The sequence below is a fragment of the Undibacterium sp. Ren11W genome (assembly GCF_049340485.1).
GTDB lineage: Bacteria > Pseudomonadota > Gammaproteobacteria > Burkholderiales > Burkholderiaceae_D > Undibacterium.
Genome location: NZ_JBMPPB010000005.1, coordinates 57,341 through 115,011, shown reverse-complemented (window position 1 = coordinate 115,011; position 57,671 = coordinate 57,341). Strand labels below are relative to the sequence as shown.

Below are 57,671 nucleotides of genomic sequence, written 5' to 3'. Positions count from 1 at the left end.
AAGAAGGATATTTCTAATGAGCGCAGTTAATTCCGCAGTTACATCATCGATAGTTTCGGCCACACCTATCATTCAAGACGCCACCAGAGAACGCGGTCTGTTACGTTTCATCACCGCTGGCTCAGTCGATGATGGCAAGAGCACGCTGATCGGCCGCCTGCTGTTTGACAGCAAGGGCATTTTTGCCGACCAGTTAGATGCGATGTCACGCGCCAAACACAAGCGTACCGTAGGTGATACGATAGATCTATCTCTGCTGACAGACGGCCTGGAAGCAGAACGTGAACAAGGCATTACCATCGATGTAGCCTACCGTTATTTCGCCACACCTAAACGCAAGTTCATCATCGCCGATACGCCAGGCCACGAGCAATACACACGCAACATGGTGACTGGTGCATCGACCGCTGACGCCGTCATCATTTTGATCGACGTCTCCAAGGTCAAACTCGGGGACGACGGCAGCGTCGAGTTACTGACGCAAACTAAGCGCCATTCAACCATTGCGCATTTGCTGCAGATCGAACACGTGGTAGTAGCTGTCAACAAGATGGATCTGGTCAACTACGATCAGACCGTGTACGACCGCATCGTCGCCGAATACCAGAAATTTGCGCTGCAACTGGGCCTCAAAGACATCACCCCGATTCCCTTGTCTGCCTTGGCGGGCGATAACGTGGTGACCGCCAGTGACAAACTAGCCTGGTACAAGGGCCCTACCCTGATAGCCTTACTTGAATCATTAAGTGTCTATGATGAATGTCATGACGAGCCTTTCCGTTTCCCGGTACAACTGGTCGCGCGTCACAATGGCCATGAAGCCAATGATTTCCGTGGCTACATGGGGCGTATCGAAGCCGGTAAAGTCAGCCGTGGCGACAAATTAATTGTGCAACCTGGCGGTCAGAGCGCTACCGTCAAGGACATCCAAACTCTAGATGGTTCACTGGAAACGGCTGTAGTCGGCCAATCCGTCACCATCTTGCTCGATGAATACATCGACATCTCACGCGGCGATATGCTGGCGTCAATTGATCGCCCTGCTACCTTACTTAAAACCGTCACTGCTGATCTGTGCTGGTTGTCGGAAGACGCTTTGGATGTGCGTCGCCGTTACTGGCTCAAGCACACCACGCGTCAGGTCGCCGCCAAAGTCACTGCGGTTGATACGCTATTGGATATCAACACGCAAGAACGTCGCCCTGCCACGACCTTGAATCTGAACGACATCGCTCGCGTCACTATCAATGTGCAACAAGCTCTGGCGGCTGATGCCTACGATGACTTGCGCTCTACTGGTGCCTTCATCCTGATCGATGAAGTCACACATCAAACCGTCGCTGCCGGGATGATACGTCTTGCCTAACAAGGCTAATCCCCAGCTACCCGGCACGGGGTTTGGTACCGTTTATCTGATCGGTGCCGGGCCTGGCGCGGCCGACCTGATCACGGTGCGCGGTGCCCGTCTGCTAGCAATGGCAGACGTGGTCTTGCATGATGCCCTGGTGACCCCAGAGATGTTGGAGCTATGTCCGCAGGCGATCAAAATTCCGGTAGGCAAACGCAGCGGTCTACGTTCGGCGGCGCAATCCTTCATCAATCAGCAAATAATAGAATCGGCGCTGCGCTATCCACTGGTAGTGCGCTTAAAAGGTGGCGATCCTATGCTGTTTGGGCGCGCCGATGAAGAGATGAGCGCGATGGAAGAGGCTGGTATTTATTTTGAAATCGTACCCGGCATCACCACAGCTGTAGCGGCGGCGGCCAGCGTGCGCCAGCCACTGACTAAGCGCGGCGTCGCCCGCAGTGTGGCATTTTTTACTTCCAGCACCGCACCTGGTGAAGATGCCGACACCCGTCTGCCTGATTGCGATACGCTGGTGCAGTACATGGGAGGCAAGGAAGCGATACTCACCGCGCAACGTATGTTGGCGGCCGGCCACCCGCCAACTCTCCCGCTGATTGCGATAGAAAACTGCAGTCGTCCTAACGAACGCTGGCAACACCTGACACTGGCTGATTTATCGCAAGGTTTAGCTGCCTGCGAAGGTCCGGTCTTGGTCATGATGGGTGAAGCGATGCGCCAGCGCAAATCCCGATAATTGCAGCGAACAGCTTCTATCACATAGCAACGCTATCAGCCGTTCATTCCAGGTTCTTATGCTCAGAACGGCTGCATCGTCCGTTCTGATCCCCCTCTTAGACATCCACGTACCACAGATACTCTGCAGTTTCAGAGCGCATGCGTCTCGGCTACGTTCTGTGTGCAGCCGGTCTACCGTAGTTGCCCAATGGGTTTTATAATGCATGCAAATCGCCTATAGCTCTTGCAGATTACCGCGCGCGACTAGCCCCATAATTTGCGCTATGCCTAGCAGACCATAATGACCAAGACACCCAGCAAAATCGATACCAAGCAAGGCGCTTCCAGCGCAGAACAACGCCGTTTGCAAATGGCAGATATTGCCCGTCTGGCCGGAGTCTCCACCTCGACTGTATCGCGGGCACTGAATCACAGTTCCCTGGTCAACGATGAGACTCGTATCCGCATCGAAGAGCTGGCGAAATCCCTGAACTACTCCATCAATATAGGGGCGCAGAACTTGCGCTTGAAACAGAACCGTACCGTCGCGGTTGTGGTGCCCTACGATGCATCTACACGTCAGCACTTGTCTGACCCGTTTTTCTTAAGCATGCTAGGTAGTTTGGCCGATGCGTTGACAGAGCGCGGCTTTGATATGCTGCTGTCGCGCGTCGATGCGGAGCAATTGGATTCGGCCGCACAGATTTACGATACAGGCAGAGTGCTGGGAGTGATACTGATAGGACAATGGCGCCACCATGATCAACTCAATCAACTGGCCGCACGTCGGGTCCCTATCGTAGTCTGGGGCGCACAATTACCCCAGCAACTGTATGTCACCGTCGGCAGCGACAATATCACCGGTGGTTTTTTGGCGACCGAACATTTAATTAAATCCGGTCGAAAAAATATCGCTTTTTTTGGAGATCCTCAATTGCCTGAAGTAGCGCACCGCTATGAGGGTTATTGCAAGGCACTGACGCAATATGGGATGGCGCCAAACCAACAGTTGCTGGTGACGGCCTCGTTTATTGAAGATGGCGGACGCCTTGCCGTGGAACAGCTTTGCAAGCGTCAGGTGGTTTTTGACAGTTTATTTGCGTGCAGTGATTTGCTGGCGATGACGGCCATCAATACCCTCAGAGATAAACAGTACCGGATACCGGAAGATATTGCTGTAGTTGGTTACGATGATATTGAGCTCGCCAGATATTTTCACCCTTCGCTCACCACCATACGTCAGCCTATCGCTGCCGCGGGTCAGGCCTTAGTCGAGGCCGTATTGTCACTGGCCGAACATCAGCCCACCAGCCCACGTTTATTGCAGACGCAATTGATGTGTAGAGCCAGCAGCGTGTAAATAGGCAGATCGCCAATTAGCAGGCTCTGGCAGCGCGCTAGGCGCGGTTTTTCTTAAACAATCACGCTCTGTAGCAAAATTACTTTGCCAGGCCCAATGCGTCCTATTGGCATCACCCTTGGTTTTTCGAAGACAGCGCTACCGGCGCTCTGCATGGGCTTCGCTTTTCAACCTTTCTAGAGAGCGCCGCAGACATAAAATCGCGATGACATGTCACGATTCATAAAAATAACAAGTAATTGCAACCGTTTGCATTATATTGAAAATTCCCGCTATTTTACTCATGCATATTTACTTTCAGTATGCATCGTTACCGAAAGCATCAGCAGAGCAGTAAGGCTCAGCATTTTTCCTGAGTGGCTTTATGCTGCATTGCAATAAATTTTCTTCAATTAAACCGCTTTGTTGCAAAATTCCGACGCTTATAAATTGCTTTATCACCTATATAAATGATGTATTTATCGCTCATTTCTCTACATGATTATCCAAATAGCGTGACCATCTAATAAGTGGTTTAGCCCCGCTCGCCTTGACGCTGACAGCCATCTGATTTCCTAATCTGCACTTCCCGCTCTAAGCTTAGTTATTTACCAATTTAAGGTTAAATAATTTTTGCTGCTTTGCGTGACTGCAATCGATTGCAAAGAAAATTATTTCACGCGATAATGCGTCACCCCTGCCGCTAATGCCAAACTCAGCAAAATAGTGGCCTATGGAATAAACATAACGGAGACAAAGATGAGAACACCTAAAATCAAGATGACACAAATGGCAGCATTGGTATCGCTAGCTGCTTTACAAATGAATAGCGTTTGGGCGCAAGAAGCGACAACATCGGTAACGGCGCAGTCAGCTACCGAAAAAAGCGCGTTGAACTTTGATACCGTTGTCGTTACCGGCTCGCCGATAGGCCGGTCAAAAATGAAGTCCAGCGTCTCCGTCAGCACACTAGACATGGAACAAGTCATGCAATCGGCACCGACCAATTCCGCAGAGATTTTGCGTGCGATACCTGGCGTGCGTTCCGAATCATCTGGCGGCGAAGGCAATGCCAACTTGACCGTACGCGGCGTCCCGGTTTCTGCCGGCGGAGCGCGCTATGTACAGTTTCAGGAAGATGGTCTGCCCTTACTGCAATTTGGTGACATTGCCTTTGCCACACCAGACATGTTTCTGCGCGCCGATGGCAGTCTTAGCCATCTGGAAGTAATCCGCGGCGGTACTGCATCCACGATGGCGACCAATGCGCCAGGCGGCATCATCAATTTCATCAGCCGCAACGGCAAGGAAAAAGGCGGCAGTATCGGCATCACCAAAGGCCTCGATTTCGATCTGACCCGCTATGACTTTGACTATGGCACGCCGATTTCAGACAAAACCCGAGTCTTCGTGGGCGGCTATTATCGCGTCGGTGACGGTGCACGTCCGGCCGGCATGACGGCCGAGGATGGTGGTCAGATCAAGGCAAACATTACGCACGAACTGGGTAATGGATTTATCCGATTGAGTTTCAAGCATCTCGATGACAAGTCACCCATGAATATGCCGGTGCCGGTCAAAACGACGGGCGGCAATATTGCAGAACTCCCTGGCATAGACCCGCGGACGGCCAGTTTCTATTCGCCCTATTGGAGCAAGGATTTGGTTTTGGATAAAAACAATAATCATATTGCCACCAACGTTAATGACGGCTTACCGGTCACCAACAATGCCTTCGGTGCAGAGGCATCACTCGATTTGGGGCAGGGCTGGATACTCGATGAAAAATTCCGTAAATCGAGCAACTCAGGGCGCTTCATCTCGATCTTTCCGGCAGACAACGGCAATGCCGCAGCCAGTATGACTTACGCGACCGGCCCCAATGCCGGCAAGGCATATAAGGGTGCAGCGTTTACCGCGACAGTCTTCAATACCTCGCTAGACGATTTGGGCAGCACCGTTAATGATATCAAGCTATCGAAAGCATTTGCCATAAGCGGCAGTACCCTGACTACCACGGTTGGTCTGTACAGCTCCTTGCAAAACGTCGGCGTCACCTGGAACTTCAATCAATACCTGTTGCAAGCGACTGGCGACAAACCAGCCCTACTCAATTCTGCGAGTACCGTAGCAGGATCTCCGGGTTTGTTGGCGCAAGGCACTGATGTCTGGGGTGGTTGCTGCAACCGGAATATCGATGCGCAATACAAGACCTCTGCGACTTATGCCAATTTGGGATGGGAAAGCGGCGCGTGGAATCTAGACGGCAGCTTGCGTTACGATAAACAAGATGCCAGCGGCAGTTACAATCAGGCGGTCAATCAGGCGTATAGCGCAGCCAATAGCAAAGTGATTGATTACTCGGTCGATCACACTTCGTACTCGTTCGGCGTCAACTATCGTATTGACAAAAACCTGGCGCTATTTGCGCGTAGCAGCGAAGGCATCGCCTTCAATGCCGACCGTATCATGTTTGGCAATCCGCTAGACGGCACCGTCCCTATCAGCACCAATATCGTAAAACAACACGAAGCAGGCGCAAAGTGGAAATCCGGTGATTTCAGTACGTTTGTCACCCTGTTCCAGGCCAAGACCACTGAATCCAACTTTGAAGCAAGCACGCAAAAATTCACCGCAAACAGCTACGACGCCAAAGGACTGGAAGTGGAAGCGGCTTATCGTTTCGGCGATTTCCGTTTAAGCGGAGGCATGACTTATACCAAAGCGGAAATCGTCGCAGCCAATGACGCATCGATTGTCGGTAAGACTCCACGCCGCCAGGCCAACTTCATTTATCAAATCGCGCCAACTTACACACTGGGTGATGTGATCTTCGGTGTCAGCGTAATTGGCACCAGCAAAGCCTGGGGCGATGATGCCAACACCTTGACTTTACCCGGCTACAACGTGGTCAATGCCTTCCTCAATTATCAGGCAAGCGCACGTGTTCTTCTATCGCTGAGCGCCAACAATCTGCTCAATAGCATAGGCTACACCGAAGTGGAAGGAGATGGCCATGCGGCTCGCTCCATCAATGGACGCACCGTACGTGCCACGGTGAAATACTCGTTCTAATCCAAGGCGGAAATGATCACGCAATCTTTGATCATTTTCGCCTGAACGTTTAGCAAAAACCTGGGCAAATAGAGTCTCGTCCCAGCCGCTGAATTCTGCTTTTGAATTCTGATTTTGATTTCTGCGGCTGACTGTTGTCTCCGTTTATCAAAGCATCGATGCTTTTTTTTCTTACACCAATCATTCTTTTTTCATGACAATTCTAAGTAATAGCCTCGAGGCGATGTTGACTCAGCTACCAAGTGCGCAGCATGCCGCAGTGAGTGATCGCTTTTTGCAACAGGCTCCGGCATTGCTGGAGCGCTTGCAGCGCCTGTATGGCCGGACTGAAAATTTTGCCCCCTGGTTCACCAGCTTGATGGCCTCGGTGGCAACTGTCGCCGCCCGCCGACCAGATGAGTTACAGCAATTAGATCAGCAAAGACTTCAGGATACGGCATGGTTCTCTTCGCAGGACATGCTGGGGTATTGCGCCTATGTGGATAAATTTGCAGGCGACCTGAACGGCGTGATCGATAAGATTGCCCACCTCGATGAAATGGGTGTGCGTTACCTGCATCTCTTGCCTTTTTTACGCGCCCGCAGCGGCGAAAATGACGGCGGATTTGCCGTTTCCAGCTTTGATGAAATAGAACCGCGGTTTGGCAGCATGGCCGACCTGCGCACACTAGCGGCGCACTTGCGTCAGTCAAAAATCAGTTTATGCTCAGATTTTATTCTCAATCACGTTGCCGACGATCACCCTTGGGCGTTGGCCGCAAAATCGGGCGATACCCGTTACCGTGACTACTTTTACAGCTATCCGGATCGGCGCATGCCGGATCAGTATGAGCAAAGCTTAGGGCAGATTTTCCCGCAGGCGGCACCTGGAAACTTTAGCTATGTCGAAGCCTTGCAGCGCTGGGTCTGGACTAGCTTTTACCCCTATCAATGGGATCTCAATTACACCAATCCGGCGGTTTTTTCAGAAATGGCGCTGGCACTGCTACATCTGGCCAATCAAGGCATAGAAGTGTTTCGCCTGGACTCCACCGCATTTTTGTGGAAACGCGAAGGCAGCAACTGCATGAACCAGGCGGAAGCGCACTGGATATTGCAAGCCTTGCGCGGCATCGTCGAGATTGTCGCACCAGGCGTCTTATTAAAAGCCGAAGCCATCGTCCCAACCGCACAATTACCAGCGTACCTCGGTACTGAGCCTGAGACCAATCCCGAGACAGCGTCGAGCAACGACCATCTGGCTTTGAAGGAATGCCACATCGCCTACCATAGCACTCTGATGGCCGCGGCCTGGGCGGCATTAGCCGAACAAAATACCTCGTTGTTAAAAAGTGTCATGCAAGGCACACCGGCTTTGCCGACGCAAACCTCTTGGCTCACGTATGTGCGCTGTCACGATGATATAGGCTGGAACGTATTGCGGCCGGAAGCCGGCGTACATGCCCAGCAACGTCTAGCCAAGGTATCACAATTTTTCTCCGGTGAACACGCTAGCTATGCCAGAGGTGCCAGTTTCCAGGCCGCCGACCCTGAGGTGGTGCATGGCAGTGTTGGCATGAGTTCGGCGCTGTGCGGTGTATCCAGTGCGGTCAGCGATGCCCAATCGAAAGTGGCGCAAGACCGGATGCTCTTGCTGTACGGACTGGCATTTACTTTTGGCGGCCTGCCAGTGATTTACATGGGCGATGAACTAGCACAGGGAAATGATGAGAGCTACCGCAAAGATGTCGCAAAAATCAATGACAGTCGCTGGTTACAACGCCCAGATTTCGACCTTAAGGCGTATGAGTCAAGACATCAGGCCAACAGTCAATCAGGACAACTATTCGCAGCACTATGCAAAATGTTGGCATGCCGCCGCGCCAGCCCACAATTGGCGGCAACGCAAGCACGCCGTTTGCTCAGTAGCCCGCACTCCCAATTATTAATCTTTGCACGCGGCGACCTCAGTGAATCTCAGGCACTGTACTTCATTGGCAATTTTTCAGAGCATGCTGTTACACTCGATTTACGCATTTTAAGTCTCGATACTTCATCTGAACAACCATGGTTCGATATACTCAGCAATGAAATTTATCAGCCGAAATCAATGCATTTCGCTGTGATACCTGCCTACTCTCAGCTCTGGCTGCGACCAGCTACACAAGGAAACCCATCATGAAACCTCCTGCTGTTGGCAGCATCGTCGTCTTCGGCGAAGCCCTGCTTGACGAATTCGCCGAACAGAAATTGATAGGCGGAGCACCTTTTAATGTGGCCCGTAATCTGGCACATTTTAACTGCGCAACTTTGATGATCAGCCGCATAGGCAAGGACCCTGACGGCGAATTGATACGCGCCGATATGCATCGCTGCGGCATGACGCAAATCGGTATGCAGGAGGACGCGACGCATGCTACCGGACGCGTACTGGTCACTCAGGATAAGCAAGAAAATACCAGCAGCCATCGCTTTACGATATTGCCGGATCAAGCCTATGACTACATTAATTCCGCTCAAGCACAGCAAGCGGTAAACGCATTTTGTCTGGATCATCCGGCCCGTTTTCTGTATTTCGGCAGTCTGGTACAACGTAGCGTATGCTCAAGACTCAGTCTGCAGGCGCTGTTAGACGATAGCAAGGCGCTGCGCTATCTCGATCTCAATTTACGTGACGGACAAGTTAGCGCCAGCACGATAACGCACTCTTTACATCTGGCCGACATCGTCAAAGTCAATGAAGACGAGTTACTGCATTTGCTGCAGCTCTATCCCAGTACAACAGGGTCGGTGGCCCTGGATCTGGCGGCCGACCGACTCAGCTGGAAACCCGCCATCGACGCACTGATGAGCAAGTTTGAACTTCAGGCCGTCATCATCACCTTAGGTGCCAATGGTTACGCCTATTTTGATACCCAAGGCCGATATTTTAGTGCCAGCAGTTTTTCTTCTACGACGCCAGTCATTGATACGGTAGGCGGCGGCGACGCATTCTCTGCCGTATTTTTGAGCGCTTGCTATTACGGCTGGCCGTTGGCGACTGGCTTGCGCCGTGCTCACGAATTTGCCAGCGCCGTATGTGGCATCCGAGGTGCGGTGTCGTCCGATCCGGATTTTTTTAAACAGTGGATGCAACGCTGGGCGGCAGAATCATTTTCAGGAGAAAGATCGTGAATATACAAAGCACTGAGAATCACTCCGTGAGTAATTCCGTGAGCAATAGCGTCAGTATGATCCTTAGCAATAGCGTGAACAAGATCGTGAGCAAATCGCGTCTGTCCTTCTGGCAGATACTCAACATGAACATCGGCTTTTTCGGCATCCAGTTCAGTTTTGGTTTACAGCAGAGCAGCATGAGCCCGATCTACAAATATCTGGGCGCGGATGAAGCCAGCTTGCCCTATCTTTGGCTGGCTGGCCCCATGACAGGTCTGATCGTGCAACCTATCATCGGTGCCATGAGCGACCGCACCGTGACTCGCTGGGGCCGTCGTACGCCGTATTTTTTGGTCGGCGCTATTTTGTGCAGTATCGGCTTACTCGCCATGCCGTTCAGCCCCACTCTATGGATGGCTGCGAGCCTGTTATGGATACTTGATGCAGCCAATAACATCACGATGGAACCTTACCGTGCCTTCGTCAGCGACAAGCTCGACAAGAGCCAGCACTCTGTCGGCTTTTTGACCCAGAGTGCCATGACAGGATTGGGCCAGACACTGGCCTATCTGACGCCGTCCCTATTGGTGTTTGCAGGCATGAACAAAGACGCCGTGAATAGCAGCAATATTCCACATATCGTGATTACCGCATTTCTGATCGGCTCGGTCGTGTCTGTCTGCTCGATACTCTGGACACTCAAAACCACCCCGGAAATCGCCCTCACGGCCAGCGAAATCGCCGCAATACAAAGCAAGCCGCAAGGCTGGCGCGAAACCTTAGCCGAAGTCTGGCTCGCCATCAAGGAGATGCCGGATACCATGAAGCAACTTGCTTTGGTTAAGTTGTTTCAATGGTATGCCATGTTTTGCTATTGGCAGTACATCATGTTGTCGGTAGCGCGCAGCATCTTTGGCACTAGCGATCAGGCCTCCGAAGGTTTTCGCGATGCCGGCCTACTCAATGGCCAGATCGGCGCATTTTATAACTTCATTGCCTTTATCGCCGCTTTCGCGCTGATGCCATTCGCACGTCGCTATGGGCCTAAGATCACCCATGCCATCTGTCTGACGCTAGCCGGTATCGGCATGCTCAGCATACCTCTGATCCATACACCGGCACTGCTATTCATCCCTATGTTAGGGGTGGGTATGGCATGGGCCAGCATCATGGGCAATCCCTACATCATGCTGGCTGGCAGCATACCGCCAGAGCGCACCGGCGTGTATATGGGAATTTTCAATATGTTTATCGTGATCCCTATGATTATCCAGATTTTTACTCTGCCTTTGTATTATCACCGCTGGCTAGATGGCAATCCGGAAAACGTGATACGGCTGGCAGGTTGCCTGCTCATTTGTGCCGCGCTGTCTGTGATGTTTGTGCGCCTGAATACGCCAGCTAAAATTACCTCTAGTCCGATCGAGAACGAAGGCGTTGCGGTAGCGCGTTGAACGAAACAATGTCAAATATCGCATACGGGAACTTCTAAAAACCCGTTAATCGGGATGCAGCGCAAGACGCAAACCGCAGCAATACGTCGGTATTGCGAGGATTTGCGACGCCGCGATGCGCCCGAGTATAGGGTTTTTAGAAGTTCCCATACGCCAGCGCGCATATCCCATGCGGCTTTGCAGGCAGATGCTCTGGAGAAGCGCATGAATAGTGCGCGGTGGCGCTGTCGCTCTGCAGCTTTTGAAGTGCACTATCGTCCGGCAAGCCTGATCGGCGGGATAGCGAGTCAGAGAGATTGCGAACTACTTAGTGGCGTTCTGACCAATCGCTTCATACTTCGTCAGCGCAGCATTTAGATTCGTGATTAAATTGCGCTATCAGCCCGGCAAAATCAGACTCACCATTAAGCCGCCACCTTCGCGATTACTCAGAGTGATACGGCCGCCGTGTGCTTCTATGATTTCTCTGGCGAGCGCCAGCCCTAATCCTGTACCGCTGCGTTTGGTCGAGTAAAACGGCACCAGCGCATTCGACATCACAGTCTCGCTCATGCCGCTGCCCTTATCCATCACATCAATCCGCAACAGATCCTGCATAGGTCTTACTGTCAACGTGACGTCCTCTGCTGCTGAGCCGGATTCATGGGCATTTTTTAATAGATTTAACAGCGCTTGCTCCATTTGAGCGATATCGAAGCGGCTGCTGTGCTCGGGCGTGGAACCCAGCAATGTAAAACTGGTGTGCGCTTGCAGATTGCTAATCAATTCGTTCCACTTCACCTGTTCGAGTCTGGGCGTAGGCAGCTTGGCGAAGCGCGCGTAGCCGTGGATGAAGCTTTCCAGATGCAGGGCACGTTCTTCTATGGTATTTAAAATTTCCGGCAGGCGCTCGGTCTTTCCGCGCTTAACCAGCTCACTGGCCGAGCGTGCCAGGGACGCCACCGGCGCCAGCGAATTATTCAATTCGTGGCTGATCACGCGTATTACTTTTTTCCAGGTTTGCACCTCCTGGCGACGCAATTCTACCGTCAGCTGACGTAGCAATAGCAGCTCGTGTTGGCGACCATTCAGACTAAAATTACGGCGCGACAGATGATAAATTTCTTCCTCGGCATCGTCCGCAGGCGCGCCAGCTTCCTCGTTTTTTTGCACCCCAGCCGGTACTATCGCCTGCGTGCTAAACAAGCCATCGCCGCCTTTCTCTAAGGCCTCGCGCAGTGAAGGCGAAACCTGTTGCAAAATCAGTTGCAGGCTGTGGCCCTCCAGTTTCCTGCCCTGATTGAGTAACTGGCGCGCCGCGATATTGGCGAACACGATGGGACCGCGATGCGAGATCAGTAACATGGCGACCGGCGTGTTTTGCAGCATCGTATCCAACAAGAGTTCGCGCTGCACCAGATCGAGTCTTTGCTCACGCAAGACATTACCGAGCGCATTATGCGCGTCCACCAGATCGGCCAATTCGTCATTGCGCGGCCAATGCAGGCCAAAGGAATAATCTCCGTCCTGATAACTAATCACGGTGCCACTCATGGCGCGGAACAATTGCAGCATGGGGTGCAGTTGGCTGCGCAATATGACCATCGCCAACAATAACATCAAGGCTGAAACACTCAGTGTGAGCAACAGCGCCTGCTGCGGAAAACGCTGTAGCAAGACTGTTGTCAAGCCGACGGCGATCATTAGTAACGCCGCCACTGCCAGGAACAAACGGCTCAGTAAAGACATAGGCATGCCGCGCCGTATTTGCGGATCTGTCTGTGTGGTCGGCTGTGCTATTGGTCTCATACGCTGCGGCTAATACCTAGCCTATCCATGCGACGATACAGAGCTTGCCGGCTCAATCCAAGTTGCGCGGCAGCTTGGGCTACCACGCCATTCGCTCTCATTAGCGCATGTTCTATGTCTTCCCGCTCAGGTTCCAACTCTGTCGTGCTGCTGGCAGTGGCCAGCTTGGGCAAGCCCAAGTCGCTGGCATTAATCTGATCACCGACGGCAAACAAACCTGCTCTTTGCATCACGTTTTTGAGCTCGCGTACATTCCCTGGCCAGACATGCTGTAACAGGTTCGCTTGTGCATCGGCGGTCAGACTCTTGCCTTGCTCTAAAAAAGAGTGCGCCAAAGGTAAAATATCATCTGGCCGTTCCGCCAGCGCCGGTATATGCAATTCGATCACGTTCAGTCGGTAAAACAAATCTTCTCGAAAATTTCCGGCCCTGATCATCGCCGGCAAATCGGCATTGGTGGCACTGATAACGCGCACCTTGACCTGCCTCTCCTTGTTCGAGCCCAGCCTCTCAAAGCGTCCCGTCTCCAGCACACGCAGTAATTTCATCTGGCCCGCTAAAGGCAGATTACCGATCTCATCAAGAAACAAGGTGCCGCCATCGGCCGCTTCAAACTTGCCTTCCCGCGCTTTACTGGCACCGGTATACGCGCCCGCCTCAGCACCGAATAATTCCGCCTCTATCAATTCGGCCGGCAAGGCACCGCAATTGAGGACGACGAAGGGCCCGTCCTTGACGCTGGAATTGGCTTGAATAATCTCCGCGATGCGCTCTTTGCCGCTGCCATTCGGACCAGTAATCAACACCGATACATGGGCGCGCGCCACCTGACATGCCATCCCCAGCACCCGCTCGGTGGCGGCGTCTTGCCAGATCAAATTGCGCAAATCGTACTGTGTTTCCAAGGCGCGTTTTTGTTTGCGTTCGCGCTGAGTGCGCAGTTGCAGGCTGCGATTGACGCGTCCCAATTCGCCCAGTTCTAACAAATTCTGGACGGTGGCCAGCAGACGCTGATCGTTCCATGGTTTAGCCAGGTAATCGGCAGCCCCAGCCTTGATCAAATCTACCGCCGCATCCAGATGGGTCCAAGCTGTCAGTAAGATCACAGGCAAATCAGGATGTCGTTTGCGTATCGCTTGAAACAACGCGACCCCTTCGGCACCCGAGGTGGTGTCGGCCGCAAAGTTCATATCCTGTATTACCAGATCCACCGCATTCGTCTGCAACATGGCCAAGCCCTGTTCGGGCGAGTCGGCGCTGATGCTGGCGATATCGGAGAGCGACAGCAACACCTCAAGTGCCATCGCAATGGAACGGTTATCATCGATGATCAGGACTGTGGGCATAAGCAAGATGTGAGTGGTTAGATGTGGGGGCGGCTCGACAGTATAGCCGTCGACCTCAGCTTAAATTGTACTACCCGATGCAGTCCGCAGGAATAATTTAAACATGGCATGCCCGTTCACGCATACTGGATGCGGCCTGCAGCCTCGATAGGCTGGAAAGGCGCATGGAATATGCGCGATGAGATGCGCGCTGAGCCTGCCTGTTTTTAAATGTAGAAATAACTCAGGCACCCCGGGTTGCTGTCGCCGGTGAAATGCTGGCGGCACGCCAGGCCGGCGCATAGACCGCAATCACACCCAATAGCCAAAACAAGCAAGGCGCAAACAGCAGATATGAAACCGGCAACTTGCTAAGCTCAAACTGGCTGACCAGCAACTGATTGAGTGCCAGCGCCAACAGCACGCCGCCAACGATACCGACGCTACTAATCAGGATATTTTCAGTAATGAAATAGGCCAAAATATCGATCTTCCTGGCACCCAGAGCGCGCCGTACGCCTATTTGTTTATAGCGTTGCGTCACCCATAAAGTGCTCATGCCGACGATACCAGAAGCGGTAACCAACACCAACAAGGCACTCACGGCAATGAGCATCCACGCCAACGCTTTTTCACTGCGATAGCGCGTGCGTCTATCTTCTTCCATAGAAGCACTTTTCACATTGAGCGGGGTCGCAGAACTCTTACGTAAAGCTGTTTCTACCGCTTGCATGACGCGATCGCGTTGCCCTGCCTCTGTACGTACCGAATAACCAGAGTGCACATCATTACTCAGCCGTATCGGAACGATGACCGATGTCTCACCTGCGCTTGCAGCCCGTCCGCCATGCGTTTGCAAGCGTTCCACGACACCGATAATTTTCACGCTATTGGCCTGTTCTCCGGTTCCAAAATAGAGGTCCTTACCAACGACTGAAGCCTGATCGGGATACAGCTTCGATGCCAGCTCTTTAGTGATGATCACTGTCTTAGGAAAATCTTGCGTGGTATTTTGATCCAACTCATACATATCGCCAGCATTAAAATCACGCCCTTCTATTAAATGCAAACCCCAGGTTTGTACGAGCGAATCAGGTGACATGTAGACAGATCCCATCGCATTACTAGTCGTTTGCTTACGATCTGCCGCCAGCCCACTGGTACTACCGGATTGTGATAAAGGCATCTGATTAACACGCGCCACAGCCACCACGCCGGGTACTGCAGCAATGATTGCCGCCTCCTGCTTTTGCATGGCGATCTGATCGGCGTGTTCCCCGAGTTTTTGATTGCTGATATGCACCCTGAAGAGGTTGAGCTCATCGACCACGCCGCTCGGACGCGCCGCCACCGCCAGACGTAAATTGACGATATAAATAGCATTGGCAAGTATCGCCAGGCTCAAGCCTATTTGTATTGCCACCAATAATGGCCCGGTTTTATTCCTGAGCAGGGCAGTTAATATCGGGCGGATTTCAAAAAATGTTTTCATCATAGCCTCATCAATTCATCAATGTAGGACTTACGCAAGATTGTTCCAGCTAGGCGGATACAACAACGCTGGGGCGGTTTTACGTAAGTCTGGAATGTTTACTGGGATTTAAGCTGTATCGCCGGCGTCACCTTACAGGCGCGCCAGGTCGGTAACAGACCGGCCAAAATAGCCGCGGATATGGACATCACAAAGGTCAGGGCCAGCATAGACCAATCCATATGGGCCACCACCGCCAACTGTTTGGACTGCATGGCGATCAAAAGCAGTGCGCCAATGGCGAATAGCACACCAACCAAGCCACCGATCAGACCAATCACACTGCTCTCAATAAAAAATTGCAAAAATACCTGTCCACGCGAGGCGCCAAGCGCGCGCCTGACACCGACCTCAGAAGCACGTACAGAAAACTTAGCCAGTAATAAACCTATGGTATTAACCAGGCACAGCAACAAAAAACCAAACGCCAGCCAGGCCGAAAGTTTGCTATCGTCGCCAATGATTTTCATCTCGCTTAACCAACCGCGCACATCAAACAACTGGTTCTTGGCTTTTCGTAAAAACCGACCGAACTTTCTTTGCTCGCTGACATAGTTATCAATATAACTCTGCAACTCAGAACGCTGTGTCTTTGACTTCATTTCAAACCAAAAATGAAACCAGGTGCATTCAGAATCGAGTAGTGCTTGCCAACCGGGTTCGCGCTTATCGCTACAGCTCATGCCGCCAGAATGTGTGGTCTGATGACGGATCGCGGTGGCAAATGGAATGACGAATTCTTCCTCGATGCCGAACGCCGACGAGCGGCCATTGAAGCGATAGTATCGTGGCATAGGCAACCAGTTGTCGAGCACCCCCACCACCTGATATTCAGCGCCAGACATGCGTAAGCGTTGTCCAACAGAATTGACCGCGCCAAATAATTTTTCCGATAATTTTCGGCTCAGCACCACCACATCGGCGGCATTGCTATCGTCGATCGCACGCCAGGGCTGCCCATACAAAAACGGTATGTCGAACATAGCAAAGACGTCGCTGCTGGCGGCCATTCCTTCTGCCGCCACCACTCCCAAATCAGCACGCATCGGCTCGATGACCATGCCTACGCCATACAAACCGGTACGTCGTTCGCCCTGCTTGCTAGCTAATAGACTGAGCACATCTTTGTAAGTCAATTGGTGATCGATAGATTTATCGCCTGCGACATAGCCTTCTAAAGGACCGTTATCAATGATAGGTGCAAACAACCGATCACTTTTGTTTGGAATCGGGTCGCCCGACATCACGTGTAAGATGGTTAATGTAGAGACGCTAGCAGCGACCCCGATTGCCAGCGTCAAGACCATCAGTGCAGTCAAGACGGGATTGCGTTTAAGACTGCGCAACCCTAACAGAAAATAGTAGTGGATCATCATATCTCCTTAAGCCGCAGCAGTATTCACTGAATGGGCAGCGCCGCTGGCATCGTATAGCGAGGGCGTCTGGCGCACCAGATCACACACTTGACCATCAATGATGTGGACATTACGTTGCGCCCGCACCGCCAGCTCAGGATCATGCGTGACCATCAAAATCGTGGTGCCCTTAGCGTTAATTTCTTCGAGCAATTCCATCACGCTGCGCGCCATATGGGTATCGAGATTACCGGTAGGTTCATCGGCCAATAATAATTTTGGCTTACCGGCCAAAGCGCGTGCAATCGCCACCCTTTGCTGCTGGCCACCCGATAGCTCTGCCGGATAGTGCTTCATGCGCGATGCCAGGCCAACCTGACTGAGAGCTTCTTCAATACGACGTTTGCGCTCACTGGCATTAAAACCACGATAACGCAAAGGCACATCGACGTTATCGAATAAATTCAGGTCAGGAATAAGGTTGAAGCCCTGAAAAATGAAACCGAGCTTTTCATTACGCAGACGTGAGCGCGCATTATCATCCAAGCCCTTGACGTTCACGCCATCGAGCAGATAGTCGCCGCCCGTAAACTCTTCCAGCAAACCGGCGATATTCAAGAAACTGGTCTTGCCTGAGCCAGAAGGCCCGGTGACGGTAACAAACTCTCCCTGTTTGACATGGATCTCAAAACCACGCAGGGCATGGGTTTCTATCATGTGGGTGCGATATACTTTACTCAGATTGGTCATGCGTAACATAGAAATTCTCCAGAAAGATATAGATGCTTTTACTTCAATATGGCGATTTTTATCGCCCGCTTATTCAAGCCTTACTGACTCACTATTTCACCCGCCATTGAGCGAGACGCTCAGCGCGTTTTCAAACAACTCGCTACCCGCGATCACCACCTGATCGCCCAGCTTCAAACCCTCTTGCAATTCAACCGCTGTGATACTAGTTGCGCCCATCTTGAAGGCTTGCCGCCTTGCGACTCCTGCTTCTACGATGTACACAAAACGTCCGCCTTCGTTCTCCACAAAAGGACCTCTAGGCAAGATCAGTACATTCGGTTTTTCTTCTATCAGCAGACGTGCCGAAACCCGTTGACTTTGGCGCAAACCGGCTGGCTGCTGACCACTAAACCGTACGCGTGCCAGCACTTGATTCTTCACCACTTCAGGCGAGATCGCGGATAGTTTCCCTAAACTTTTAACGCCGTTGATAGTTATTTCAGCGTTCATGCCTATACCCAAATCTGCCACATAGGATTCCGGTATCTCTAGCTCCACCTCGAGTTGCGACAAATCGACCAAGGTCATCAATGCAGTGTTGGCCGCCACCACGCTGCGATTACTGGTTGACAGAGTACCAACCAAACCATCCACCGGTGCTTGCAACTTCAGCTCATCGACTCTGCGCTGCGCATTGTCACGCACCAAACGCTGCTGCTGTAATTGACTCAGCTTAGTTTTTAAAACTATATCGACGTCCTCATTCTCTAAGGTGGTAGCCTGCTCGGCATGTTTGGCGCGGATTACGGCCGACTTTAAGGTATCTTGCGCCTTCATAAAATCGAGCTTAGCGATCACGCCAGCCACACCGGCGGCCTCGATTCTCTGGTAGGTGCGCTCGGCCGCGACTCTTTCAATTTCGGCTTGATCGGCATCGCGCCTGGCCAGCAGTTTTTGCTTGCGCGCCAGAATATGTTGACGCGCCACCTCTGCTTCCAATTGTTCGTAACTCGATTGTTCGCGTTTGAGCAGATTGCTCAGATCTGGCGACTCCAGTTCGGCCACGATCTGGCCTTTCTTAACCGTGTCGCCCGCCGTTACTCTTAAAGTGACAGTACCCGGTGCGCTAGCATATAAGGTGGGACTAACGGCGGCCACCATGCGCCCATTCACGGCAAGATCTCTGACCAGAGTGCCACGGCTAACCTGAGCAATTTTAAGACGATTCAGATTCACTGAGCGACTACTGCCGCCCCAGGCAGATAACAACATGACAGCCGCGATCAGTGTGGCGACGATCAGGCTTGTCCATATCATGAATTTTTTATTGCGCCAGGCCGATGGCGCTGCTATGCAAGCATCTTGGCCGGAAGTATCGCGTATCATAAGACCTATCCTTAGTGAGATAAGTCTATTAATAGCAGGAAGCGTGCCAACAACTAAGTCATTGTTTTATATCGATTTATTTTTCCACATACAGTGTCCGCAGTGTCCGCCGCATTAGCATATCTGTCCGCCCAGGCGACCCGGACAAGGTTCTGCCAGCGTAAATAAAAATGGCGAAGCATACGCTTCGCCATTCAAAAAAAATGCCTGAGGACGTTTTACACGCTGACAGCCCTGATGCAATAGTCGCGAATCGCCTGCAATACCGCGGGGTCTTCGCCGGCCGCCTCCAGCTGCTCTAGTTCCAAAGCTGGGTAACTGACACGCAAAGCATCGACCATCACCGGCAAGTCGCGCAAGACGTGCCCGCCCTGCCCTAAAAATATCGGCGACACGGTCACTTTTTCACAAGCCTCTGCCACCAGTTGCGCCACCAGATCAGTCAAATTTGGTGTCATGAATTCCAAAAAAGCTAACTCGACGCGGGTATCAGGCAAACTCTCTTGCGTCATTTTTTGCAGTCTTTGAAAAGGTGCCGCCCAACGTGGGTCGCGGGCACCGTGGGCGAATAAGATAAGGGCAGTATTTTTTTTCATCACTAATAATCTATCAATGCCTATCGACATAACGGATCGCGATCATCGCAATCATGGAAAACAACAAACTAGGCGCTAATGCGGTAACCGGTGCCGGCCAGGTATTAAGTAAACCTACATGCGAAAACAGGCTATTAAATAAATAGAACACCAAACCTATCATGATACCGCTGAAAATCTTCAGACTGATGCTGCCACTTCTTACATGCAGATAGGCAAACGGCAGCGCCAAAGCCATCATCACCAGAATCGCAAACGGATAAGTGATTTTCTTCCAGAACGCGATCGCGTAACGCTCAGAATCTTGCTTATTATCGGTCAAATGTTTGGTATAGGCCGCTAAGTCATAGGCCGACATGCGATCCGGGTCGACAAAAATTACTGACAAAATATCCGGGGTAATTTCGGACACCACATCCCGACTTGCAAATTTTTGACTAGGGATAGATAACATATCCTGTTTCGCCAAAGTCTTGGGAAAGGAAGTCTCAACCACATCAAACAAACGCCAAAGGTTCTTGCCCTGGTATTCGGAACGGGCTGCCGTGATTTCTCTGGATAAATGAAAATCGCTGTCAAACTCATAAACTTTTAATCCTACTAATGAACGATCCGGTAAAACTTCTCTAACGTTCAAAATTCGCGATCCAATTACGGGTCCACTTAATCCATTGGCTTTGATCAAATCCTTGGTCCATAAACCACTACGAAATTCCTGGGCGATGGTCGCGCCCATGGTACTCACTTTGAGTTTTTCCGCCTGTTTGGTCGAGTATGGAGAAATGATCTCGCCAAACAAGAAGGTCACAGCGACAAATACCAGTCCGATTTTCCCAAGAATAATGCCGGCCTTAACGGTAGACATACTGGCTGCGCGCATGATGGTAAATTCGGAATTCGACGCAAACTGCGCCAGTACATAGATAGTCCCGATCAATACCGCAATAGGCATGAACTCATACACATAACCGGGTAGACGTAATGCAATATACACAGCGGCGTGAGACAAACGATAGCCACCCCGGCCAACTTCGGTTAGCTCGCCCATTAAATCAAAAAATGAAAACAGCACCAGCAAAGCGAGCATGACAAAGCTCACCGCGCGTATGATCTCAGTACCAAAATAGCGCTGCAATACTTTCATGAACATCTCTTTTCTTTGCTACCCATACCATTGAGCAAGCGACATTTTAATTTTGACCACAACACCAAGGGGTGCGAACCACTATTCACCATCACCCGCCATGAAAACATCAGTACCACGACCGACAGTGCCGCCAAGTGCATAGGCCACCACGCCATCATTAGTGCTAATTTTTCTTGAACCACCGCCTCTTGCACAATATTGAGTAAATTCAGATACACCGCCACCAGCAACAAGGCGATGATCAGATTCGCCGAACGCCCTACCCTTGGATTGACATATCCCAAAGGCACGGCTAACAGTAGCAATATCGTCGCCATCAAAGGCAGGGAAATGCGCCACAATAATTCACCCCGGTTAAATTTATTCGGATCGTCCAGCAACTCTGAAAGCGACAAGGACTTGGCGTTTTTATTTCCAGCTGCTGCCTTGGTCTGGGCTGCCACCAAGATGCCATACTTCTCAAATTCCATCATCTGAAAATCCGCTTCACTTGGCAGGCCATCGTAACGACTGCCCTTACTCATGACCAAAAATTTATCGCCGTGCGCATCGATCTCCATCTTCCCTTCGCTGGCGACCACCACGCTGGATCTGCCATTTTTATTGGTATTGATGAAGACATTTCTGACTTTGGCCAAATCGCCGGTCACTTCTTCGACAAAAAAGATGCGTTCAGAAGAGGCCGATTCTTGAAATTTTCCGGGCGAGACTTTGGCAATATCGCCGCGCTTTTCGTATTGCTCGCGCAATTCAGAGCTTTGGCGATTTGCCCAAGGCGTGGCAACAAAACTCAGTAAGCCGGTAAGTAAAATAAAGGGGAGGCCAAAACTAAGTACAGGCCTAATCCATTGGGTCAAACTTAGACCCGAGGCAAACCAGACCACCATTTCAGAATCCTGATACGAGCGTGTCACCACCAGCAAGACTGAAATAAAACCAGTCAGTATGAGTAACACGGGTAAATAGGTGAGTGAAGAATATCCGATCAAAGTGATCACATCAGCCGATGCCACCTTACCTCCGGCCGCTTGACCGAGGATCTTGATAAGCATAAAAGTGATGGTAATTGTGAAGAGTGTCGTAAACACAGCGCCTGCGGCACTGAACAATTCACGTCTAAGCGCGCGCTGAAAAATCATGGAGGGTTATAATACCTGTTTTACGAAACTTACAAAGAGGAGTAATACGTGGACTTTAGCATAAAAACATTCGACGCCAAAAGCACCGTGAATACAAGCAAAACTGGCTGCGTAGTTGTAGGCGTGTTCGAAAACAAAAAATTAACAGCTGCAGCCACTGCTTTGGATAAAAAAGGTGCCATTTCTGCGGCCTTGAAATCAGGCGACATTTCTGGCAAAGCTGGCACAACGCTATTATTGCGCAATGTAGGCGAAGTTGCAGCAGAACGTGTGTTATTAGTTGGTTTAGGCGAAGAAACTGCGACAGTCGCAGAAAAATCTTTTGTTCAGGCAGCGCAGGCCGCCGCCCGCAGTCTAGCAACTTACGGTGCCAATGATGCCATCCTTGCCTTGCCAGACGTAAGCGGACGCGATGTCGCATGGGCTGTGCGCACCATCGTTGTGGCTTTTCGCGAATCGATTTTCCGTACTGACAGCCTAAAAAGCAAAAAAACAGCCGTCAGCACAGGCGTTAAAAAACTAGCTATTGCGGTTGCAACGACTCAAGCAGCGGGCGCAAAACTGGCCTTGACAAATAGCGTGGCTCTCGCCAACGGTATGGATCTGACCAAAGAATTGGGGGATTTACCTCCAAATGTTTGCACCCCGACCTACCTGGCGAATACGGCAAAAACCATCGCAACTGACTACAAGATGGGCATAGAAGTACTGGAGCGCAAACAATTGCAGGCGCTCAAGATGAATAGCTTCTTATCGGTCACGAATGGCTCTGAAGAACCGCCAAAATTCATCGTTTTAAAGCACATGGGCGGTAAAGCCAAAGACGCTCCTACCGTCTTGGTCGGCAAGGGCATCACCTTTGATTCCGGTGGTATTTCTTTGAAACCAGGCGCGGGCATGGATGAAATGAAATACGACATGGGTGGCGCTGCTTCGGTCTTGGGTACCATGCGTGCCATCGGCGAGATGAAACTGAAGTTGAACGTCATCGCGGTCATCCCGACTTGCGAAAACATGCCTTCAGGTAAAGCGACACGTCCAGGCGACATCGTAACCTCAATGTCCGGCCAGACCATAGAAATCCTCAACACCGATGCGGAAGGTCGTCTGATCTTGTGTGATGCACTGACCTATGTAGAACGTCTGAAACCGGCGGTAGTAGTGGACGTAGCCACTCTGACGGGTGCCATCATTACTTCACTTGGCCATCACAACACAGGTCTGTTCACTCGTCACGACGCTGAGCACGACAAGCTGGCGGCTGAATTGCTGGCGGCGGGCAAACAAACCGGTGATACTGCATGGCGCATGCCTATAGAAGAAGCGTATAACGAGCAATTGAAATCGAATTTTGCCGACATGGCAAATATCGGCGGCCCAGCCGGCGGTAGCGTTACCGCAGCCTGCTTCCTCGAGCGCTTTACCAAGGCATACACCTGGGCTCATCTGGATATCGCTGGTACCGCATGGAAGTCTGGCGCGGCCAAAGGTTCTACCGGTCGTCCGGTACCTTTGCTGACTACCTTCCTGATGAATCGCGCAGGCTAAAATGTCTATATCCGTTTACCGCTGGTGACCGGATATGCTGACCACACCGCGCCCTGTAAAATATAGGGCGCGGTTTTTTTATTTTTTTTTGAGGCTCAAACATGAAATTAGTCACGTGGAACGTCAACTCCCTGAAGGTACGTTTACCTCAGGTATTGCAATGGCTAGAGAGCAATCCCGTCGATGTCTTGTGCCTACAAGAAACCAAGCTAACAGATGATAAGTTTCCACACGCTGAAATTGAGGCAGCCGGTTACCAGGTCGTTTTTAGCGGTCAAAAAACCTATAATGGAGTGGCAATTTTATCGCGTCACGCCATCTCGGACGTGCAAAAAAACAATCCTTTGTTTGAAGATGCTCAACAGCGCATCATCGCAGCTACCATCCAGGGCATGCGCATTATTTGTGCTTATGTACCAAATGGTCAGGCACTCGATTCTGAAAAGTATCCCTACAAACTCAGTTGGCTAGCTTCCTTGCGTGAATGGGTAAAGCAGGAAATGAGCCAGCATGCTTCCTTGGCCGTATTAGGCGACTACAACATCGCGCCGGAAGACCGCGATGTCTATGACCCAGCCGCGTGGGAAGGCCAGAATCTGGTCTCGCCGCCTGAGCGCGCCGCGCTGCAAGCCTTAATAGACCTAGGTTTAAGCGACAGCTTCCGGATGTTTGAACAAGCCGAAAAATCCTTTAGCTGGTGGGATTACCGCCAACTTGGCTTCCGCCTCAATAAAGGTGTACGTATTGACCATATTTTATTGTCAGCCACTTTAGCCGCCCGTTGCAGCTCTTGCGTCATAGACAAAATACCGCGCAAATGGGAGCAACCATCCGACCACGCGCCTGTCATCGCGACGCTAAATTAAAGACAATTTTTGGTCTTAACGCGCATTAATGAAAAGAAATATCATTCCTAAAATGTAACAGAGGATACTGTTCATTGACCTGCAGCTACAAGTAGCTCAGAATGAAGCGATCGAATAGTCACGCAGCAAAGTAATAGAAGCTAAGCAATATAGCAGGTATACGTTTGGCGTTAGATCTGGTCCGGTAGACCCGGTTTGTATTGATATCAATGTGAAACAAAATTCTGCCATGAATAAAACTGAAGCCCTTAATGTTCTTATCCTACAGGCGAATAGGGGAGAGTTAGTATTTTCTACCAATGTCGCCACGACACTGAAAATCCAAAAAGCTCTGGACGATCCGAATTGCAGCGTAGACACTGCCAGCAAATTGGTATTGAACGAGCCCTTATTATCAGCCCGCGTGGTGGCGATTGCTAATTCCGTCGTGTATAGCCGCATGGGAAATGACGTCAGCAACGTCAAGGCGGCAATTTCGCGCCTGGGCTTTCGGACTTTACGCTCGGTAGTCGCTTCGTTGGTGGTGCGCCAATTGGCTGGTTCCAGTAAAGATCCTGCAATACGAGGCATGATTAATAAACTATGGGAACACTCGGCACAAGTGGCGGCGCTGGCGCAAGTGATGGCAAGGCGCATCACTAAGCTTGATCCGGATACCGCGATGTTTGCCGGTATCGTGCATGAAGTTGGTGGGTTTTACCTACTGTCACGCGCTGAAGAGTTTCCGTCTTTGCTAGAAAAAGATGATTTAAGCGCACCACCTGCTCCGAATGATTTGCCTTCCTTCACAGATACCGTAATCGACAGAGAATCCGCAGAAGCTGTAATTGGTCGCGCAGTATTAAAAAACCTGCAACTACCACAGCCCGTAGTCGATGCGGTGGAGGCATTGTGGTACGGATTGCGCGCCATGCCGCCCGAATCTCTCGGTGATACTTTGCTGCTAGCGAATGAATTAGCCAAGACTCCGTCACCACTGGATACCCGTACCGATACCGAAAGCAATCGCTACACGTCGGAAATCGATTTCGTAGTTGGAGAAGGTACTTTACACAGCATCTTGGAAGAGTCAGGGGAAGAATTTAAAACCCTGGCAGCTGCCCTGATGACTTAGTTTGCTATTCTGATTTGTAAAAAAAGGGGCTTGCGCCCCTTTTTTACTATCTACATCTACTGCAAAACAAAACTGTATCAAGCAAAGACTGCCGCCTTAATCTGTAGCAAGGACGTAGGATCTTCTATCGTCGTTAAATCTCCCGCGTCACGCCCCTCGCAGATCGCCTGAATTGAACGACGCAGCAATTTGCCCGAACGCGTCTTCGGCAACATTAAAACGAAATGAACGCGCGACGGCCTGGCCACCGCACCGAGCTGCTTATCGACCACCGCCATTACTTCGGCCTCCAGCGCACGCCTACCCTCCTCGCTGGCCACCATATCAGGATGCTTCAGGATTGCGAAAGCTACTGCGACTTGTCCCTTAAGTTTATCCTCGACGCCAACGACCGCTACCTCGGAAATCTGAGGATGACTGGAGATGCTCTCTTCAATTTCACGCGTGCCTAGCCTGTGACCGGCAACGTTAATCACATCATCGGTGCGACCGAGTATGAAGTAGTAACCATCGGCATCTCGGATGCCCCAATCAAACGTCGAGTACAGCTGTTCGTGGGCAAAATTCGACCAATAGGTTTGCACGAAGCGCTTGTCATCGCCGTACACGGTTTGCAAGCAACCTGGTGGCAAGGGACCTTTAATCGCGACCACCCCTTTTTCATTTGGCGCGCATTCCGCACCCGTATTTTCGTTGATGATGCTGACGTTGTAACCGTACATCGCCACTCCGGGGCTACCTAAACGCGTTGCGGTATTTTCTATGCCACGCGCCACCGACAGGATAGGCCAACCGGTTTCAGTCTGCCAGTAGTTGTCGATGATAGGCACGCCCAGTTCACTGGAGATCCAGCTGGAGGTCGTTTCATCAAGAGGTTCCCCTGCCAGATACAGTGCTTTCAATGACGACAGATCATACTTTTCCATCAGCTCCGGCGGATGTTTTTTCAGCACGCGGATCGCTGTCGGCGCCGAGAACATGCGCGTCACTTTATATTTCTCAACAATACTCCACCAGATACCGGCGTCCGGCCGTATCGGCGTGCCCTCGTACATAATGGTCGCCATACCGGCAATCAAAGGCCCATACACGATATACGAGTGACCCACGACCCAGCCAATATCAGAAGTGGCAAAATAAGTCTCACCTGGATTGCCACCAAAAATATGCTGCATGGACGACGCCAGCGCTACCGCATAGCCGCCAACATCACGCTGTACACCTTTCGGATTGCCGGTAGTGCCGGAAGTGTACAAAATATATGAGATCGCATTCGATTCCAGCCAGGTGACCGGCACCTGAGCGTCGAAATGCTGTTCGCGCAGTGTCGCATATGCGACATCACGCCCCGCTACCAATTGCATAGGATCGAGATCTCGGTCTATCAGCAAGACCCTGGCTGGTTTATACTGCGCCAAACTAATCGCCTCATCCAGCAATGGTTTGTAGGGCACCGCCTTACCACCGCGCATACCAGCGTCGGCCGAAACGATTAACACAGGTTTCGCGTCGTCGATGCGGGTCGATAAACTCTTAGAGGCAAACCCACCGAACACCACAGAATGCACGGCACCGATACGCGCGCAAGCGAGCATGGCAAATGCCGCTTCAGCCACCATAGGCATATAGATCAAGACCCGTTCGCCCTGCCTAACACCCAAATCGAGCATGATGGCAGCCATACGCTGCACTTCGCGATCAAGCTCGGCGAAGCTGTACACCTTCTCAGTATTGGTTTCGGTAGAAATCGCGATCAGCGCTGCTTTATCGGCCTGCGTGGCAAGCCAGCGATCGACTGCGTTATGGCAGAGATTGGTTTGTCCGCCGACGAACCACTTGGTAAAAGGCGGACGGGAATAGTCGAGCACTTGCGTGTACGGCACTTTCCAGTCGATCAGGCTAGCTTGCTTATCCCAAAAAGTGGCGGGTTCTTGTATCGATTGCTGGTAAAAGGCTGAGTAAAACATGCGATCTCCTTAAGTGCGTCATTTAATTATTACCTCCCACTCTTTAGCGGTGTCAGAGGTATTTTATTTGTCAGTTTGCCGTAAGCTACCCAAAAAAAACGCGGCCATTTGAAGGGCCGCGTTTTCTTGTTTTTTCATGCTGCGCCGTTCAAAACGCATCGCCAGGTACACGTACCCAGCCTTCCATTAAGACGCGTGCGCTGCGGCTCATAATGGCCTTAGTCACGCTCCATTCGCCATTAATTTGGCTCGCCTGCGCGCCTACCCGCAAGGTGCCGGAAGGATGGCCGAAGCGCACCGCCTCACGCAATCCGCCGCCCGCGGCAAGATTCACCAGTGTGCCCGGTATCGCGGCAGCGGTACCGATCGCCACTGCAGCGGTACCCATCATGGCGTGATGCAGTTTCCCCATAGACATGGCACGCACCAGCAGATCAATGTCACTGGCATTGATCTGTTTACCGCTGGACGAAACATACGCTGCCGGTTTGGCGACGAAAGCCACTTTAGGTGTGTGCTGACGATTGGCGGCTTCAGCGATGTCCTTGATCAGGCCCATGCGTAGCGCACCATGGGCGCGTATGGTTTCAAATTTAGCCAAGGCCTGAGCATCGCTATTGATAGCATCTTGCAGTTCGGTACCTGTATACCCTATCGCTTCGGCGTTGACGAAAATAGTCGGGATACCGGCATTGATCATGGTAACTTTCAGGGTGCCTATACCAGGCACTTCCAGATCGTCCACCAGATTACCAGTAGGGAACATCGATCCGCCAGCGCCATCTTCATCGGCCGCCGGATCCATAAATTCGAGCTGTACTTCTGCCGCCGGGAAAGTCACGCCATCGAGTTCAAAGTCGCCGGTTTCCTGCACTTCACCATTGGTCATAGCTACATGGGCGATGATAGTCTTCGAAATATTCGCCTGCCAGATGCGAACCACCGCGACACCGTTATCCGGCAGACGGGCAGCATCGACCAAGCCTGCACTAATTGCAAACGAGCCGACTGCGGCAGACAAATTGCCGCAATTACCGCTCCAGTCAACGAAGGCCTTATCGATAGCCACCTGGCCGAACAGATAATCGACATCGTGATCAGGCTTAGCGCTTTTGGATAGGATGACAGTCTTGCTGGTACTGGAAGTCGCGCCGCCCATGCCGTCGATCTGCTTACCGTAAGGATCCGGGCTACCGATCACGCGCAGCAACATGGCATCACGCGCAGCTCCTGGCACTTGCGCCACCGTTGGTAAGTCTTGCAGACGGAAAAATACGCCCTTGCTGGTGCCGCCACGCATATAGGTGGCGGGGATTTTAATTTGAGCTACACGGGTCATGCTAATTCCTCTTCTGAATATGCGATACACACCACCCGCACCAGAGACTGGTGCGGTGGGCGCGAAAGGTGCACCCTACAACTGATTTATGCCGCTTTGGTCGACTCAAGAAAATCCTGAGCAAAGCGCTGCAAGACACCGCCGGCTTCATAGATAGCCACTTCTTCAGCAGTATCCAGACGGCAGATCATAGGCACCTCTAGCCGCTCGCCATTCTTGCGATTGATCACCAGCGTCAAACTCGCGCGTGGTGTGCGTTCGCCTATCACATCAAAAGTTTCTGTGCCATCAATCTGCAAAGTCAGGCGCGTTACGCCAGCTTTAAACTCTAGCGGCAAAACGCCCATACCAACCAGATTGGTTCTGTGGATGCGTTCAAAGCCTTCGGCCGCAATCGCTTCCACACCCGCCAGGCGTACACCTTTGGCGGCCCAGTCACGCGATGAGCCCTGGCCATAATCGGCACCGGCGATGATGATCAAGGGCTGCTTGCGTTCCATATAGGTTTCTATGGCTTCCCACATGCGCGTCACTGTGCCTTCTGGCTCTATACGTGCCAGCGAACCAGCCTGCACCTTGCCGTCCTTGATGACCATTTCATTCTTCAAGGTTGGATTGGCAAACGTCGCGCGCTGGGCGGTCAGATGATCACCACGGTGCGTTGCGTAAGAGTTGAAATCTTCCTCAGGCAAGCCCATCTTCGCCAGGTAAGCACCGGCAGCACTGTCTAGCATGATGGCGTTCGACGGTGACAGATGGTCGGTCGTGATATTGTCACCCAGCACAGCCAAGGCTCGCATGCCTTGCATCGTGCGCTCACCTGCCAAGGCGCCTTCCCAGTAAGGCGGACGGCGGATGTAGGTAGTCTGCGGACGCCAATCGTACAGCGGGCTGACCTTCACGCCATCGTCCTCTTGCTTAGCGAACATAGGGATATACACCTTGCGGAATTGCTCAGGCTTGACGCTGGCAGCGACCACGGCATCGATCTCTTCATCCGACGGCCAGATGTCCGCCAAACGCACAGGCTTGCCATCAGCAGCTATACCCAGCACATCTTTCTCGATGTCGAAACGAATCGTACCGGCAATCGCATACGCCACCACCAAAGGCGGCGACGCCAGGAAAGCCTGCTTCGCATAAGGGTGGATACGACCGTCAAAGTTACGGTTACCAGACAGTACGGCAGTCGCATACAGATCACGTTCCACCACTTCTTTTTGGATCACAGAGTCAAGCGCACCGGACATACCGTTGCAGGTGGTGCAGGCAAAAGCCACCACGCCAAAGCCCAACTGCTCAAGCTCAGGCATCAGACCAGCTGCTTCCAGATACAGCGCAACTGTCTTAGAGCCTGGTGCCAGCGAACTCTTCACCCATGGCTTACGCGTGAGGCCCAGCTTATTTGCATTGCGGGCGATCAGGCCAGCAGCAATCATATTGCGCGGGTTATTCGTATTGGTGCAACTGGTGATGGCGGCGATGATCACCGCGCCATCAGGCATCAAGCCAGCTTCATTTTCTACCTTGCCGCTGATACCACGGGCCGCCAACTCGGAAGTCGGAACGCGGTTGTGCGGATTACTTGGGCCGGCAATGGTGCGCACCACCGAAGACAAATCAAAACTCAGTACGCGTTCGTATTCGGCATTTTTCAGTGTATCGGCCCACAGACCGGTTTCTTTTGCATACAACTCTACCAGCTGGACCTGTTCATCCTCACGGCCAGTGAGTTTGAGGTATTTGATGGTCTGTTCGTCGATATAAAACATCGCGGCAGTCGCACCAAATTCCGGTGCCATATTCGCGATGGTAGCGCGGTCACCCAAGGTCAATGCCGCGGCACCCTCACCGTAAAATTCAAGATAGGACGAGACCACTTTTTGCTTGCGCAAGAACTCAGTCAGCGCCAGCACCGTGTCCGTCGCCGTGATGCCTGCTTGTGGTTTGCCAGTCAGTGCTACGCCGATGATGTCCGGCAGACGCATCCAGGAGGCGCGCCCCAACATCACGCTTTCAGCTTCCAGACCGCCGACACCGATCGCGATCACGCCCAGCGCATCGACCATAGGGGTATGGCTATCGGTACCGACCAGAGTATCGGGATAAGCCACGCCGTCGGTGACTTGCACCACCGGGCTCATGCGCTCCAGGTTGATCTGATGCAAGATGCCGTTGCCTGGTGGGATCACGTCAACGTTCTTGAACGCCTTCTTGGTCCAGTTGATGAAGTCAAAACGGTCTTCGTTACGACGGTCTTCAATCGCACGGTTCTTGTTGAAGGCATCCGGATCGAAACCGCCGCACTCTACCGCCAAAGAATGGTCGACCACTAACTGGGTCGGCACCACAGGATTCACCAAAGCCGGGTCGCCGCCTTGCTCGGCAATCGCGTCACGCAGGCCAGCCAGATCGACCAGCGCTGTTTGCCCGAGAATATCATGACAGACCACGCGCGCCGGGAACCATGGAAAATCCAGATCGCGTCTGCGCTGTATGAACTGCTCCAAAGAAGCATTGAGCGTCGCCGGATCGCAACGGCGCACCAGATTCTCGGCCAGCACACGTGAAGTGTACGGCAGCTTATCGTAAGCACCGGGGGTAATGGCTTCAACCGCGGCACGGGTATCAAAAAAATCGAGCTTGGTGCCGGGCAGGGATTTGCGAAAATTGGTATTCATTATTGACGGTCCTTGATAGCGACAAACTGCAAATCATCAGGGCCGACATAGTTCGCGCTAGGACGGATAATTTTATTGTCGATACGCTGCTCGACCACATGCGCGGCCCAACCTGAGGTACGGGCAATCACGAACAGCGGCGTAAACATGGCGGTAGGCACACCCATCATGTGATACGAGACTGCCGAGAACCAATCCAGATTCGGGAACATTTTTTTGATGTCCCACATGACGGACTCTAAGCGCTCGGCGATATCAAACATCTTAGTCGAGCCGGCCTCGCGCGACAAATTACGCGCCACTTCTTTAATTACTTTATTGCGTGGATCAGAAACCGTGTACACAGGATGACCAAAACCGATCACCACTTCTTTGTTCTCTACGCGCTTCTTGATATCGGCTTCGGCTTCATCCGGATTGTCATAGCGTTTCTGGATTTCAAAAGCGACTTCGTTGGCACCGCCATGTTTAGGGCCGCGCAAAGCGCCGATCGCACCGGTGATGGCAGAGTGCATGTCTGAGCCAGTACCAGCGATCACGCGTGCGGTAAAGGTCGAGGCATTGAACTCGTGTTCCGCATATAAGATCAGCGAGGTATGCATGGCTTTTTCCCACGATGCGCTAGGCTTAACCCCATGCAATAAGTGCAGGAAATGCGCGCCGATAGAATCATCATCGGTCTCGACATCAATACGTTTGCCGTTGTGGCTAAAGTGGTACCAATACAGCAGCATGGAACCTAAAGACGCCATCAGACGGTCGGCGATGTCACGTGCACCTGGCGCATTGTGATCGTCTTTTTCTGGCAAAGTGCAACCCAGTACCGAGACACCGGTGCGCATTACGTCCATAGGATGGGCGCTGGCAGGCAAGGACTCGAGCGCCGCTTTCAGGTTCGCTGGCAAGCCACGCAAGGCTTTCAGTTTCAATTTATATGTGTGCAGTTCAGCCGCAGTCGGTAGTTTGCCATGCACCAGCAGATGCGCGATCTCTTCGAATTCGCAAGCGTCCGCCACTTCCAGAATATCGTAACCGCGATAATGCAAGTCGTTACCGGTTTTACCTACCGAGCACAGGGCGGTATTGCCGGCAGTAACGCCAGACAGGGCAACGGATTTTTTAGCTTTAAAAGGAACTGCTTCAGTCATGCTGTTCTCCAGTGAGGAAGATTTTATAGATAAAACTGATACTCCACCCTAGTACATTTTCAATGCGCACGTTATATATGCGCAAGAAGCTAATTTGTAAAAATTTTTAGGGGAGTATCCGTTTTTTGATCGTGTAGATTGATTTATTTGTTCTTTTGCTGGATGAACAGCGCATCGAGTTTTTGCTCGAAATCATGGTAGTTGATGCGTTCATACAATTCCATACGGGTCTGCATGGTATCGACCACGTTTTTCTGAGTACCGTCACGGCGGATCGCGCCATACACGTTTTCAGCGGCCTTGTTCATGGCACGGAAAGCGGACAAAGGATACAACACCAGACCGACATCGACCGCGGCTAACTCTTCCACCGTGTACAAAGGAGTAGCGCCGAATTCGGTGATATTGGCCAGGATAGGCACCTTCACGGCACTGGCAAATTGTTTGTACATCGCCAGTTCAGTAATCGCCTCAGGGAAAATCATATCGGCACCAGCCTCAACGCAAGCCAAAGCGCGTTCGATGGCTGACTCCAGACCTTCCACCGCCAGCGCATCGGTACGCGCCATGATGACGAAATTCTCATCGGTGCGGGCATCCACGGCGGCCTTGATGCGATCGACCATCTCTTGCTTGCTGACGATCTCTTTACCCGGGCGATGACCGCAACGCTTGGCGCCGACCTGGTCTTCAATATGGATGGCGGCAGCGCCGAACTTGATCATGGATTTGACGGTGCGCGCCACGTTAAAGGCGGATGAGCCAAAACCGGTATCGACGTCGACCAGCAAAGGCAGATCGCAGACATCGGTGATACGGCGTACATCGGTCAGCACATCATCGAGATTGGAAATACCCAGATCCGGCAAACCCAGCGAACCGGCAGCGACACCGCCACCGGAGAGGTAAATCGCCTTAAAACCGGCGCGTTTGGCCAGTAAGGCATGATTGGCATTGATGGCACCGACCACTTGTAGCGGAGATTCTTCTTGCATCGCCTTACGGAAGGCGGCACCTGCGGAGTATTGGGCCATATAGTCTCTCTTTGTTAGAAGTTGATTACGAAGTGAATTACGAAGTTGCGGCTAGTTTTGTTGTCTTGCTCTGCTATTGCAAGCCGCGTGCCAGTTTGTTAAAAGCTCAAAAAAATGAGGCTCTTCATATAATAATCAAAGACTTAAAACCAGCGGACGCGAATCAGAACTTGCACATACCGAATAAAATGTTTCATAATCACGTTTCATACCGCGCATTGAAACATCGATTGAAACATATATTGAAACACCACCTGAAACACCACAATGAAACATAACCCGCCTGTAGTCAGAGAAAGTAACGACAAACCGGTCATCTGGACCGTCTCGATCTCACGCCTGTTCGATTTGTTTCGCGACATCATGCTCGAATACGATGTCAGCGCCGATATCGAGCCTATCCACCTGGGCTTTGAAGAGGCGGCGCAATATATCCGGGAACGTCTACTCACCGAGCGTTGCGATGCCGTGATTGCGGCTGGTTCTAACGGTGCCTATCTGAAGAGTCGCCTGCCGATCCCCGTCATCATCGCCAAGGCCAGCGGCTTTGACGTGATGCAAGCCTTAGCCAGAGCCCGCAAGGTCTCACCCGAGATCGGGCTAGTCACGTATCAAGAGACCATGCCGGAGCTGGTCGAATTTAAAAATACCTTCGGTTTTAAACTGGAGCAACGTACCTATGTCACCGAAGAAGACGCCAAAGCGCAGATCAGAGAGCTCAAAAGTAAGGGTATCAAGGCCGTAGTCGGTGCGGGCCTGATCACCGATCTGGCGGAAGAAGCCGGCCTGACCGGCATTTTCATGTATTCAGCGACCTCGATACGCCTGGCTTTCGACGATGCTTTAGAGATCGCCCGTATCACACGTCTGGAAGCGGCACGAGGCCGACAAAATCCGGCCGCCGATTCTTTACGGGCGCGCCACAGCATCAATGACCTGCGCGGCGAATCGGAACCCATGCAAAATTTGCGTCATTCCATCATGCTGTTTGCCCGCTCGCCTGCCACCGTATTATTGCAAGGCGAAACTGGTACCGGCAAGGAGCTGGCGGCGCAAGCCATCCATAGCGAAAGCCCGCGCGCGCGCCAACCCTTTGTGGCCGTCAATTGCGGCGCGATTGCCGAATCCCTACTGGAATCGGAACTATTCGGCTACGAAGAAGGCGCCTTTACCGGATCACGCCGTGGCGGCCATGCCGGTCTATTTGAAGCAGCGCACCGCGGCAGCCTGTTTTTGGACGAAATCGGCGAAATGCCGCTGAGTCTGCAAACCCGCTTGCTGCGCGTGCTGGAAGAACGCGAAGTGGTTAGGGTGGGTGGCGTACGTCCAATACCAGTTGATGTCAGAATTATCAGTGCCACCCATTGCGACCTGGAAAACCGCATGCGCGAAGGACGTTTTCGTCCCGACCTGTTTTATCGTTTAGCCGTATTGCGCTTAGCATTGCCAGCCCTGCGCGAGCGCCAGGATGATCTGATTCCCTTAGCGGTCTGGTGTCTGAAACATTCACTGGCCGCCATGGGCGCCCGTCCCCACCCCAACTTGCAGGCCGAAGTGGTGGCCTGCGGAGAACTGTTCAGGCAATACCCATGGCCCGGCAATGTGCGGGAAATGCGCAATATGATGGAAAGATTGGCCTTATTCTTAGCGGCCGAGCCTTTGCAGGCACTCAGCCCCAGTTTTGTCGCAAAAATCACTCCTGAAATGTTAACGATGGTCAACTCCAGCACAATGCTCAGCCCCCCCACAGAAAGCTTATCCTTGCCAGCCTTAATGGAAAAATTCAATCACAACAGAGAGCGTGTCGCTGAATATTTAGGAATCAGCCGCACTACACTATGGCGACGCCTGGCACAACAAAAAAATAAGCGCAACACTAGCTGAAAAATCCCTATAGCCACTCCCTCTTGTTCAGGTAAAATCGGCAAATCGATGACCAGCCGAATAGCTAAACATGAACACTGAGCACACCCCAAAAAAATTGCTGATCGTTGACGACAGCAAGGTATCGCGTATGGTCATCAAAGCTCACATACTGGCCAAACATGCTGATTGGGAAATTATCGAAGCCGCCAGCGGCGACGCCGCCGTGCTGCTAGTCGACCAAGACACGCCTGATTACTGCACCATGGACATCAATATGCCAGGCATCCTGGGTACCGATGCGGCCGAGCAGATACTGGCGAAACATCCGGCCATGCGCATCGTCATTTTTTCGGCGAATATACAAGAAACTTTCCAAAACCGCGCCAACTCGCTGGGCGCGACCTTTGTCGCAAAACCGGTAACAGAAAAATCCATCGCACACGCATTAGAACATTTCGCTGGTAAATAATGGATACCCTCAGCGAACTCCATCTTGACGCGCTGACGGAAGTGTTTAACGTCGGTGCCGGACGCGCTGCCGCCAGTCTCAGCGAAATCGTCGGCGACGAAGTGAAACTCTCGGTGCCGTCGATAGAAGTAAAACGCAGCTCAGAAGCCGATAGCGCCATCATGACACTCAATAGTGCCAGGTTTGGTGCCGTCAGCCAGCAATTTTCCGGCCCTTTTGATGCTGAAGCCTTGCTCTTGTTTACCGAAGATCATGCGCTGGAAATTGTGCGCGACATGATGGGCTCGCAAATGAGCATAGAAGAGCTGGCAGAATTTGAACAAGAGGCGATGTGCGAGTTGGGCAATATCATCCTTAATGCCTGCCTATCGGCCATGGCAGACATGCTCAAAATCTCACTCAATAGCTCTTTGCCTAATTATAGAATCGCCACCGTAGAAGAGCTATTTAAAGGGCTCAACAATAGTCCTGATGAGCCTTACATTCTGGTCCTGCACATAGATTTGACAATAGAAAAACGTCATTCAGAAGGTCACCTGATTTTCCTGCTGAGTTCAATGTCGCTACGCAATCTGGTGACACATATTGACCGTTTTCTGGGAGCTATTTAATGAGCTCCGCCGTGCCTGAGCAGTTTTGTCTGACGAACATACTCAATGCCGTCAGCCTGGGTTTGATCGTCGTCGATAGCGACGAACAAATTTTGCTGTGGAATGAATGGATAGCCAAGAGCAGCGACATCCCTGAGCAGCAAGCCTTGCAAAAAAAAATTGCCGAGGTATTTAAAGAAGCGCCCAATCCGGCGTTCTTGTCGGCACTGAGAAACTCCTTGAATTACGGTTTGCCCGCAGTGTTGTCGAACGCCCTGCATCGTTCACCCTTGCCTTTATATGCGACAGCGGATGCAGACCAGGAAAAACAGAGAATCCATCAGTCGATCGCGATCACGCCGCTACCGGAAAATCAGGGCAAGCGTTGCTGTCTGATACAGATTTCCGATTCCAGCAACTCGATCAAACGCGAAAAAATGCTGCGCTCGCACTCAGAAATTTTGAAACGCGATGCCACTACCGACAGCCTTACCGGCATCTATAACCGGCGCTTTTTTGATGAACATTACAAGATGGCTCTGGGGCTATCGATACGCCAAAAATTACCTTTATCGATATTTATGGTGGACATTGATTTCTTCAAAGAATACAACGATTATTATGGGCACCCTGAAGGCGACAAGGCCCTGATCTCAGTCGCACAGACGCTCAAAGCACAGTTAGCACGTGCTACCGATGTACTGGCACGCTATGGCGGTGAAGAGTTCATACTGATATTGCCGAACATGCCACAAGAACATGCCGAGCCATTTGCCGAGCGACTAAGAGCGGCGATCTGGGATAGCAACATCCCCCATCTAAAATCGAAAATTGCCAGCCAATTGAGCATCAGCATAGGCGTGAGCACCTATGATCAGATCCAGCAAAACGACGTCAAATTACTCATACAATCGGCCGATAGCGCCCTGTATCAAGCGAAGCAACTAGGTCGCAATCGTGTCGCATTTTTTGCGCCAGATAAAATCAATTCTTAGCATCGTCGCAGCACCTGGGGCGATGTACCTTTCTGGCTGAATCAATCTCTGGAAAATGTGCGCTGTTCTTGACAATTACTTATAAGACTGGCAGTCTAATTAATATAAAAGTAAGACGAACAAGCAGCGTATCGCCCAATAGTCTATGCAAACACCCGGTTAAAATATTTTTTACAGAATTAGGCCTTAGGAGAAATCGCCCAGCATCATTGGGCCCCGCCTTGCCCTGCTACACCGAGCTTTCGGCGGTACATTTGGCTATTACAATTTTTCTGAGGCCTCAAGAGCAATATGCATCATTACAACGTCTTGCAAAATCGCAACTTTTATAGCAATATTTAGCCTTACCTTAGTGCTATCAATTTCCGGAAATTGCGGTGCCATGCCAAAAAAAAATCGTTCCGGTACGCTCTCCCTCAGAAATGCCATTGTGCTGGGCATCGCCCTAGGCATACTCTTGCCCGCCTTACTCATAGGCCCGTTCGTGGCGCAACAGAGTTATACGGCCGAATACGACGTTCGGGTACGTGGCCCATTACTGCAATATGCCAGCATGCTGGAACAAACTATGGCACCGCTGGTCTGGAACGTCGATACACAAGCCGCGCAAACCTTTATTAATTCAGTCATGCAGAACCCGGACGTCGTTAGTATCGTGGTGGAAGACGCCTCGTCTGGCAGCTTTGTCCGTGCCGATAGGCCGGAACGCGGTGCTGATGGCCTGATACGCGAGGTACGTGCAATCAAATGGAATGAAGTCTCGATAGGTAAAGTTACTATCAAGATGAGCGACAAGCTGGTAAGAGCCGAATACTTACAAAGTATGTATAAACTAATCGCGGCATTGCTGTTCCAACTACTGATTTCTTTCATCTTGGTGCTACTGCTATTTCAACGCCGCATCATGCTTCCGGTACGCCAATTACAAAATGATGTAGACCGGCTAGGCGAAGGTCAGCTCGAATACGCTGTAAAGGCCGCACGTGAGGATGAATTAGGAGATTTAGCGCATGGCGTTGACGATATGCGTTTAAAACTAGATGAACTCATCAAACAACAGGCCAGCCTGAATGCCACGCTGGAGCAACGCGTTACCGATCGCACTATCGCCCTGCACACGAGCAATGCCGAGTTAGGCAATACGCTGGAAAGTTTGCGCAATGCGCAAATGGAAATTCAACGTTCCGAACGTCTGGCGGCCTTGGGCTCTTTAGTAGCGGGCGTGGCACACGAACTCAATACTCCGATAGGCAATAGCGTAACCGTGGCGAGCACGCTACATGATCTGAGTGCCGAGTTTAAAGAAAAAATGGAGCACGGCTTAACCCGTTCCACTCTCGCTAATTTTGTCGACAAGAGTAGCCACGCTTGCGATATTTTATTGCGCAACCTCACCATCGCAGATGATTTGATCGGTAGTTTTAAACGTGTTGCGGTTGATAGAACCAGCGCGCAACGTCGCCAATTCTTGCTTGATGAGGTAATCAACGAAACCTTGCTCACCATGGCGAGCAGTTTCAAAGGCAATTTACATGAGGTAAAACTAGAGATACCGTCTGAAATAAAAATGGATTCGTATCCAGGGCCTTTCGGACAAATTCTTAGTAACCTTGTCAATAATGCGATGCTGCACGCGTTTTCTGAGCGTCAGCACAACGAACAAGCGGGGCAGATATTGATCAGCGCTGTGCTGCTGGCAGAAAAACAAAACGAGGTGGTGCAGCTGATAGTGAGCGACAACGGATCGGGTATCGCTGAAGACAACTTAGGACGTATTTTCGATCCTTTCTTCACCACCAAGCTCGGTCGCGGCGGTAGCGGACTTGGTTTAAATATCGTCTATAACCTGGTCACCGATGTGTTGGGTGGCACTATACGAGTAGAAAGTTCGCTGGGATTAGGCACGCGTTTTATTTTAACGCTGCCACTGCACGCGCCTAGCAGTGCCGAGACTTCACCTTATCAATTAACATAATACGGCGTCACTACTACGCAAAGCTGAACAAGCACCCTTAGCCACGGTTAGCGCTGTCGAACTGAAACCTGACAGGTAAAAATGCAATTGCCGGGGTATCGATAAGTAGTTAAGGCAGTAAGCAAGCAACTCTGCCAGAGCGCATATCCCATGCGGCTCGCAGGCCAGCGTGCCTGAAGACGCGCATGGAATATGCGCGCTGGGCTTATCCTTAGTATGAGTCAGTCAGCCTGATTTTTGACGATAGCCTATGCATTCATTAATCCCCTCCACATCCACCACCGCAACTACTACCACAACTACTACCACCGCTGCTGCCACCACCAGCGTCACAGGCGTCACCGGTGCTACCGGCACTACCCAGATCGCAGCTGGGATTACTAATACCTGATCCGCAAGCAGCACCATCTTGCCTGGTTTTTTTCTTAAGCAGTTGCGCATCATAAGCGTTTTGAGTGATCAAACCTGCTGCCAGCAATTCTGCGTTATTAAACCAAAAAGGAAATTGCATCTTTGCCTCCGCAATGCCGCGCTGATTGATCTGACTAAACCCTAATTCTCCACCTGAAACACGGTAAGCAAAGCCGCCCGGCATTTTCAAGCGACGGTCCAGGCCAAACAAGCTCGGCACTGTGCAACTTGCGAGTACCAAACCATCGAGTTTGCGCGCCGCAATCAGACTAGTTGCCAAGGCCAGATCCATCGTAATTGCCATCTGTCCGGCCTCTACGTGTGGAATAGCCCGTGCATAATGTTTGCAGCAGAAGCTATCTAGCTGCGCCTGCGACATGGCGCTCCATGCGTGCCAGACCGAGTCAGACGCCTTTGAGGGCAAGCCACATGCACGTTCACTGCGGCGAACGATATCAAAAAACATCAGCAGCCCCTCGGCGGCGCGGGCAAAAAAAATGGCATCGCTAGGGATGCCAGGGAATTCTTTATGCGCGGTATTTTTCCAGTAAATGAACAACTCATCTGGTAAATCCTCAAGTTGCTGACGATAACTAGAATCACGTATCAACATGTGCGCACGCACATTTACAATTTTACTTTTCAGGTTTTCTAACATTCAGACGCTCTCCTTCGTTCTTTTGTTTTGGTGATTTCATCATAGTAGAGAAAGATGACATTTGCGTTACATTAGAATGAGGGATAACACGTAGAGCTGCGTCGCCAAGCCCGGTTTTAGCCAATTAAAAACACACCCCTGCCAGCGCGCATATCCCATGCTGCTCCCAGGCCAGCGTGCCTGAAGAAGCGCATGGAATATGCGCGCTGGGCCTGCTCTTATTTTATCCTTGCGGATTAAACGCAGGATCGCAAGCGTCTTTAAAGTTAACAGCCCGCCAGAGAAAACCCGCGACTATCGGGTGTCCTGCGCAAATCAGAAAACACCTCGGGCTCCCACGGCCGCAGCGCCAGCAACAGGCTAGTGCCATGACGCGTATTGGCTGGTGTCGTGATGCCATCTTCATGCAAGTCGGTAAACTCTTGCAGCAAACGCTGCAGGCGTTGTTGAAAACGCAGATTGGCAGCTGGGCTCAGCATGGCGTGCTGAAAACGTAGCAATTCGCCCGGATGGCTGAAATCACTATCGAGGAAATCGCTTTGCGCGCGCTCGCGAAAAAACTGATGGATAGGCCCGCCCGCTAGCCAGGAAAAATCGCGTGCGATGCGCAGGCTGACGCGATTTTCGGGCATCAGCTTGATCATGCCCAAATGATCGAGCCGCAGCAGATGGGCAATCCCCTGCTCTTTAGTGATTTGATAGGTCGCCACAATCTGCTCCAGCGTCCAGTGGTTGAGCACGCAGATCGCCAGCAATACCCGGCGCGGATCGCTCACCAGTTCAGCCTCTTGCGCAGCACTAAGCTGACTCAAGCGCGGCTGCGCTTGCTGGGCTTGCAGCACCAACTCGGCCAACTCCAATTGCAGTAAATCGCAGATTGCCTCCAAGGTCTGCAGACTAAAACTTTGTTGCGAAAACTGCCGCTTAACGCTCGCCTCGCTCAGCCTCAAATGCTTTGCCACCTGCGCATAAGTGAGACCACGCGCTTTCAGCAAATTTTTTAGAGTGCTAATTAATAGATGGGTTTGCGACATACATGGGATCCTCAAGTTTGCATCAACGTAACACTGCGCCGGCATCTCACATCCATAGAAAGCAAGCGCATTCGCCGATCTCGTATCGAATATCGATACGATGAAGTACAAATTATGGATTATCTTACAAAATAGTTCGCGATATATTTTTAAGTCGCTACAGTTGCCACCTATGCAAAGGAAGACCAGACGCCCATCACAATTTTGCTGGCTTGCTGTTTTTGTTTTGCGCTGAGCAGGCGGACCCCAGCTTGGGGACTGCCCGCAATCTCAACGTAGAAAAATTTTCTTTTCATAAAACAGGAGATACATCATGCTTACTATCAACCGCACTATCACCCGTACTATCACCCGTACTACTGGCAGTGTGCTTACTAGATTTAGTCAGCGACGCAATGCAAAACCACGGTATGACGGCAGCCTGATCAAAGCCTTTAGCGCCGCCAGTTTGCTGAGTCTGGCGCTCGCCAGCACGGCGCAAGAGCTGCCGGCTCAAAGCGCACCAAACAGTATCAGTCGAGCGCAATTAGCCAGCCAATTAGAGGTGGGTGATGTGGTATTCATACGAGTTGCAGCGCTGCCGTTTAAAAAAGTCGCCAGTGCCACACTGAGCTGGACCAATCACGTCGGCGTGGTGATTGCGCAGCAGAGCACGGAGCAGGAGGCGCAGATAGCTGAAAGCACTTTTCCGCTTTCTAAAACCACGTCATTCTCCCACTTCGTGGCGCGATCCGAGGGTGGACGGGTTGAGGTAAGCCGGCTCACAAGCCCGCTGAGCGCGCCGCAAAAATTAGCGATACAAGCGGCTGCGCAAAAACGTTTGGGGATTTTTTATGACACCGGTTTCAATCTGCATTCCAAGCGCCAGTTTTGCTCGCGTTATGTACGCGAGGTGATTAAAGAGGCCAGCGATATCAATCTCGGTGAACCGGAAAATTTCGCTAGCCTGCTCAGCCATAATCCCGAGTTAGATCTGAGTTTTTGGCGTATCTGGTATTTTGGCAATATCCCATGGCAGCGCATCACCGTCAGCCCCGCCAGCCTAATGCGTAGCCCCGCATTACGTAGCCAATTCGACGGTATCGTCCACGGCTAAGCTCAACTCTAAGGCGGCTTATTTAGAAAATATCAGACCAGTACGCATATTCCATGCGGCTTACCAGCCAATACTGGCTTGAAACCCGCATGGAATATGCGCCGAAGGTATGCGGGAACTTCTAAAAACCCCATACTCGGGCGCATCGCGGCGTTGCAACTCCTCGCAATACCGACGTATTGCTCCGGTTTGCGCCTTGCGCTGCATCCCGATTAATGGGTTTCTAAAAGTTCCCGTGCGTCAGGCCTGCTCATATTTAAAATCGTTTAACACAAGGACTAAGCCAGACTTGCGCGCTTGCTTAGTCCTTGCGTCGCGTTATGTTGCGTTTTTCTTACTCTTTACTCAGCACCGCATTTTGCGCGTCCAGCCAGACTTTCAGCGGGGCAAAATAATCGAGGATCGCGGTGGCGTCCATCTGCTCTTCGCCGGTGACGGCCTTGAGCGCCTCATTCCAAGGGCGGCTCGCGCCCATGCTCAGCATGGCCTGATATTTCTCACCGGCTTTCTTGTTTTCAAAGATGGAGCAGCGATTCAAAGGACCGACATAACCGGCCTCACGACACAAGGCGCGATGCAACTGGAACTGCAAAATATGCGCGATAAAATATTGGGCATAGGCTGAATTGGCGGGCACGTGATACTTAGCACCAGCATCAAACCCATTCACTTCCAGCGGTGCTGGACGCTTTACGCCCTGATATTTCTCACGCAATTCCCACCAGACTTTATCGTAGTCTTGCGGCTTGGCTTCACCGGAATAGACTTTCCAGCGCCACTGATCAACCAGATAACCGAAAGGCAAGAACGACACCTTCTCCAGTGCCCGATGAAGTAATACACCGATATCTTGTGAGGCATCCGGTACTTCATTGAGCAAACCGAGTTTATTCAAATAAGCCGGCGTTACCGACAAAGCCACGGTGTCACCGATCGCTTCATGGAAACCGCCGTTGGCACCGCCCTTAAACAAAAACGGCTGCTTACGATACGCCAGATCGTAGTAGATATGGCCTAACTCGTGATGAATAGTCAGGAAATCTTCGGTGGTCGGCGTGATGCACATTTTGATACGGACATCGGTCAGATTATCCAGATCCCAGGCCGATGCATGACACACTACTTCGCGGTCACGCGGCTTGGTCAGCATGGATTTCTCCCAGAAACTGGCGGGCAATTTTTCCATTCCCAGTGAAGTATAAAAGCCCTCGCCCAATTGTGTCATCGCCTTGGCATCGATGTTTTTTGCCTTCAGCACTTCACCGACATCTAAGGAAGCATTCTGGCCTTGCGGCTTGACCAGCGGGTACAGATTTTCCCAGGACTGGCTCCACATATTGCCAAACAGATGCGCCGGTATTGCACCCTCTTTTGGCACCACGTCTTTACCATAAGTCTGGCGCAGCTTTAAGCGCACATACATATGCAGCGAGTCATACAAAGGTTTGACCTGCAACCACAAACGTTCGGATTCGGCGGCGAAAGCCGCGGGCGGCATATCGTACTGAGCGCGCCACATGGAACCGGTGTCGGCAAAGCCCATTTCTTTGGCACCCTTATTCGATAAGGCCACGAACTGGGCATAGCTGTCTTTATACTTGAGTGATTGCTGATGCCAGCCTACCCAAACATCTTTCAGCACAGCCGGATCGCGGCTAGTTGCCATGATGGCTTCCATCTGTCCCAGATCAAGGCAAGAGCTGGCGTCGCCTGGTTTGCGGCAGTATTTGGCTTTGCCGTACTCGCCCGACATGGCGCTCGCCAGGCGCGTATATTCTTCGCGGTCTTTGGCGTCGCTGATACTCAGACTCAATTGCAGCAACATCAATTTACGTTTGCTGTCGGCCGACAAAGGCAGACCGTTGTAACGACGCGATGCCAAGGCGATCTCACCGGCGGCGGCCAAAGCCAGCTCGCCTGCTTGCGCCGCGATGGCCTCGGTATCGTCAGTAATGTGGGTCTGATTAACCCAGTCGGCGCGCTGCGCTGAGTTACTTAATTTTTCCAGGCGCTGTTCAGCTTCCTTTAAAAATGCCTCAGCCTCCGCCACCGTAGGTGCGGCCTGCTTGCTCTGTTTGGTGGATTTCACACTATTGCTGCTGGCCGAGGCAGTCAGCGGATACAGGCTAGCCATTGCCAGCGCCAGTACCAGAGGGGCAATGCTATTTGTTTTTATCATCAGGTTCTCTCATTATGCTCAGCAACTAGGTTCAGCAACAGCGCTCGAAACGTAAGCGCGAATCTGAACAAATTACTGAGTTGGTCTCAAAAAATATTTTGAGGAAATATACCAGCTTAGCCAGCTTTAAATTGACTTAACCGCGACATTTAAATAAACCACGGCAGAGACGACTTCGCGCCATTTTTTTACTTACTCAAGGCAGCCAATTGCCGTTTTATCGCTTGTCTGTTTGATTCAGGCGCGATTTGGCGCATGCTGCCGTTATTAAAAAGCCTAGTCTATACCGAAATACATAAAAACCCCTTATGATGCCTGGCATCGCGCCAGCCATCAAAGTATGCGCCTAGCCACAATTTGGCAGCCGCTCATTCACGAACAGAAAACCGATTAGCCCATGACGACTTCCCTGCTGCCGCTAGCCTCATCACGAAAAATAAGCCTGCCTATGCAGGTGTGTTACAGCGTGATTGTCAACACCGCGATCGCCTTATTTATCACCTACGGGATAGGCAACGGAGAACGCTTGCAAACCAATTGGGTGTTCTCCATGTTGATTGGCCTCAGTATAGGAGCACTGATCAATGGCGCGCACCGGCTAATCTGGAAAGACGCAAAACCTCAGCGTCTGGCATTTTTGATGGTCTGTTGTATCGCCGCCCCACTCGGTTATTATTTTGGTTACAGCATGGGAATGCTGATTTACGGTTATCCGCTGGAAAGACTATTCCAGCACATGCTCGGTGCCGAACATAAGCTAGTCATCATGTCTATCATCATCAGTCTGTTTTTTGGGATTTTATTCTTGAGCCAGACTGCGCTATCTGAACGAAAACTCAAGGCTGAGCAAGAGAAAACACAACTGGCCGACATACAGAAACAGGCCATGCAGGCCAAGCTGCAGCTGTTGCAAGCACAAATAGAGCCGCATATGTTATTTAATACCCTGGCCAATTTGCAGGGTTTGATTGCGCTAGACACTGAGCGCGCCCAATACATGCTGGAGCAGTTAATCCACTATTTACGTGCCAGCTTAAACTCGTCGCGCGCTGAAAAAACGACACTCAAACAAGAGTTCGCGCTGATGCATGCCTATCTGGAATTACTCGCCATCCGTATGGGAAAACGCCTGACATATCAATTGGATTTGCCGCCAGAGTTAGACGCGAAAGAACTCGCCCCCATGCTGCTGCAACCGCTGGTAGAAAACGCCATCAAACACGGGGTAGAGCCAAAGATGGAAGGCGGCCACATTCACGTCAGTGCCGCCATGCGAGATGGCATACTGCAATTACAAGTTGCCGACACCGGTCTGGGTTTGCCCGACGATTACGACGACAGCCACCCGCCGCATCACTATGGGCAGCACGAGCATGTAGGCAATGCCAATGTGCGCGATCGCTTACTAGCACTGTACGGCACTGGAGCGACGCTGACCCTGAGTCGCAATCAGCCTCAGGGTACGCTTGCCCTCCTGAACATTCCTTACCCATCCTGACCCTTGACTCTCAATCCAAGCTGACACCATGACTAAAATACGCGCATTGATCGCCGAAGACGAACCAATACTGGCACTGACGCTGGCTAATATGCTGACTAAGCTGTGGCCGGAACTGGAGATTTGTGCCTCGGTAGAAAATGGCGTGACAGCCTTGCAAGAGGCTCTGGCGCGACAACCCGACGTCCTGTTTTTAGACATCAAAATGCCTGGCAAGACAGGGTTAGAAGTGGCGCAAGAACTGGCCGAAGAATGGCCTGAAAATCAGCCCTTCCCCTTGATCGTTTACGTTACCGCTTACGACGAATTTGCGCTTCAGGCGTTTGAGCATGCCGCCTCCGATTACCTGCTCAAACCTATCAATGCCGAACGTTTAGGCAAGAGCATCAAACGTCTGCAGGCCAAACTGGGGGATAAGCAAGAGCGTCCGAATGAATTAGAAAGCATGCTCACGCAACTAAGACATCTACTACCTGCCGCGACCAGTGCCAACGCCAGCAGTTCAGCGCCAGCCAGCAGCGAGAAACTGACACTGATACGCGCCGCGATTGGCAACCAGATACGCATGATTCCGATCGCCGATGTCGTGTATTTTGAAGCCACCGACAAATACATTAACGTCGTCACTGCCGAGCATTCTTCACTGATACGCATGAGTCTCAGAGAGTTATTGCCACAACTCGACAGCAGTATTTTCTGGCAGATCCATCGCGGCAGCATCGTCAACAGCAATTACATACTTAGCGCAATACGCGACGAAGCCGGAAAACTGACACTGAAATTACGCGGCAGTGCCGACAAATTACCCGTCAGCCGGGTGTATGCACACTTGTTTAAGCAAATGTAGCCTAGCCATCCAAAAACAGGAAAGCCGCTATGATGGCGGCTCTTTTCAATATATACCTTTATGGGCAGCTTGATTATGCACGCGAATATCACCTGGCAATGCCTGAGTTTTTCTGAGCTGAGTGCCGCTCAGCTGTACGCCATCCTCAAGGCCAGATCAGAAGTCTTTGTGCTCGAACAAAACTGTGTGTATCTGGATATGGATGGGGTTGATAGCGCCTGCCTGCATCTGGTCGCGTGGACGCCAGAACAAGACGTCGCCGCCTATCTGCGCCTGGTACCGCCTGGCCTTAAGTTTGCCGAAGCATCGCTAGGCCGCGTGATTAGTAGCGCCGCAATGCGTGGCACCGGCATAGGCAAGCAATTGCTAAGTAAAGCTCTGGAGCAGCTTGCGCTGAACTATCCGGGCCAGCCGGTGCGCATAGGAGCACAACAATATCTGGAAAAATTTTATCAATCGTTTGGCTTCGTCACCGACTCTGCCATGTTTTTGGAAGACGGCATTGCGCACATAGAGATGCTCAAACCTGCCAACTAATGGCGCATGAGCTTGAACATAAAAAAAGCCGCGACAAATACACATCGCGGCTTTTTTTACGTTATGAAAAACAGACTTATTGACGCCAGACCAGACTATCTTGCATGCTACTAGGTAACAATATGCGCAGGCGACTACAAATCTTTTGCTCATGCTTACTCCACAATATGCCCATTGTTATTAGGGCAAAACCTAGCAAAGTAAGTACGGCAACGAAGGCGAAACTATCCTTAAACACGCTCCAGGATAAATCCCCCAGCACCATCGCCACCCCGATGCCGCCAAACACCGCAAACACGCGCCGTGACAACATGGCCGCGATTAATATTAACAACATATTCACCGCCAGATAAATCAGCTTGCCAATGAGCGCGCCATTTCCGAGTGAGCTCAAGGCACCCCAAAAGGTCATGATACCGAACAGGTATAACCAGAATGCGTAGTCCTTTTCTGAGCGCGTGCGCAGATCGACGATCAGGGCCGCCACCAGCATCACCAAGCCAAACACCAAGCTGATTTTTTTACGCAACAACCAACCGGCGTCGCTCAATAAACTCGCATCGGCTTGCGCCAAAATCGCTGGCACGATGTCCATGCCCATGTAAAACAAGGTGAAGGCAATCGGCATGACCAGAAAACTATAGCGAAAGCGCCACAACATCAGCGCACCGACCATTAAGGTCGCCAGCTCCATAATCATCCAGCGCCAGTCTATCCAGCGATGGAAATCACGATAATGTTCGGCATTGACTGCGTCCGCCCAAAAACCCAGCACGTGCTGCAAGGCAAACACCGCCAGCGGTACCAGGGCAATCGCCAGCGTGGCAAAAATACCCGCCGCAGTTGCCTGCCCGCGTTGCCCCAGCCAGGTCGCCATGGCGATGGCAAATAAGAGATAAATCAGGCTCATGTCCAATAGCACCGGCATGCCCCATTTTTCTACCGCCAGCGTACTGAACAAGCTGCAGGCGCTAATCGCCAGCATGCCACCCAGATACATCAGCACGGTCGTGCCATTAAATCGCGTCAGTTTAAATTTTTTTTCGCGGTCCTCTAAAAAGTGGATCAGAGGATCGATTTGCCCATAGTGCAACAGGCCCAGATCTGCGGCATCCATTAATGTCTGTCGCTTGCAACGCTTGCCCATGATTGTCTCCTGGATTTATTTTTAATTATCCGCGGCAAAGGCGAAAAATACGATGGAAAATGATTACGCAATTAAAGCTTATTTTTGCCGCGCAAAGGCCATTGGAAACCTTTTTTAACAGTTAGTGTGAGCTAGTCCGCGAGTATTAAACATCGATACCGCACGTGCTAAAAATTGCGCCGCTCAAGTAAAAAACATGATCGCAAGTATCTTTGAAATGTCGATGAGCAACTATGACAAAACTCAAAAAAACCTTCTAAATGTCAATTGTCTTGCACGTCAGCACCGCCAGCGCCCCGCGCTACGGTAAAATGCTTGTCATCACATTACTTTTTGAATGCCCTAGCAATGAGCAACGACCATAAAGATCCAAAAGCAGCAGCGGCTGCCGCACCTGCAGTGTCCAATTTCCTGCGCGCCATCATAGACAAAGACATCGCCGATGGGGCTTACGCCCGCGATGGCATGCCTAGCGTGATCACGCGCTTCCCGCCTGAGCCAAACGGTTATTTGCATATTGGCCACGCCAAATCGATCTGCCTGAACTTTGGCCTGGCACGCGATTACGCCGGCCGCTGCCATTTGCGTTTTGACGATACCAATCCAGAAAAAGAAGATCAGGAATACGTAGACACCATCATGGACAGCGTCAAATGGCTGGGCTTTGATTGGGAAGGCGCGACCGGCAATCACCTGTATTTTGCCAGTGATTATTTCGATAAATTCTATGCGATAGCCGAATATCTGATCACCGCAGGTCACGCCTATGTCGATAGCCAAACGGCGGAAGACATGGCCGCCAACCGTGGTGATTTCAGCAAACCTGGCGTCAATTCACCTTTCCGCGAGCGCGCTGCCAGCGAATCGCTAGACCTGCTGCACCGCATGAAGGCTGGCCAATTCCAAGGCGGCGAGCACATCGTTCGCGCCAAGATAGACATGGCTTCGCCCAACATGAACCTGCGTGATCCGGCCATCTACCGCATCCGCCATGCGCACCACCACCGCACTGGCGATGCCTGGTGCATCTACCCTATGTACGATTTCGCCCATCCGCTGGAAGACGCGATAGAAAACATCACGCACTCTATCTGTACCTTAGAGTTTCAAGATCACCGTCCGTTTTACGATTGGGTGATAGAGCGCGCTGCCGAAGGCGGTTTCTTTAAACAACCAGTGCCGCATCAATACGAATTTGCCCGTCTAAATTTAACCTACGTCGTCACCAGCAAACGCAAACTGCGCCAATTGGTAGAAGAAGGCATCGTCAGCGGTTGGGATGATCCACGCATGCCTACCATCGTCGGGATACGCCGCCGTGGCTATACGCCAGAATCTATCCAAGCTTTCTGCGAACGCATAGGCGTAACCCGCTCCGACGGCTGGATCGATTACAGCACGCTAGAGGGTTGCCTGCGCGAAGACCTTGACCCAAAAGCGCCGCGCGCCACTGCCGTGCTGCGCCCATTAAAACTGATTATCGATAATTTCCCCGAAGGCGAAACGGTTGAATGCAGCTCACCAGTGCATCCGCACCATCCAGAGCGCGGCTTGCGCCTCTTCCCTATCAGTAAAGAAGTTTGGATAGAAGCGGACGACTTTATGGAAGAGCCAAGCAAAGGCTACTTCCGCCTCTACCCTGGTAACAAGGTACGTCTGCGTTACGGCTACGTGGTCGAATGCACAGGCTGCGACAAAGACGCCGACGGCAATATCATCGCGGTCCATTGCAATTATTTTGCCGACAGCAAATCAGGCACAGAAGGCAGCGCCAATTACAAAGTCAAAGGCAATATCCACTGGGTCAGCGTAGCGACCGCACTGGAAGCCGAAGTGCGCCTGTACGACCGCCTGTTCACAGACGCGAACCCAGATGCCGGCGGCAAAGATTTCATGGCCCTACTCAATCCAAACGCCCTGGAAGTAGTGAAAGCCTATCTGGAACCAGGCATGTCAGCAGCGCTACCAGACGAGCGCTTCCAGTTTGAACGCCATGGGTATTTTGTCGCGGATCGCGTGGATTCTGTTGCTGGTAAACCGGTGTTTAACCGGGTGACTACTTTGAAGGATTCGTGGGGGAAGTAACAATTTTTAGCAATTGATTCTCCGATTCTTTTTCATCGTAATTTAAGGTAAATCTATGTATTCACAAATAGACAAAGACAATTTCTTCAATGCTGTTGAATCATTGAAGAAATATCGAAGAGCAGATCTGCTTGATGAAAAAGGAAAAAACTTGCTTGAAACGCTTTATACAGACTTACTTCCGAACGAACATATTCTAAGGAAGAGTGTCAAAGAAAACACGACATTTTTAGTTGGCCGAAAAGGAACTGGAAAGTCGACCATTTTTCTAAGAATTGAACAAGAACTAAGGAAGAAACCGACGTTTCTTCCATGTTACCTAGATGTGAAAACAATTTATGAGTCAGCGCAAACTGATTTTTTAAATTTAGAATACCTATCTGATTATCTGCCTCAGAAAGTACTTAAAAAATACCTAATTGAACGTAGCTTTCTCCAAACGGTTCTAATAAGAATTGCGTCGGAATTGGAAATAAGGTGCGAAAAGTTACCCGAAAAATTTTTACAAATCTTCGGTGAAACACGGTTACAGGCAGTCAAAAAGCAGATTGCTAAATTAAAAAAGAAAATTGAAGATAACGAAGGGTTGAAAGAGATAGAAATTCCAGTCATAAAAAATATCTCGACCAAAAGAAAGACCTCCGATCAATCCAAAACAGCCACAAACACGGGAAGTAAAAATAATGCCTCAATCGAGGTCGATGCGCAAAAAATTGGCGTCAAATTAGGTTCGGAAGAAGAAGCAAGGCAAGCTGATGAATCTTCTGCAGCAACAGAATTGGAAGAAAATTTTTCTTCGGTGTTCTTGCAGGTCTTTCAGATCAAAGCATTTATTGAGGACATAAAGAGTATTTTGATCGAGGTTGATATTAAACATGTTGTCGTCCTGCTGGACGACTTTTCTGAAATCGACGATTTTGCAATTAAAACTTTTGTAGATGTAATTTTGGCGCCACTAAATAATTGGTCCGAAGAGTTCATTAAATTTAAGGTAGCCGCGTATCCAGACAGAATTTACTATGGAAAAATCGATCCAGGAAAAATAGATACGATTAATCTAGATTTTTTTAGCCTTTATTCCGAATTTGATCGAAATAAAATGGAGGAAGGCGCAATTGATTTTACCAAAAGGTTAATCGAAAAGCGTTTTCTACACTTCCTTAAGAAATCACCAGAAAATTTCTTTGATATCACAAAGATCCCAATGGAGGATTATTACGAAATTATTTTCCAAACTTCAATGAATGTTCCTCGAATAATTGGCTACGTTCTATCCTACTGCTATCAAAGTAAGATCATTTATGACAAACCTATAAATAGACAGGACATTGAAGCTGCAGCACAAAAATATTACGACGATAAAATCGAACCATTTTTTCATAAAACTACATTCTCTCTGCTTTCGATAAACGAAAAAATTGACACTCTCCAGCTTAGGGAATTGTTATCTAGATTTGTAGAAAAAATGGTTGAAACAAAACGACGCATTTCAACAGGTGAATACTCTGGTGAGACGTATATTTCTGCACAGCCATATTCAAGTCATTTTTACTTTTCGCAAACACTTGAGCGATTTCTAAAAACATTGGAACTAAATTTTTTCATTTCAAAATACACAGAGATGAGTGATAAAGACGGTCAATTATCTTCAATATATTGCCTAAATTATGGATTAACTCAAAAGAACAATTTAATGTGGGGAAAACCCAAAGGATCGAAGTATCGAAAGTATTTCAATCAACGGCCATTTAGCTTCAATATCTTATTGAAAGAATTTCTGTCCTCAAGTAAATCTGTCCATTGCACTAATGAGGAATGTAGTCAAATATTTAGCCAAGAACAAATTCCATTTCTAGAATTCTCAAACTATAAGTGCAATAAATGTGGAGGAACCGTGATTACAGAGGCTGTCGCACATGAAATCACGGCCGAACTAAAGAAAATTGAACAAAATTCCCTACTAAATCCAGTTGATGTAGATATCGTGATGGAACTTACAAAGCACAATGAGCCACTTACAGCAAAAGAAATTGCTGAAGAAATAGATGTTTCATCACAGTCGATTGGTCAAAAATGCAAAATGCTTGACTTAAAGAAGGGACTTATCGTTCGTAATAAAGGTACAAATCTGTATACGTACCAACTATCATCTACAGCAAAGATACTATACGAATAATTTAAGGCCGTAAGGCGTACTACGTAAGGCGTCAATAAGGCCGTAAGGCGCACTACGTAGGGCGTCAATAGCGCAGCGTATTGCGCCGTATGGAATGATTGAAAACGGTGTAATACGCTTCGCTATTACACCCTACAGCGCTAATCCTCAGCGGGTTGCAGCCATGTAGCGCGGGTGAAACCCGCGCAGCTTATCGATATTATTTGCGGGTTTCACCCGCCCAACATCTCAAACCCTATGCGCAATACCGGTGCGGCTTGCAGGCCGAAATGCTGCCACGAGACGCATGGATAGTGCGCAAAGCAATTTGGGAAGTTCTAAAAACCCGTTAATCGGGATGCAGCGTAAGGCGCAAACTGCCGGAATCCATCTACCTCAATCGCGCACATCAAGCTTTGTGCAGCAGGCAGGACGCATGCTGAAATTCCCTACTTCACTATTGCGCCGCAGGGAATGCTTGAAAAACGCTGTCACGCTGCGCTATTCCAGCGCTAATAATCCCCCGAAAACAATCAAACTCGCGTACGCGACAATGCTCCAATTGCAGTGTCATTGGCTTTAAGGCCGTAAGGCGCACTAGGTAGGGCGTCAATAGCGTAGCGTATTGCGCCGCATGGGATGATTGAAAACGGTGTAATACGCTGCGCTCACGCCCAACATTTAAAACCCTTTGCGCAATACCGGTGGGGCTTGCAGGCCGAAATGCTGCCACGACGCGCATGGATAGTGCGCAAAGCAATTTGGGAAATTCTAAAAGCCCGTCAATCAGGATGCAGCGCAAGGCGCAAACTGCAGGAATCCATATACCTCAATCGCGCACATCAAGCTTTGTGCAGCAGGCAGGTCGCATGCTGAAATTCCCTACTTCACTATTGCGCCGCATGGAATGCTTGAAAAACGCTGTCACGCTGCGCTATTACGGCGCGAATAATCGCCCCGAAAACAATCAAGGCCGTAGGCGCACTACGTAAGGCGTCAATAGCGCAGCGTATTGCGCCGCATGGAATGGTTGAAAACGGTGTAATACGCTTCGCTATTACACCCTACGTGACTACAACCTTCCTTCCCTGCATTTAAAACCCATCATGCAATACCGGTGCGCCCTGCAGGCCATTTTTCTGCCAACAGGCGCATGGAATATGCGTGATGGCTTTTTGGTTAGTTATGTAATATCGGTGAAACCCGCGCAGCTTATTTGTGTTTTTGCGGGTTTCATTTGTTTTACTTAACTAAGAAATTAATTGAAAAATAACATGCCGAAAAACACTCAATCTATTTTTTTAATTGGAACAATTTTTGCACTAATTTTCATGTTTCAATTTTTAGATGCAATGCCGTTTTGGCTGGCTGCAATTGTAGGTGGCTATGTGATTTTATCTATCTACTTTTACATCTACAAAGGAATTAAGATCTTCTTTAAATCTAAAAAATAAAATCATAAGACGTCAAGTGACGCCTAGGGTGCGCCTGGCATTACTGCGCGGCCTTCGCCACAAACCGTATCGAATCGGCGTTACCTATGCGCTTGCCGCTGCGTTCTGCCGGCGCATATTCGCAGGACTTGGCGATGCGCAGGCTTTCTCTATCCAGTTGTTCATCGTCGCTGCCCCATTGCACTTTGGCGTCCAGCACTTTTCCGGTGTCGGAGGTATAGATGCCGACCACGATGCCCAGCTCTTTATCCTGCTCGTTGGCAATACGGAGCTTTTCTGAGGCTTTGCAGCTGCTGATATCTAATACGGCGCGGCTGGTATAGCCTTTATCGAATTGCCACCAGTAGATAACTTGTCGTTCACTGGGTATCCAGCGCCCTGCGGGAAGCACCTGACAACCGATAATGGCATGCATCACCATCTGATCGAGAAATTTCCAGCCGCTGCTTTTGATTAGCTGAAAGGCGTTGATCTTGCCGCTGTCATCTATCATGAGATTTAATATGGTGTCGCCTTGCATGCCGAAACGACGCGCGCTATCCGGATAGGCCGGAATAGAGCAGTCTTTGGCAGGATCAATCTTGAGATCATTCTTTTTCGGCAGCTCTGTCGCTACTGCCTCGGAAGGTGTTATGGATGGAGGAACTGTCAGCGAGCTCTGTGCCGCCGCTGGCAAGTTCAAAGTCTGAGTAAACAGCAATAACAACACAGCATTCAACAAAACGCGCATACGACACCTGATGAAAAAATAGAGTAGCGAATTATAATTGTTTTTCATTGTCATAGATGCATTGTTTCACCGCGCCGGATCGCACACGCGCTACGAAGTTTTTAAAGTGCCTCACGCAATAGCTACGCGCCCTGCAGGCCATTTTGCTGCCAGCAGGCGCATGGAATATGCGTGATGGTTTTTAGAAGTTCTTTTTTGGGATAGCTAGAAATAGCTCAGCGCCCGCGCTTATTGCGGCTTGGTTTTACTCGCGCTGACCGACAGGCTTTGCGCCTCTTTGAGTTTGTCGGCATTTAAACCATTGGCGATCAGGTCGCGCTCTTGGGCGGCGGCACGGTTGTGCAGCGCGGCTGCGCGATTAAGCCAGATGTAGGCTTGTACCGTATCTTTAGGGACGGCCACGCCATCGCGATACAGGCGTCCCAGTTCTAACATGCCTTCCGGATTGCCTTTGTTGGCCGCGGCTTGCATCCACTCCAGAGTTAGCGCATAGCTTTGCAATACACCCACACCGGTTTTCGATAAACGCCCCAGCGCCACCATGGCACTGCTGTTGCCGTTACTGGCTGCTTTACGCAACCACAGCACGCCCATCGCGGTGTCGTCCGGGTTGCCCTCCATGTTTTGCAGTAGGCTCTGGCCGAGTTCAAATTGAGCCTGGGCGTCGCCTTTTTCTGCGGCCTTCATACGAGCCGAATTAGTTTCAGCCGCGTTGAGGAAGGCTGCAGTGCTTTGCGAAGAATAATTGCCAGAACTATTGCCTATGACTAAGAGCATGAGTATCAACAGCCCCACCAGCAGACTGGCCGCCAGCAACAGGCGCGTGATCATCAGGCTTTTTTGCGATAAGTGGCTCAGGTCTGTGCTGCCGATAAAGCGTTTTGAGCAATCCAGGCAACGGTAAGGCGCGCTTTTGGGATGCGCGTTTTTTTCGGTCTGCGAGAGCCATTTAGAGCGGCGGATATTCGCGCTATGGCAATGCAGGCATAGCACTTTTGTTCTATGCAAAGACGCATTTTTAAATCCTAACATCATCCCTATCGCCATCTCTGTAGACCTTCACTGTGCACATCTATGGACCTGGTGCACGCATCTGTAAAGCAAGTATTTGTGCGCAATGTCCTAGCCGTTGGTTGTTTAAGATTCAGGCAAACCGCCCCAGTGTCCTTGCACTCGCCTTGGCGTACTAACTACTGTTGGCGCTGGTGTGCCTCACTAGTACAAATTTACCTAAGTCCTACAGGTAATTCTGCCGCCTTGATGCACCTGCCTATCGCAGCAAACAAATATCAATATACCATTGAAATTAAGCAGAACAGCGTCTGTACAAACGCACATGCGAAATTTGATGGAAATAGCAACACTCGCAGCCATAAAAACAGCGAAATCGAGGCTCAGTACGCGCAATTGTAAGCGAGTGCAAAGCTGATTGTGAGGCCGTCGGTTTCCGACTAGCATAGCCAGATGTTGCGCTGGCCCAGGCCCGAGGTATGCGCCTTCCACATAAGGTTTTGTATGACTGCTACTCCCTACTACACGCATAAATTCTGCGCTCCTGTGATCTTGGCTTTGCTGGCGACGCTCAGCGCTTGCGGTGCGGGCGGCAGCTCGGCTAATAGCAGTGCTAGCCCAGTAACGCCGCCCGTCACACCACCATCCCCGATATTGCCACCGGTGGTGCCGACTAATGCGGTGTATGGTGATCTGCGCAAAGCCGACCTGGGCGTCGGTGCGAATCTGAACGGCGCGCTGCCGTTTCCGTTTGAAAATGCCTGGAATACCGATATTTCGGCGGCGGCGCTTGAGCCCGCTTCAGATGCGTTGATCGCCAGCATAGGTTTGACTGGCGGCCTGCATCCTGATTTTGGGGCCGGCTTGTATGCGGGTGCGCCTATCGGCATCCCGTATGTGGTGGTGGCCGCCAGCCAGCCCAAAGTGCCGGTTATCTTTACCGATTACGGCAGCGAAAGCGATCCCGGCCCCTACCCTATCCCGGCCAGCGCGCCAATTGAAGGGCAACTCGCCAGCGGCGCAGTGTTTGGCGGCGACCGCCACGTGCTGGTCATAGAGCGTGACAATAATCGTCTATATGAAGTGGGCAACGCCTACCCGCAAGCTGACGCCAGCTGGAAAGCCAGCGGCGGTGCGCTATTTGACCTGGCC

Annotated in this window: 44 protein-coding genes (2 of these 44 running past the window's edge); 24 read left to right on the top strand and 20 right to left on the bottom strand. The window is 50.9% G+C overall.

What is annotated here, in order from left to right:
- The 8 genes from cysD to ACO0K8_RS12920 all read left to right on the top strand — a co-directional run.
- A protein-coding gene (gene cysD, locus ACO0K8_RS12955; protein ID WP_422947073.1) for a sulfate adenylyltransferase subunit CysD crosses the window boundary here: on the top strand, nucleotides 1-17 show its final stretch. Its footprint begins 919 nt before the window's first position; only the last 17 of its 936 coding nucleotides appear in the window; its start codon lies beyond the left edge, outside the window; the stop codon is at nucleotides 15-17.
- Nucleotides 17-1,366, top strand: a complete 1,350-nt coding sequence (locus tag ACO0K8_RS12950) for a sulfate adenylyltransferase subunit 1 (protein WP_422947072.1) — start codon at nucleotides 17-19, stop codon at nucleotides 1,364-1,366. The genes cysD and ACO0K8_RS12950 overlap by 1 nt, the downstream gene beginning before the upstream one ends.
- Entirely contained in the window at nucleotides 1,359-2,102 is a 744-nt protein-coding gene (gene cobA / locus ACO0K8_RS12945) for a uroporphyrinogen-III C-methyltransferase (RefSeq protein WP_422947071.1), read from the top strand. The genes ACO0K8_RS12950 and cobA overlap by 8 nt, the downstream gene beginning before the upstream one ends.
- Nucleotides 2,103-2,384: 282 nt before the next feature.
- Nucleotides 2,385-3,443, top strand: coding sequence for a LacI family DNA-binding transcriptional regulator (locus ACO0K8_RS12940; RefSeq protein ID WP_422947070.1), 1,059 nt, complete (start codon nucleotides 2,385-2,387; stop codon nucleotides 3,441-3,443).
- Between the two features lie 738 nt (nucleotides 3,444-4,181).
- On the top strand, nucleotides 4,182-6,497 hold the full coding sequence (locus tag ACO0K8_RS12935; protein WP_422947069.1) for a TonB-dependent receptor domain-containing protein: 2,316 nt from the start codon (nucleotides 4,182-4,184) through the stop codon (nucleotides 6,495-6,497).
- A gap of 193 nt (nucleotides 6,498-6,690) precedes the next feature.
- The gene (locus tag ACO0K8_RS12930) at nucleotides 6,691-8,658 is read left to right on the top strand and encodes an alpha-amylase family glycosyl hydrolase (RefSeq protein ID WP_422947068.1); all 1,968 of its coding nucleotides are present in this window, start codon (nucleotides 6,691-6,693) and stop codon (nucleotides 8,656-8,658) included.
- Nucleotides 8,655-9,650, top strand: a complete 996-nt coding sequence (locus ACO0K8_RS12925; protein WP_422947067.1) for a PfkB family carbohydrate kinase — start codon at nucleotides 8,655-8,657, stop codon at nucleotides 9,648-9,650. Before ACO0K8_RS12930 ends, ACO0K8_RS12925 begins: the two co-directional genes overlap by 4 nt.
- Entirely contained in the window at nucleotides 9,647-11,086 is a 1,440-nt protein-coding gene (locus tag ACO0K8_RS12920) for an MFS transporter (RefSeq protein WP_422947066.1), read from the top strand. Before ACO0K8_RS12925 ends, ACO0K8_RS12920 begins: the two co-directional genes overlap by 4 nt.
- A 378-nt stretch (nucleotides 11,087-11,464) precedes the next feature.
- Here the strand turns inward: ACO0K8_RS12920 and ACO0K8_RS12915 are convergent, their stop codons facing one another.
- From ACO0K8_RS12915 to lptF, 9 genes are all read right to left on the bottom strand, one after another.
- Nucleotides 11,465-12,874: a sensor histidine kinase gene (locus ACO0K8_RS12915; protein ID WP_422947065.1), complete on the bottom strand. Its 1,410-nt coding sequence runs from the start codon at nucleotides 12,872-12,874 to the stop codon at nucleotides 11,465-11,467.
- Nucleotides 12,871-14,220, bottom strand: coding sequence for a sigma-54-dependent transcriptional regulator (locus ACO0K8_RS12910; RefSeq protein ID WP_422947305.1), 1,350 nt, complete (start codon nucleotides 14,218-14,220; stop codon nucleotides 12,871-12,873). The genes ACO0K8_RS12915 and ACO0K8_RS12910 overlap by 4 nt, the downstream gene beginning before the upstream one ends.
- Nucleotides 14,221-14,443: 223 nt before the next feature.
- Nucleotides 14,444-15,691, bottom strand: a complete 1,248-nt coding sequence (locus ACO0K8_RS12905; protein WP_422947064.1) for an ABC transporter permease — start codon at nucleotides 15,689-15,691, stop codon at nucleotides 14,444-14,446.
- 98 nt (nucleotides 15,692-15,789) lie between these two features.
- Entirely contained in the window at nucleotides 15,790-17,103 is a 1,314-nt protein-coding gene (locus ACO0K8_RS12900) for an ABC transporter permease (RefSeq protein WP_422947063.1), read from the bottom strand.
- Nucleotides 17,104-17,112: 9 nt separating this feature from the next.
- On the bottom strand, nucleotides 17,113-17,844 hold the full coding sequence (locus ACO0K8_RS12895) for an ABC transporter ATP-binding protein (protein ID WP_422947062.1): 732 nt from the start codon (nucleotides 17,842-17,844) through the stop codon (nucleotides 17,113-17,115).
- A gap of 87 nt (nucleotides 17,845-17,931) precedes the next feature.
- Nucleotides 17,932-19,203 (bottom strand): efflux RND transporter periplasmic adaptor subunit, encoded by a 1,272-nt coding sequence (locus ACO0K8_RS12890; RefSeq protein ID WP_422947061.1) that lies wholly within the window; start codon nucleotides 19,201-19,203, stop codon nucleotides 17,932-17,934.
- Between the two features lie 218 nt (nucleotides 19,204-19,421).
- Nucleotides 19,422-19,799: a sirohydrochlorin chelatase gene (locus tag ACO0K8_RS12885; protein ID WP_422947060.1), complete on the bottom strand. Its 378-nt coding sequence runs from the start codon at nucleotides 19,797-19,799 to the stop codon at nucleotides 19,422-19,424.
- Between the two features lie 13 nt (nucleotides 19,800-19,812).
- Nucleotides 19,813-20,943: an LPS export ABC transporter permease LptG gene (gene lptG / locus ACO0K8_RS12880; protein WP_422947059.1), complete on the bottom strand. Its 1,131-nt coding sequence runs from the start codon at nucleotides 20,941-20,943 to the stop codon at nucleotides 19,813-19,815.
- On the bottom strand, nucleotides 20,940-22,085 hold the full coding sequence (lptF, locus tag ACO0K8_RS12875) for an LPS export ABC transporter permease LptF (protein WP_422947058.1): 1,146 nt from the start codon (nucleotides 22,083-22,085) through the stop codon (nucleotides 20,940-20,942). The genes lptG and lptF overlap by 4 nt, the downstream gene beginning before the upstream one ends.
- A 48-nt stretch (nucleotides 22,086-22,133) precedes the next feature.
- Here lptF and ACO0K8_RS12870 point away from each other — a divergent pair, with 48 nt between their 5' ends.
- From ACO0K8_RS12870 to ACO0K8_RS12860, 3 genes are all read left to right on the top strand, one after another.
- On the top strand, nucleotides 22,134-23,633 hold the full coding sequence (locus tag ACO0K8_RS12870) for a leucyl aminopeptidase (protein ID WP_422947057.1): 1,500 nt from the start codon (nucleotides 22,134-22,136) through the stop codon (nucleotides 23,631-23,633).
- Nucleotides 23,634-23,734: 101 nt separating this feature from the next.
- Nucleotides 23,735-24,499 carry an exodeoxyribonuclease III gene (xth, locus tag ACO0K8_RS12865; RefSeq protein ID WP_422947056.1) on the top strand — a complete coding sequence of 255 codons (765 nt, stop codon included), beginning with the start codon at nucleotides 23,735-23,737 and terminating at the stop codon, nucleotides 24,497-24,499.
- Nucleotides 24,500-24,728: 229 nt separating this feature from the next.
- Entirely contained in the window at nucleotides 24,729-25,613 is an 885-nt protein-coding gene (locus ACO0K8_RS12860; protein WP_422947055.1) for an HDOD domain-containing protein, read from the top strand.
- 77 nt (nucleotides 25,614-25,690) lie between these two features.
- Here ACO0K8_RS12860 and ACO0K8_RS12855 read toward each other — a convergent pair whose 3' ends face one another.
- The 5 genes from ACO0K8_RS12855 to prpB form a co-directional block, all read right to left on the bottom strand.
- Nucleotides 25,691-27,580, bottom strand: a complete 1,890-nt coding sequence (locus tag ACO0K8_RS12855; protein WP_422947054.1) for a propionate--CoA ligase — start codon at nucleotides 27,578-27,580, stop codon at nucleotides 25,691-25,693.
- Between the two features lie 148 nt (nucleotides 27,581-27,728).
- Nucleotides 27,729-28,919, bottom strand: a complete 1,191-nt coding sequence (gene prpF, locus ACO0K8_RS12850; RefSeq protein ID WP_422947053.1) for a 2-methylaconitate cis-trans isomerase PrpF — start codon at nucleotides 28,917-28,919, stop codon at nucleotides 27,729-27,731.
- An 86-nt stretch (nucleotides 28,920-29,005) separates the two neighbouring features.
- The gene (gene acnD / locus ACO0K8_RS12845; protein WP_422947052.1) at nucleotides 29,006-31,600 is read right to left on the bottom strand and encodes a Fe/S-dependent 2-methylisocitrate dehydratase AcnD; all 2,595 of its coding nucleotides are present in this window, start codon (nucleotides 31,598-31,600) and stop codon (nucleotides 29,006-29,008) included.
- A complete protein-coding gene (gene prpC, locus ACO0K8_RS12840; protein ID WP_422947051.1) occupies nucleotides 31,600-32,748 on the bottom strand; it encodes a bifunctional 2-methylcitrate synthase/citrate synthase in 1,149 nt (382 codons plus the stop codon). Before prpC ends, acnD begins: the two co-directional genes overlap by 1 nt.
- A 143-nt stretch (nucleotides 32,749-32,891) precedes the next feature.
- Entirely contained in the window at nucleotides 32,892-33,782 is an 891-nt protein-coding gene (gene prpB, locus ACO0K8_RS12835; RefSeq protein ID WP_422947050.1) for a methylisocitrate lyase, read from the bottom strand.
- A 267-nt stretch (nucleotides 33,783-34,049) separates the two neighbouring features.
- On the opposite strand from prpB, the gene prpR reads away from it, so the two are divergent.
- The 5 genes from prpR to ACO0K8_RS12810 all read left to right on the top strand — a co-directional run bounded on the left by prpR (nucleotide 34,050) and on the right by ACO0K8_RS12810 (nucleotide 39,677).
- Nucleotides 34,050-35,666, top strand: coding sequence for a propionate catabolism operon regulatory protein PrpR (gene prpR, locus ACO0K8_RS12830; protein ID WP_422947049.1), 1,617 nt, complete (start codon nucleotides 34,050-34,052; stop codon nucleotides 35,664-35,666).
- Nucleotides 35,667-35,736: 70 nt separating this feature from the next.
- Entirely contained in the window at nucleotides 35,737-36,117 is a 381-nt protein-coding gene (locus tag ACO0K8_RS12825) for a response regulator transcription factor (RefSeq protein ID WP_422947048.1), read from the top strand.
- Nucleotides 36,117-36,728 carry a chemotaxis protein CheC gene (locus ACO0K8_RS12820; protein WP_422947047.1) on the top strand — a complete coding sequence of 204 codons (612 nt, stop codon included), beginning with the start codon at nucleotides 36,117-36,119 and terminating at the stop codon, nucleotides 36,726-36,728. The genes ACO0K8_RS12825 and ACO0K8_RS12820 overlap by 1 nt, the downstream gene beginning before the upstream one ends.
- Nucleotides 36,728-37,702 carry a diguanylate cyclase gene (locus ACO0K8_RS12815; RefSeq protein ID WP_422947046.1) on the top strand — a complete coding sequence of 325 codons (975 nt, stop codon included), beginning with the start codon at nucleotides 36,728-36,730 and terminating at the stop codon, nucleotides 37,700-37,702. The genes ACO0K8_RS12820 and ACO0K8_RS12815 overlap by 1 nt, the downstream gene beginning before the upstream one ends.
- Nucleotides 37,703-38,084: 382 nt before the next feature.
- The gene (locus tag ACO0K8_RS12810; protein ID WP_422947045.1) at nucleotides 38,085-39,677 is read left to right on the top strand and encodes a sensor histidine kinase; all 1,593 of its coding nucleotides are present in this window, start codon (nucleotides 38,085-38,087) and stop codon (nucleotides 39,675-39,677) included.
- 259 nt (nucleotides 39,678-39,936) lie between these two features.
- Here the strand turns inward: ACO0K8_RS12810 and ACO0K8_RS12805 are convergent, their stop codons facing one another.
- Together ACO0K8_RS12805 and ACO0K8_RS12800 are read right to left on the bottom strand one after the other, a co-directional pair.
- Nucleotides 39,937-40,746: a hypothetical protein gene (locus ACO0K8_RS12805; protein ID WP_422947044.1), complete on the bottom strand. Its 810-nt coding sequence runs from the start codon at nucleotides 40,744-40,746 to the stop codon at nucleotides 39,937-39,939.
- Between the two features lie 266 nt (nucleotides 40,747-41,012).
- On the bottom strand, nucleotides 41,013-41,780 hold the full coding sequence (locus tag ACO0K8_RS12800; protein WP_422947043.1) for a helix-turn-helix domain-containing protein: 768 nt from the start codon (nucleotides 41,778-41,780) through the stop codon (nucleotides 41,013-41,015).
- A gap of 313 nt (nucleotides 41,781-42,093) precedes the next feature.
- Between ACO0K8_RS12800 and ACO0K8_RS12795 the strand changes: the two genes are divergently transcribed.
- Nucleotides 42,094-42,876 (top strand): YebB family permuted papain-like enzyme, encoded by a 783-nt coding sequence (locus ACO0K8_RS12795; RefSeq protein ID WP_422947042.1) that lies wholly within the window; start codon nucleotides 42,094-42,096, stop codon nucleotides 42,874-42,876.
- A 334-nt stretch (nucleotides 42,877-43,210) separates the two neighbouring features.
- On the opposite strand, the gene ACO0K8_RS12790 is transcribed toward ACO0K8_RS12795, so the two are convergent.
- Nucleotides 43,211-45,055 carry a M2 family metallopeptidase gene (locus tag ACO0K8_RS12790; protein WP_422947041.1) on the bottom strand — a complete coding sequence of 615 codons (1,845 nt, stop codon included), beginning with the start codon at nucleotides 45,053-45,055 and terminating at the stop codon, nucleotides 43,211-43,213.
- Nucleotides 45,056-45,452: 397 nt separating this feature from the next.
- Between ACO0K8_RS12790 and ACO0K8_RS12785 the strand changes: the two genes are divergently transcribed.
- The 3 genes from ACO0K8_RS12785 to ACO0K8_RS12775 all read left to right on the top strand — a co-directional run bounded on the left by ACO0K8_RS12785 (nucleotide 45,453) and on the right by ACO0K8_RS12775 (nucleotide 47,937).
- Nucleotides 45,453-46,553 (top strand): sensor histidine kinase, encoded by a 1,101-nt coding sequence (locus tag ACO0K8_RS12785; RefSeq protein WP_422947040.1) that lies wholly within the window; start codon nucleotides 45,453-45,455, stop codon nucleotides 46,551-46,553.
- A gap of 28 nt (nucleotides 46,554-46,581) precedes the next feature.
- Nucleotides 46,582-47,400 carry a LytR/AlgR family response regulator transcription factor gene (locus tag ACO0K8_RS12780; RefSeq protein ID WP_422947039.1) on the top strand — a complete coding sequence of 273 codons (819 nt, stop codon included), beginning with the start codon at nucleotides 46,582-46,584 and terminating at the stop codon, nucleotides 47,398-47,400.
- A gap of 75 nt (nucleotides 47,401-47,475) precedes the next feature.
- On the top strand, nucleotides 47,476-47,937 hold the full coding sequence (locus tag ACO0K8_RS12775; RefSeq protein WP_422947038.1) for a GNAT family N-acetyltransferase: 462 nt from the start codon (nucleotides 47,476-47,478) through the stop codon (nucleotides 47,935-47,937).
- Nucleotides 47,938-48,013: 76 nt separating this feature from the next.
- Here the strand turns inward: ACO0K8_RS12775 and ACO0K8_RS12770 are convergent, their stop codons facing one another.
- Entirely contained in the window at nucleotides 48,014-49,084 is a 1,071-nt protein-coding gene (locus ACO0K8_RS12770) for a DUF2157 domain-containing protein (RefSeq protein ID WP_422947037.1), read from the bottom strand.
- Nucleotides 49,085-49,432: 348 nt separating this feature from the next.
- Here ACO0K8_RS12770 and ACO0K8_RS12765 point away from each other — a divergent pair, with 348 nt between their 5' ends.
- From ACO0K8_RS12765 to ACO0K8_RS12755, 3 genes are all read left to right on the top strand, one after another.
- Nucleotides 49,433-51,169 carry a glutamine--tRNA ligase/YqeY domain fusion protein gene (locus ACO0K8_RS12765; protein WP_422947036.1) on the top strand — a complete coding sequence of 579 codons (1,737 nt, stop codon included), beginning with the start codon at nucleotides 49,433-49,435 and terminating at the stop codon, nucleotides 51,167-51,169.
- 55 nt (nucleotides 51,170-51,224) lie between these two features.
- Complete coding sequence (locus tag ACO0K8_RS12760) at nucleotides 51,225-53,345, top strand: winged helix-turn-helix domain-containing protein (protein WP_422947035.1); 2,121 nt, start codon at nucleotides 51,225-51,227, stop codon at nucleotides 53,343-53,345.
- A 1,253-nt stretch (nucleotides 53,346-54,598) separates the two neighbouring features.
- Nucleotides 54,599-54,778 carry a hypothetical protein gene (locus tag ACO0K8_RS12755; RefSeq protein ID WP_422947034.1) on the top strand — a complete coding sequence of 60 codons (180 nt, stop codon included), beginning with the start codon at nucleotides 54,599-54,601 and terminating at the stop codon, nucleotides 54,776-54,778.
- Nucleotides 54,779-54,818: 40 nt separating this feature from the next.
- On the opposite strand, the gene ACO0K8_RS12750 is transcribed toward ACO0K8_RS12755, so the two are convergent.
- Nucleotides 54,819-55,508, bottom strand: coding sequence for a TonB family protein (locus ACO0K8_RS12750; protein WP_422947033.1), 690 nt, complete (start codon nucleotides 55,506-55,508; stop codon nucleotides 54,819-54,821).
- Nucleotides 55,509-55,736: 228 nt separating this feature from the next.
- Complete coding sequence (locus ACO0K8_RS12745) at nucleotides 55,737-56,543, bottom strand: hypothetical protein (RefSeq protein WP_422947032.1); 807 nt, start codon at nucleotides 56,541-56,543, stop codon at nucleotides 55,737-55,739.
- 480 nt (nucleotides 56,544-57,023) lie between these two features.
- On the opposite strand from ACO0K8_RS12745, the gene ACO0K8_RS12740 reads away from it, so the two are divergent.
- A protein-coding gene (locus ACO0K8_RS12740) for a hypothetical protein (RefSeq protein WP_422947031.1) crosses the window boundary here: on the top strand, nucleotides 57,024-57,671 show its 5' portion. The gene runs 453 nt beyond the window's last position; the window shows 648 of its 1,101 coding nt (coding positions 1-648); its start codon is at nucleotides 57,024-57,026; the stop codon falls past the right edge of the window.

Bases quoted from the DNA above. Each gene is read 5' to 3' on its own strand.
- ACO0K8_RS12950 (WP_422947072.1), top strand. From the start codon at position 17: ATGAGCGCAGTTAATTCCGCAGTTACATCATCGATAGTTTCGGCCACA.
- ACO0K8_RS12940 (WP_422947070.1), top strand. From the start codon at position 2,385: ATGACCAAGACACCCAGCAAAATCGATACCAAGCAAGGCGCTTCCAGC.
- ACO0K8_RS12935 (WP_422947069.1), top strand. From the start codon at position 4,182: ATGAGAACACCTAAAATCAAGATGACACAAATGGCAGCATTGGTATCG.
- ACO0K8_RS12930 (WP_422947068.1), top strand. From the start codon at position 6,691: ATGACAATTCTAAGTAATAGCCTCGAGGCGATGTTGACTCAGCTACCA.
- ACO0K8_RS12925 (WP_422947067.1), top strand. From the start codon at position 8,655: ATGAAACCTCCTGCTGTTGGCAGCATCGTCGTCTTCGGCGAAGCCCTG.
- ACO0K8_RS12915 (WP_422947065.1), bottom strand. From the start codon at position 12,874: ATGAGACCAATAGCACAGCCGACCACACAGACAGATCCGCAAATACGG.
- ACO0K8_RS12910 (WP_422947305.1), bottom strand. From the start codon at position 14,220: ATGCCCACAGTCCTGATCATCGATGATAACCGTTCCATTGCGATGGCA.
- ACO0K8_RS12905 (WP_422947064.1), bottom strand. From the start codon at position 15,691: ATGAAAACATTTTTTGAAATCCGCCCGATATTAACTGCCCTGCTCAGG.
- ACO0K8_RS12900 (WP_422947063.1), bottom strand. From the start codon at position 17,103: ATGATCCACTACTATTTTCTGTTAGGGTTGCGCAGTCTTAAACGCAAT.
- ACO0K8_RS12895 (WP_422947062.1), bottom strand. From the start codon at position 17,844: ATGTTACGCATGACCAATCTGAGTAAAGTATATCGCACCCACATGATA.
- ACO0K8_RS12890 (WP_422947061.1), bottom strand. From the start codon at position 19,203: ATGATACGCGATACTTCCGGCCAAGATGCTTGCATAGCAGCGCCATCG.
- ACO0K8_RS12885 (WP_422947060.1), bottom strand. From the start codon at position 19,799: ATGAAAAAAAATACTGCCCTTATCTTATTCGCCCACGGTGCCCGCGAC.
- lptG (WP_422947059.1), bottom strand. From the start codon at position 20,943: ATGAAAGTATTGCAGCGCTATTTTGGTACTGAGATCATACGCGCGGTG.
- lptF (WP_422947058.1), bottom strand. From the start codon at position 22,085: ATGATTTTTCAGCGCGCGCTTAGACGTGAATTGTTCAGTGCCGCAGGC.
- xth (WP_422947056.1), top strand. From the start codon at position 23,735: ATGAAATTAGTCACGTGGAACGTCAACTCCCTGAAGGTACGTTTACCT.
- ACO0K8_RS12860 (WP_422947055.1), top strand. From the start codon at position 24,729: ATGAATAAAACTGAAGCCCTTAATGTTCTTATCCTACAGGCGAATAGG.
- ACO0K8_RS12855 (WP_422947054.1), bottom strand. From the start codon at position 27,580: ATGTTTTACTCAGCCTTTTACCAGCAATCGATACAAGAACCCGCCACT.
- prpF (WP_422947053.1), bottom strand. From the start codon at position 28,919: ATGACCCGTGTAGCTCAAATTAAAATCCCCGCCACCTATATGCGTGGC.
- acnD (WP_422947052.1), bottom strand. From the start codon at position 31,600: ATGAATACCAATTTTCGCAAATCCCTGCCCGGCACCAAGCTCGATTTT.
- prpC (WP_422947051.1), bottom strand. From the start codon at position 32,748: ATGACTGAAGCAGTTCCTTTTAAAGCTAAAAAATCCGTTGCCCTGTCT.
- prpB (WP_422947050.1), bottom strand. From the start codon at position 33,782: ATGGCCCAATACTCCGCAGGTGCCGCCTTCCGTAAGGCGATGCAAGAA.
- prpR (WP_422947049.1), top strand. From the start codon at position 34,050: ATGAAACATAACCCGCCTGTAGTCAGAGAAAGTAACGACAAACCGGTC.
- ACO0K8_RS12825 (WP_422947048.1), top strand. From the start codon at position 35,737: ATGAACACTGAGCACACCCCAAAAAAATTGCTGATCGTTGACGACAGC.
- ACO0K8_RS12820 (WP_422947047.1), top strand. From the start codon at position 36,117: ATGGATACCCTCAGCGAACTCCATCTTGACGCGCTGACGGAAGTGTTT.
- ACO0K8_RS12815 (WP_422947046.1), top strand. From the start codon at position 36,728: ATGAGCTCCGCCGTGCCTGAGCAGTTTTGTCTGACGAACATACTCAAT.
- ACO0K8_RS12810 (WP_422947045.1), top strand. From the start codon at position 38,085: ATGCCAAAAAAAAATCGTTCCGGTACGCTCTCCCTCAGAAATGCCATT.
- ACO0K8_RS12805 (WP_422947044.1), bottom strand. From the start codon at position 40,746: ATGTTAGAAAACCTGAAAAGTAAAATTGTAAATGTGCGTGCGCACATG.
- ACO0K8_RS12800 (WP_422947043.1), bottom strand. From the start codon at position 41,780: ATGTCGCAAACCCATCTATTAATTAGCACTCTAAAAAATTTGCTGAAA.
- ACO0K8_RS12795 (WP_422947042.1), top strand. From the start codon at position 42,094: ATGCTTACTATCAACCGCACTATCACCCGTACTATCACCCGTACTACT.
- ACO0K8_RS12790 (WP_422947041.1), bottom strand. From the start codon at position 45,055: ATGATAAAAACAAATAGCATTGCCCCTCTGGTACTGGCGCTGGCAATG.
- ACO0K8_RS12785 (WP_422947040.1), top strand. From the start codon at position 45,453: ATGACGACTTCCCTGCTGCCGCTAGCCTCATCACGAAAAATAAGCCTG.
- ACO0K8_RS12780 (WP_422947039.1), top strand. From the start codon at position 46,582: ATGACTAAAATACGCGCATTGATCGCCGAAGACGAACCAATACTGGCA.
- ACO0K8_RS12775 (WP_422947038.1), top strand. From the start codon at position 47,476: ATGCACGCGAATATCACCTGGCAATGCCTGAGTTTTTCTGAGCTGAGT.
- ACO0K8_RS12770 (WP_422947037.1), bottom strand. From the start codon at position 49,084: ATGGGCAAGCGTTGCAAGCGACAGACATTAATGGATGCCGCAGATCTG.
- ACO0K8_RS12765 (WP_422947036.1), top strand. From the start codon at position 49,433: ATGAGCAACGACCATAAAGATCCAAAAGCAGCAGCGGCTGCCGCACCT.
- ACO0K8_RS12760 (WP_422947035.1), top strand. From the start codon at position 51,225: ATGTATTCACAAATAGACAAAGACAATTTCTTCAATGCTGTTGAATCA.
- ACO0K8_RS12755 (WP_422947034.1), top strand. From the start codon at position 54,599: ATGCCGAAAAACACTCAATCTATTTTTTTAATTGGAACAATTTTTGCA.
- ACO0K8_RS12750 (WP_422947033.1), bottom strand. From the start codon at position 55,508: ATGCGCGTTTTGTTGAATGCTGTGTTGTTATTGCTGTTTACTCAGACT.
- ACO0K8_RS12745 (WP_422947032.1), bottom strand. From the start codon at position 56,543: ATGATGTTAGGATTTAAAAATGCGTCTTTGCATAGAACAAAAGTGCTA.